56 protein-coding genes and 1 tRNA gene (2 of these 57 only partly in view) are annotated in these 55,801 nt (G+C 70.5%); 39 read left to right on the top strand and 18 right to left on the bottom strand.

What is annotated here, in order from left to right; genetic code table 11:
* The 6 genes from pgeF to ACWDAG_RS10110 all read left to right on the top strand — a co-directional run.
* Positions 1 to 471, top strand: partial view of a peptidoglycan editing factor PgeF gene (gene pgeF / locus ACWDAG_RS10135; protein ID WP_450695122.1) — the 3' portion only. 267 nt of this gene lie to the left of the window's left edge; the window shows 471 of its 738 coding nt (coding positions 268-738); the start codon falls outside the window, past its left edge; the stop codon is at positions 469 to 471.
* Between the two features lie 5 nt (positions 472 to 476).
* Positions 477 to 1,196, top strand: coding sequence for a YggS family pyridoxal phosphate-dependent enzyme (locus ACWDAG_RS10130; protein WP_450695121.1), 720 nt, complete (start codon positions 477 to 479; stop codon positions 1,194 to 1,196).
* Positions 1,197 to 1,323: 127 nt separating this feature from the next.
* Positions 1,324 to 1,965 carry a cell division protein SepF gene (locus ACWDAG_RS10125; RefSeq protein WP_030932823.1) on the top strand — a complete coding sequence of 214 codons (642 nt, stop codon included), beginning with the start codon at positions 1,324 to 1,326 and terminating at the stop codon, positions 1,963 to 1,965.
* 72 nt (positions 1,966 to 2,037) lie between these two features.
* Positions 2,038 to 2,322, top strand: a complete 285-nt coding sequence (locus tag ACWDAG_RS10120; protein WP_016435858.1) for a YggT family protein — start codon at positions 2,038 to 2,040, stop codon at positions 2,320 to 2,322.
* A gap of 56 nt (positions 2,323 to 2,378) precedes the next feature.
* Entirely contained in the window at positions 2,379 to 3,539 is a 1,161-nt protein-coding gene (locus tag ACWDAG_RS10115; RefSeq protein WP_450695120.1) for a DivIVA domain-containing protein, read from the top strand.
* A 100-nt stretch (positions 3,540 to 3,639) separates the two neighbouring features.
* Positions 3,640 to 3,714: transfer RNA gene (locus tag ACWDAG_RS10110), tRNA-Pro, on the top strand.
* 84 nt (positions 3,715 to 3,798) lie between these two features.
* Here ACWDAG_RS10110 and ileS read toward each other — a convergent pair.
* The gene (gene ileS, locus ACWDAG_RS10105) at positions 3,799 to 6,936 is read right to left on the bottom strand and encodes an isoleucine--tRNA ligase (protein WP_450695119.1); all 3,138 of its coding nucleotides are present in this window, start codon (positions 6,934 to 6,936) and stop codon (positions 3,799 to 3,801) included.
* A 614-nt stretch (positions 6,937 to 7,550) separates the two neighbouring features.
* Between ileS and ACWDAG_RS10100 the strand changes: the two genes are divergently transcribed.
* From ACWDAG_RS10100 to ACWDAG_RS10075, 6 genes are all read left to right on the top strand, one after another.
* A complete protein-coding gene (locus tag ACWDAG_RS10100) occupies positions 7,551 to 8,987 on the top strand; it encodes a TraR/DksA family transcriptional regulator (RefSeq protein WP_450695118.1) in 1,437 nt (478 codons plus the stop codon).
* A 61-nt stretch (positions 8,988 to 9,048) separates the two neighbouring features.
* The gene (gene lspA / locus ACWDAG_RS10095) at positions 9,049 to 9,624 is read left to right on the top strand and encodes a signal peptidase II (protein ID WP_450695117.1); all 576 of its coding nucleotides are present in this window, start codon (positions 9,049 to 9,051) and stop codon (positions 9,622 to 9,624) included.
* A 58-nt stretch (positions 9,625 to 9,682) separates the two neighbouring features.
* Positions 9,683 to 10,627 carry an RluA family pseudouridine synthase gene (locus ACWDAG_RS10090; protein ID WP_390663082.1) on the top strand — a complete coding sequence of 315 codons (945 nt, stop codon included), beginning with the start codon at positions 9,683 to 9,685 and terminating at the stop codon, positions 10,625 to 10,627.
* The gene (locus tag ACWDAG_RS10085; protein WP_450695116.1) at positions 10,624 to 11,097 is read left to right on the top strand and encodes a GNAT family N-acetyltransferase; all 474 of its coding nucleotides are present in this window, start codon (positions 10,624 to 10,626) and stop codon (positions 11,095 to 11,097) included. The genes ACWDAG_RS10090 and ACWDAG_RS10085 overlap by 4 nt, the downstream gene beginning before the upstream one ends.
* An 85-nt stretch (positions 11,098 to 11,182) precedes the next feature.
* Entirely contained in the window at positions 11,183 to 12,769 is a 1,587-nt protein-coding gene (locus ACWDAG_RS10080; protein WP_450695115.1) for a Na+/H+ antiporter, read from the top strand.
* Between the two features lie 51 nt (positions 12,770 to 12,820).
* Positions 12,821 to 13,561, top strand: coding sequence for an SDR family NAD(P)-dependent oxidoreductase (locus ACWDAG_RS10075; RefSeq protein ID WP_450695114.1), 741 nt, complete (start codon positions 12,821 to 12,823; stop codon positions 13,559 to 13,561).
* Positions 13,562 to 13,567: 6 nt separating this feature from the next.
* Here the strand turns inward: ACWDAG_RS10075 and ACWDAG_RS10070 are convergent, their stop codons facing one another.
* A complete protein-coding gene (locus ACWDAG_RS10070; RefSeq protein WP_450695113.1) occupies positions 13,568 to 14,680 on the bottom strand; it encodes a mechanosensitive ion channel family protein in 1,113 nt (370 codons plus the stop codon).
* 107 nt (positions 14,681 to 14,787) lie between these two features.
* Between ACWDAG_RS10070 and ACWDAG_RS10065 the strand changes: the two genes are divergently transcribed.
* The gene (locus tag ACWDAG_RS10065) at positions 14,788 to 15,357 is read left to right on the top strand and encodes a dienelactone hydrolase family protein (protein ID WP_450695112.1); all 570 of its coding nucleotides are present in this window, start codon (positions 14,788 to 14,790) and stop codon (positions 15,355 to 15,357) included.
* A gap of 7 nt (positions 15,358 to 15,364) precedes the next feature.
* Here ACWDAG_RS10065 and ACWDAG_RS10060 read toward each other — a convergent pair whose 3' ends face one another.
* The 4 genes from ACWDAG_RS10060 to ACWDAG_RS10045 all read right to left on the bottom strand — a co-directional run bounded on the left by ACWDAG_RS10060 (position 15,365) and on the right by ACWDAG_RS10045 (position 20,340).
* Complete coding sequence (locus ACWDAG_RS10060) at positions 15,365 to 17,035, bottom strand: alkaline phosphatase D family protein (RefSeq protein ID WP_450695111.1); 1,671 nt, start codon at positions 17,033 to 17,035, stop codon at positions 15,365 to 15,367.
* 263 nt (positions 17,036 to 17,298) lie between these two features.
* Positions 17,299 to 18,147, bottom strand: coding sequence for a thioredoxin domain-containing protein (locus tag ACWDAG_RS10055; RefSeq protein ID WP_450695110.1), 849 nt, complete (start codon positions 18,145 to 18,147; stop codon positions 17,299 to 17,301).
* Positions 18,148 to 18,242: 95 nt separating this feature from the next.
* Positions 18,243 to 18,947: a hypothetical protein gene (locus ACWDAG_RS10050; RefSeq protein WP_450695109.1), complete on the bottom strand. Its 705-nt coding sequence runs from the start codon at positions 18,945 to 18,947 to the stop codon at positions 18,243 to 18,245.
* Positions 18,948 to 19,014: 67 nt separating this feature from the next.
* Complete coding sequence (locus tag ACWDAG_RS10045) at positions 19,015 to 20,340, bottom strand: DUF2252 domain-containing protein (protein ID WP_450695108.1); 1,326 nt, start codon at positions 20,338 to 20,340, stop codon at positions 19,015 to 19,017.
* 204 nt (positions 20,341 to 20,544) lie between these two features.
* Between ACWDAG_RS10045 and dnaE the strand changes: the two genes are divergently transcribed.
* The gene (gene dnaE / locus ACWDAG_RS10040; RefSeq protein WP_450695107.1) at positions 20,545 to 24,084 is read left to right on the top strand and encodes a DNA polymerase III subunit alpha; all 3,540 of its coding nucleotides are present in this window, start codon (positions 20,545 to 20,547) and stop codon (positions 24,082 to 24,084) included.
* A gap of 85 nt (positions 24,085 to 24,169) precedes the next feature.
* Here the strand turns inward: dnaE and ACWDAG_RS10035 are convergent, their stop codons facing one another.
* Positions 24,170 to 24,334 (bottom strand): hypothetical protein, encoded by a 165-nt coding sequence (locus ACWDAG_RS10035; RefSeq protein ID WP_450695106.1) that lies wholly within the window; start codon positions 24,332 to 24,334, stop codon positions 24,170 to 24,172.
* Between the two features lie 224 nt (positions 24,335 to 24,558).
* On the opposite strand from ACWDAG_RS10035, the gene ACWDAG_RS10030 reads away from it, so the two are divergent.
* From ACWDAG_RS10030 to ACWDAG_RS10015, 4 genes are all read left to right on the top strand, one after another.
* On the top strand, positions 24,559 to 25,773 hold the full coding sequence (locus tag ACWDAG_RS10030; protein WP_450695105.1) for an NYN domain-containing protein: 1,215 nt from the start codon (positions 24,559 to 24,561) through the stop codon (positions 25,771 to 25,773).
* Between the two features lie 146 nt (positions 25,774 to 25,919).
* Positions 25,920 to 26,894 (top strand): ABC transporter ATP-binding protein, encoded by a 975-nt coding sequence (locus ACWDAG_RS10025; protein ID WP_450695200.1) that lies wholly within the window; start codon positions 25,920 to 25,922, stop codon positions 26,892 to 26,894.
* Between the two features lie 118 nt (positions 26,895 to 27,012).
* Complete coding sequence (locus ACWDAG_RS10020) at positions 27,013 to 27,834, top strand: ABC transporter permease (RefSeq protein ID WP_450695104.1); 822 nt, start codon at positions 27,013 to 27,015, stop codon at positions 27,832 to 27,834.
* Between the two features lie 34 nt (positions 27,835 to 27,868).
* Positions 27,869 to 28,567: an AAA family ATPase gene (locus ACWDAG_RS10015; RefSeq protein ID WP_450695103.1), complete on the top strand. Its 699-nt coding sequence runs from the start codon at positions 27,869 to 27,871 to the stop codon at positions 28,565 to 28,567.
* Positions 28,568 to 28,875: 308 nt separating this feature from the next.
* Here ACWDAG_RS10015 and ybaK read toward each other — a convergent pair whose 3' ends face one another.
* The 4 genes from ybaK to ACWDAG_RS09995 form a co-directional block, all read right to left on the bottom strand.
* Positions 28,876 to 29,379 carry a Cys-tRNA(Pro) deacylase gene (ybaK, locus tag ACWDAG_RS10010; RefSeq protein WP_450695102.1) on the bottom strand — a complete coding sequence of 168 codons (504 nt, stop codon included), beginning with the start codon at positions 29,377 to 29,379 and terminating at the stop codon, positions 28,876 to 28,878.
* A gap of 43 nt (positions 29,380 to 29,422) precedes the next feature.
* On the bottom strand, positions 29,423 to 30,163 hold the full coding sequence (locus tag ACWDAG_RS10005; protein WP_450695101.1) for an LON peptidase substrate-binding domain-containing protein: 741 nt from the start codon (positions 30,161 to 30,163) through the stop codon (positions 29,423 to 29,425).
* A gap of 11 nt (positions 30,164 to 30,174) precedes the next feature.
* Positions 30,175 to 31,227: a hypothetical protein gene (locus ACWDAG_RS10000; protein ID WP_450695100.1), complete on the bottom strand. Its 1,053-nt coding sequence runs from the start codon at positions 31,225 to 31,227 to the stop codon at positions 30,175 to 30,177.
* A gap of 142 nt (positions 31,228 to 31,369) precedes the next feature.
* Positions 31,370 to 32,947 (bottom strand): oxidoreductase, encoded by a 1,578-nt coding sequence (locus tag ACWDAG_RS09995; protein WP_450695099.1) that lies wholly within the window; start codon positions 32,945 to 32,947, stop codon positions 31,370 to 31,372.
* 170 nt (positions 32,948 to 33,117) lie between these two features.
* On the opposite strand from ACWDAG_RS09995, the gene hisD reads away from it, so the two are divergent.
* The 10 genes from hisD to ACWDAG_RS09945 all read left to right on the top strand — a co-directional run bounded on the left by hisD (position 33,118) and on the right by ACWDAG_RS09945 (position 40,849).
* Positions 33,118 to 34,458, top strand: a complete 1,341-nt coding sequence (gene hisD / locus ACWDAG_RS09990) for a histidinol dehydrogenase (RefSeq protein WP_450695098.1) — start codon at positions 33,118 to 33,120, stop codon at positions 34,456 to 34,458.
* Entirely contained in the window at positions 34,455 to 35,567 is a 1,113-nt protein-coding gene (locus tag ACWDAG_RS09985; RefSeq protein ID WP_450695097.1) for a histidinol-phosphate transaminase, read from the top strand. Before hisD ends, ACWDAG_RS09985 begins: the two co-directional genes overlap by 4 nt.
* Entirely contained in the window at positions 35,564 to 36,157 is a 594-nt protein-coding gene (gene hisB / locus ACWDAG_RS09980; protein WP_030932889.1) for an imidazoleglycerol-phosphate dehydratase HisB, read from the top strand. The genes ACWDAG_RS09985 and hisB overlap by 4 nt, the downstream gene beginning before the upstream one ends.
* 4 nt (positions 36,158 to 36,161) lie before the next feature.
* Positions 36,162 to 36,326, top strand: coding sequence for a hypothetical protein (locus tag ACWDAG_RS09975; RefSeq protein WP_030932891.1), 165 nt, complete (start codon positions 36,162 to 36,164; stop codon positions 36,324 to 36,326).
* On the top strand, positions 36,323 to 36,964 hold the full coding sequence (hisH, locus tag ACWDAG_RS09970; protein WP_450695096.1) for an imidazole glycerol phosphate synthase subunit HisH: 642 nt from the start codon (positions 36,323 to 36,325) through the stop codon (positions 36,962 to 36,964). The genes ACWDAG_RS09975 and hisH overlap by 4 nt, the downstream gene beginning before the upstream one ends.
* 3 nt (positions 36,965 to 36,967) lie before the next feature.
* Entirely contained in the window at positions 36,968 to 37,693 is a 726-nt protein-coding gene (gene priA / locus ACWDAG_RS09965; RefSeq protein ID WP_450695095.1) for a bifunctional 1-(5-phosphoribosyl)-5-((5-phosphoribosylamino)methylideneamino)imidazole-4-carboxamide isomerase/phosphoribosylanthranilate isomerase PriA, read from the top strand.
* Positions 37,690 to 38,082, top strand: a complete 393-nt coding sequence (locus tag ACWDAG_RS09960; protein ID WP_450695094.1) for a RidA family protein — start codon at positions 37,690 to 37,692, stop codon at positions 38,080 to 38,082. Before priA ends, ACWDAG_RS09960 begins: the two co-directional genes overlap by 4 nt.
* Positions 38,083 to 38,107: 25 nt before the next feature.
* Positions 38,108 to 38,863: an imidazole glycerol phosphate synthase subunit HisF gene (hisF, locus tag ACWDAG_RS09955; protein ID WP_450695093.1), complete on the top strand. Its 756-nt coding sequence runs from the start codon at positions 38,108 to 38,110 to the stop codon at positions 38,861 to 38,863.
* 113 nt (positions 38,864 to 38,976) lie between these two features.
* Entirely contained in the window at positions 38,977 to 39,567 is a 591-nt protein-coding gene (locus tag ACWDAG_RS09950; protein ID WP_450695092.1) for an ArsR/SmtB family transcription factor, read from the top strand.
* A 25-nt stretch (positions 39,568 to 39,592) separates the two neighbouring features.
* Complete coding sequence (locus tag ACWDAG_RS09945) at positions 39,593 to 40,849, top strand: MFS transporter (protein WP_450695091.1); 1,257 nt, start codon at positions 39,593 to 39,595, stop codon at positions 40,847 to 40,849.
* A 26-nt stretch (positions 40,850 to 40,875) separates the two neighbouring features.
* On the opposite strand, the gene ACWDAG_RS09940 is transcribed toward ACWDAG_RS09945, so the two are convergent.
* A complete protein-coding gene (locus ACWDAG_RS09940; RefSeq protein WP_450695090.1) occupies positions 40,876 to 41,511 on the bottom strand; it encodes a TIGR03085 family metal-binding protein in 636 nt (211 codons plus the stop codon).
* An 83-nt stretch (positions 41,512 to 41,594) separates the two neighbouring features.
* On the opposite strand from ACWDAG_RS09940, the gene hisI reads away from it, so the two are divergent.
* From hisI to lgt, 11 genes are all read left to right on the top strand, one after another.
* Positions 41,595 to 41,990, top strand: a complete 396-nt coding sequence (gene hisI / locus ACWDAG_RS09935) for a phosphoribosyl-AMP cyclohydrolase (RefSeq protein WP_450695089.1) — start codon at positions 41,595 to 41,597, stop codon at positions 41,988 to 41,990.
* A gap of 11 nt (positions 41,991 to 42,001) precedes the next feature.
* Entirely contained in the window at positions 42,002 to 43,480 is a 1,479-nt protein-coding gene (locus ACWDAG_RS09930) for an anthranilate synthase component I (protein WP_450695088.1), read from the top strand.
* A 73-nt stretch (positions 43,481 to 43,553) separates the two neighbouring features.
* Positions 43,554 to 44,195 (top strand): TIGR02234 family membrane protein, encoded by a 642-nt coding sequence (locus ACWDAG_RS09925; RefSeq protein ID WP_450695087.1) that lies wholly within the window; start codon positions 43,554 to 43,556, stop codon positions 44,193 to 44,195.
* Between the two features lie 121 nt (positions 44,196 to 44,316).
* Positions 44,317 to 44,574, top strand: coding sequence for an HGxxPAAW family protein (locus ACWDAG_RS09920; protein WP_450695086.1), 258 nt, complete (start codon positions 44,317 to 44,319; stop codon positions 44,572 to 44,574).
* Between the two features lie 79 nt (positions 44,575 to 44,653).
* Complete coding sequence (locus ACWDAG_RS09915) at positions 44,654 to 45,103, top strand: DUF2752 domain-containing protein (RefSeq protein ID WP_450695085.1); 450 nt, start codon at positions 44,654 to 44,656, stop codon at positions 45,101 to 45,103.
* Between the two features lie 154 nt (positions 45,104 to 45,257).
* Entirely contained in the window at positions 45,258 to 46,067 is an 810-nt protein-coding gene (gene trpC, locus ACWDAG_RS09910) for an indole-3-glycerol phosphate synthase TrpC (RefSeq protein ID WP_450695084.1), read from the top strand.
* A 21-nt stretch (positions 46,068 to 46,088) separates the two neighbouring features.
* Entirely contained in the window at positions 46,089 to 46,256 is a 168-nt protein-coding gene (gene trpM, locus ACWDAG_RS09905; protein WP_164932276.1) for a tryptophan biosynthesis modulator TrpM, read from the top strand.
* Positions 46,257 to 46,392: 136 nt separating this feature from the next.
* The gene (gene trpB / locus ACWDAG_RS09900; protein ID WP_450695083.1) at positions 46,393 to 47,676 is read left to right on the top strand and encodes a tryptophan synthase subunit beta; all 1,284 of its coding nucleotides are present in this window, start codon (positions 46,393 to 46,395) and stop codon (positions 47,674 to 47,676) included.
* A complete protein-coding gene (gene trpA, locus ACWDAG_RS09895; protein ID WP_450695082.1) occupies positions 47,673 to 48,491 on the top strand; it encodes a tryptophan synthase subunit alpha in 819 nt (272 codons plus the stop codon). The genes trpB and trpA overlap by 4 nt, the downstream gene beginning before the upstream one ends.
* Before the next feature lie 108 nt (positions 48,492 to 48,599).
* Positions 48,600 to 49,373, top strand: a complete 774-nt coding sequence (locus ACWDAG_RS09890; protein ID WP_450695081.1) for a DsbA family protein — start codon at positions 48,600 to 48,602, stop codon at positions 49,371 to 49,373.
* Between the two features lie 82 nt (positions 49,374 to 49,455).
* Complete coding sequence (gene lgt, locus ACWDAG_RS09885) at positions 49,456 to 50,466, top strand: prolipoprotein diacylglyceryl transferase (protein WP_450695080.1); 1,011 nt, start codon at positions 49,456 to 49,458, stop codon at positions 50,464 to 50,466.
* Positions 50,467 to 50,524: 58 nt separating this feature from the next.
* Here the strand turns inward: lgt and ACWDAG_RS09880 are convergent, their stop codons facing one another.
* The 6 genes in view from ACWDAG_RS09880 to ACWDAG_RS09855 are tightly spaced (each overlapping or abutting the next) and all read right to left on the bottom strand, a layout consistent with a single transcriptional unit that may run on beyond the window.
* Positions 50,525 to 51,355, bottom strand: a complete 831-nt coding sequence (locus tag ACWDAG_RS09880; RefSeq protein ID WP_450695079.1) for an HpcH/HpaI aldolase/citrate lyase family protein — start codon at positions 51,353 to 51,355, stop codon at positions 50,525 to 50,527.
* Positions 51,352 to 51,486 carry a hypothetical protein gene (locus tag ACWDAG_RS09875; RefSeq protein WP_450695078.1) on the bottom strand — a complete coding sequence of 45 codons (135 nt, stop codon included), beginning with the start codon at positions 51,484 to 51,486 and terminating at the stop codon, positions 51,352 to 51,354. Before ACWDAG_RS09875 ends, ACWDAG_RS09880 begins: the two co-directional genes overlap by 4 nt.
* Positions 51,483 to 52,673 (bottom strand): CaiB/BaiF CoA transferase family protein, encoded by a 1,191-nt coding sequence (locus ACWDAG_RS09870; RefSeq protein ID WP_450695077.1) that lies wholly within the window; start codon positions 52,671 to 52,673, stop codon positions 51,483 to 51,485. The genes ACWDAG_RS09875 and ACWDAG_RS09870 overlap by 4 nt, the downstream gene beginning before the upstream one ends.
* Positions 52,670 to 53,488, bottom strand: a complete 819-nt coding sequence (locus ACWDAG_RS09865; RefSeq protein ID WP_450695076.1) for a ribokinase — start codon at positions 53,486 to 53,488, stop codon at positions 52,670 to 52,672. The genes ACWDAG_RS09870 and ACWDAG_RS09865 overlap by 4 nt, the downstream gene beginning before the upstream one ends.
* Positions 53,485 to 54,963 (bottom strand): ADP-ribosylglycohydrolase family protein, encoded by a 1,479-nt coding sequence (locus ACWDAG_RS09860; protein ID WP_450695075.1) that lies wholly within the window; start codon positions 54,961 to 54,963, stop codon positions 53,485 to 53,487. The genes ACWDAG_RS09865 and ACWDAG_RS09860 overlap by 4 nt, the downstream gene beginning before the upstream one ends.
* A protein-coding gene (locus ACWDAG_RS09855) for an ADP-ribosylglycohydrolase family protein (protein ID WP_450695074.1) crosses the window boundary here: on the bottom strand, positions 54,951 to 55,801 show its 3' portion. Its footprint extends 316 nt past the window's final position; 851 of the gene's 1,167 nt are visible here — the last part of the coding sequence; the start codon falls outside the window, past its right edge; the stop codon is at positions 54,951 to 54,953. The genes ACWDAG_RS09860 and ACWDAG_RS09855 overlap by 13 nt, the downstream gene beginning before the upstream one ends.

Genomic DNA, 55,801 nt, shown 5'->3' with positions numbered 1-55,801 from the left:
GTCGATGCCGTCGTCACGGTGCAGCGGGGGCTCGCCCTCGCCGTCCTCACCGCCGACTGCACGCCCGTTCTGCTCGCCGACCCGGTCGCCGGTATCGTCGCCGCGGCTCATGCGGGGCGGCCCGGGATGGTTGCCGGGGTCGTCCCGGCCGCCGTACGGGCCATGACGGAACTCGGCGCCGAGCCGGGCCGGATCGTCGCCCGCACCGGACCCGCAGTCTGCGGCCGCTGCTACGAGGTGCCGGACGCGATGCGCGCCGAGGTGGCCGCCGTCGAACCGGCGGCTTACTCCGAGACGAGTTGGGGCACTCCGGCGGTGGATGTGACCGCCGGAGTGCACGCGCAGCTCGAGCGGCTCGGGGTGCACGACCGGGAGCAGTCGCCGGTGTGCACGATCGAGTCGGGCGACCACTTCTCGTACCGCCGCGATCGAACCACGGGGCGACTCGCGGGATATGTCTGGCTGGACTGAGGGACATGAAGGACCGTAAGGACGAACTCGCCGAAAACCTGGCGAAGGTGGAGCGTCGCATCGCCGCCGCCTGTGCGGCCGCCGGGCGGAAGCGCGAGGAGGTGACCCTGATCGTGGTCACCAAGACGTATCCGGCGAGCGATGTGCGGATTCTGTCGGAACTCGGTGTGCGACACGTCGCCGAGAACCGCGACCAGGATGCGGCACCCAAGGCCGCGGCGTGCTCGGATCTGCCCTTGACTTGGCATTTTGTGGGTCAATTGCAGACCAACAAGGTTCGGTCCGTGGTCGGTTATGCCGGATTGGTGCAGTCCGTCGACCGCGCCCGGCTCGTCACCGCGCTCTCGAAGGAGGCGGTGCGGCAGGAGCGTGAACTCGGTTGTCTGGTCCAGGTCGCGCTTGACGCGGACGAGAGCGGGCGCGGGGAGCGCGGGGGTGTCGGGCCCGGCGGAATCGAAGAGTTGGGCGAGCTGGTCGCCGGGGCGCCGGGGCTGCGGCTGGACGGTCTGATGACCGTCGCGCCGCTCACCGGCCCCTACGCAGGGCGCGAACTCGCGGCGTTCGAGCGGTTGATGGATTTGTCGACGGACCTGCGCCGAGCCCATCCGGCTGCGAACATGGTCTCGGCAGGAATGAGTGCGGACCTCGAACAGGCCGTGGCCGCCGGAGCGACACATGTACGCGTCGGCACTGCGGTACTCGGAGTCCGCCCCAGGCTCGGGTAACGTCGCCAAGAAGTCGGACCACAGCAGAAAATATGGTCAGTGCCACCGAAGGCGGGCGCAACGACCTCGTGGATCGCGGGCATTGGCAGTCGTCAGCCGATCCACCACAGAGCGGAGGACTCAGAGCATGGCCGGCGCGATGCGCAAGATGGCGGTCTACCTCGGCCTCGTGGAGGACGATGGGTACGACGGCCGGGGATTCGACCCCGATGACGACTTCGAGCCCGAACTGGACCCCGAACCCGAACGGGACCACCGGAGGCACGAGCCGTCCCACCAGTCCCACGTAGCACATCAGTCCCAAAGGGATGAAGAGGTGCGAATCGTACAACCGCCCGCGGCGCGCGAGCCGGTCGCACGTTCCGCTTCGCTCCCCGCGGAATCCGGCCGTCCGGCGCGTATCGCGCCCGTGGCGTCCATCACACAAGAACGCGCAAACCTGGAGAAGAACGCACCGGTGATCATGCCCAAGGTCGTGTCGGAACGAGAGCCTTACCGGATCACCACGCTTCACCCGCGGACCTACAACGAGGCCCGTACCATCGGGGAACACTTCCGTGAGGGCACCCCGGTGATCATGAATCTGACTGAGATGGATGACACAGATGCGAAGCGACTTGTCGACTTTGCGGCCGGTTTGGTGTTTGGTCTTCACGGCAGCATCGAGCGGGTGACCCAGAAGGTGTTCCTGTTGTCTCCTGCTAACGTCGATGTCACGGCGGAGGACAAGGCCCGTATCGCAGAGGGCGGGTTCTTCAACCAGAGCTGAGACGCAAGACCGGAAACAGCAGTACAAGTAGTACCCAGCAGCACGGAAACAGGGGAGAGGGAAGCACCAGCAATGAGCGTGGTCCTGGATGTCATCTACATCGCGCTGATGTGCTTCCTCATCGTGCTCATCTTCCGGTTGGTCATGGACTACGTCTTCCAGTTCGCCCGCTCATGGCAACCCGGCAAGGCGATGGTGGTCGTTCTGGAGGCCACCTACACTGTCACCGACCCACCGCTCAAGCTTCTGCGGCGGTTCATCCCGCCGCTGCGCCTCGGGGGCGTGGCGCTCGACCTGTCCTTCTTCGTACTGATGATCATCGTCTACATCCTGATCTCGATCGTGAGCCGGCTGTGATGAGCGATGTGACCTACCGTCTTGCCGAATGCCGACGACTACGTTGAGGTGAAGAGATGCCGTTGACCCCCGAGGACGTGCGGAACAAGCAGTTCACGACCGTCCGCCTCCGAGAAGGCTATGACGAGGACGAGGTCGATGCCTTCCTCGATGAGGTCGAAGCCGAACTGACCCGCCTGCTCCGCGAGAACGAGGACCTGCGGGCCAAACTGGCCGCGGCCACGCGCGCTGCTGCGCAGAACCAGCAGAACATGCGCAAGCCCCCGGAGGGTCCCGGCGGTCCCGGTCCGCAGGACCAGCAGCAGGGCATGCCTCCGCAGGGGATGCGCGGTCCGGGTGCTCCCGTACCCGCCGGCATATCGGGCCCGCCGCAGCAGCAGATGGGTGGCCCCATGGGTGGTCCGCCCCAGCTGCCGAGCGGTGCCCCGCAGCTGCCCGCCGGTCCCGGCGGTGGTCAGGGTGGTCCCCAGGGTCCCGGTCCGATGGGCCAGGGTCCGATGGGTCCCGGCCCCATGGGTCAGGGTCCGATGGGCGGCCAGCCTCCCATGCAGCAGCAGATGGGTGGTCCGATGGGCGGCCCCATGGGCGGTCCGATGGGCGGCCCCGGTCAGGGCCCCGGTGGCGACAGCGCCGCCCGTGTCCTCTCGCTGGCCCAGCAGACCGCCGACCAGGCGATCGCCGAGGCCCGCTCCGAAGCCAACAAGATCGTCGGCGAGGCCCGCAGCCGCGCCGAGGGCCTCGAGCGTGACGCCCGTGCCAAGGCCGACGCCCTGGAGCGGGACGCGCAGGAGAAGCACCGCGTCGCGATGGGCTCCCTGGAGTCCGCCCGCGCCACGCTGGAGCGCAAGGTCGAGGACCTGCGCGGCTTCGAGCGCGAGTACCGTACGCGCCTGAAGTCGTACCTGGAGTCCCAGCTGCGTCAGCTGGAGACCCAGTCCGACGACTCGCTGGCTCCGCCGCGCACCCCGGCGACCGCGTCGCTTCCGCCGTCCCCGGCGCCCTCCATGGCCCCGGCCGGCGCGAGCGCCCCGTCGTACGGCGGCAACCCGACCATGGGTGGCGCCCCGGCTCCCGCTGCTCCGTCCTACGGCGGCCAGCAGCAGATGTCCCCGGCGATGACCCAGCCGATGGCACCGGTGCGGCCGCAGGGCCCGTCGCCGATGGGGCAGGCTCCCTCGCCGATGCGCGGGTTCCTGATCGACGAGGACGACAACTGACGGCCAGTAGTACGTCTTAGGCGTCGGCAGCGTTCAGGGCGGGGCCCCCGGAAAATCCGGGGGCCCCGCCCTTTGGCATGGGGTACGTTCTCGCCGCACTGGGGTGTGTAGCGCAGTTGGTTGTCGCGCCGCTATGGCATATCGGAGGACGCCGGTTCGAATCCGGCCCACCCCAGTGCGTCAGCCGTACGTGCGCACACAACGCCGAAGGCCCGGGTCCGCCAAGATCTTTGGCGGACCCGGGCCTTCGTACGTCGCGTTACGCCTTGCGCAGGCGGAAGGTCAGCGACAGGCCCTCGTCGGTGAACGGGGCGCCGTAGGTGTCGTCCGCCTCGCCCTGACCGAAGTCGGTGGCCAGCACCTCGTCGGCGATCAGGGCCGCGTGCTCGGTGAGGGCCGCGATGACCGCCGGGTCCGTGGAGGTCCAGCGCAGGGCGATACGGTCGGCCACGTCGAGGCCGCTGTTCTTGCGGGCCTCCTGGATCAGGCGGATCGCGTCACGGGCCAGGCCCGCCTGACGCAGCTCCTCCGTGATCTCCAGGTCGAGGGCGACCGTGGCACCCGAGTCGGAGGCCACCGACCAGCCCTCGCGCGGGGTCTCCGTGATGATCACCTCGTCCGGGGCGAGGGTGATCGTCTCACCGTCGACCTGGACCGACGCCGTGCCCTCGCGCAGGGCCAGGGACAGCGCGGCCGCGTCCGCGTTCGCGACGGCCTTGGCCACCTCCTGGACGCGCTTGCCGAAGCGCTTGCCCAGGGCGCGGAAGTTGGCCTTCGCGGTCGTGTCGACCAGGCTGCCGCCGACCTCGCTGAGCGACGCCAGGGATGTGACGTTCAACTCCTCCGTGATCTGCGTGTGCAGCTCCCGGTCGAGGGCGTCGAAGCCGGTCGCGGCGATCAGCGCACGGGACAGCGGCTGACGGGTCTTGACGCCCGACTCCGCGCGCGTGGCCCGGCCCAGCTCCACGAGCCGGCGGACGAGGACCATCTGCTTCGACAGCTCGGGGTCGATCGCCGTCAGGTCCGCCTCCGGCCAGGAGGTCAGGTGCACCGACTCCGGGGCGCCCGGAGTGACCGGCACGATCAGGTCCTGCCAGACCCGCTCGGTGATGAACGGGGTCAGCGGGGCCATCAGCTTGGTGACCGTCTCGACGACCTCGTGCAGGGTGCGCAGCGCGGCCTTGTCGCCCTGCCAGAAGCGGCGGCGCGAGCGGCGGACGTACCAGTTGGACAGATCGTCGACGAACGCCGACAGGAGCTTGCCGGCGCGCTGGGTGTCGTACGCCTCCAGAGACTGCGTCACCTGGTCGGTGAGCGCGTGGAGTTCGGACAGCAGCCAGCGGTCCAGGACCGGGCGGTCGGCCGGCGCCGGATCCGCCTCGCTGGGCGCCCAGTTGGAGGTGCGGGCGTACAGGGCCTGGAAGGCGACCGTGTTCCAGTACGTGAGGAGCGTCTTGCGGACGACCTCCTGGATGGTGCCGTGACCCACGCGGCGTGCCGCCCACGGGGAGCCGCCGGCCGCCATGAACCAGCGGACCGCATCCGCGCCGTGCCGGTCCATCAGCGGGATCGGGTCCAGGGTGTTGCCCAGGTGCTTGGACATCTTGCGGCCGTCCTCGGCGAGGATGTGGCCCAGGCAGACCACGTTCTCGTACGAGGACTTGTCGAAGACCAGGGTGCCGACCGCCATCAGCGTGTAGAACCAGCCGCGGGTCTGGTCGATCGCCTCGGAGATGAACTGCGCGGGGTAGCGGCTCTCGAACAACTCCTTGTTCTTGTACGGGTATCCCCACTGCGCGAACGGCATCGAACCCGAGTCGTACCAGGCGTCGATGACCTCCGGCACGCGCGTGGCCGTCTTGGCGCACTTGGGGCAGGCGAAGGTGACGTCGTCGATGTACGGGCGGTGCGGGTCGAGTTCGGACTGGTCGGTGCCGGTCAGCTCGGTGAGCTCCGCGCGGGACCCGACGACGGTGAGGTGGTCGTCCTCGCAGCGCCAGATGGGCAGCGGAGTGCCCCAGTAGCGGTTGCGGGACAGCGCCCAGTCGATGTTGTTGTTCAGCCAGTCGCCGTACCGGCCGTGCTTGACCGTGTCGGGGAACCAGTTGGTGTTCTCGTTCTCCTGCAGCAGGCGGTCCTTGACGGCCGTGGTGCGGATGTACCAGGACGGCTGCGCGTAGTAGAGGAGCGCGGTGTGGCAGCGCCAGCAGTGCGGGTAGCTGTGCTCGTACGGGATGTGCCGGAAGAGGAGGCCGCGCTGCTGGAGGTCCTCGGTGAGCCTTTCGTCCGCCTTCTTGAAGAAGACGCCGCCGACCAGGGGGACGTCCTCCTCGAAGGTGCCGTCGGGGCGGACGGGGTTGACCACGGGCAGGCCGTAGGCGCGGCAGACCTTGAGGTCGTCCTCGCCGAAGGCGGGGGACTGGTGGACCAGGCCCGTACCGTCCTCGGTCGTGACGTACTCGGCGTTGACGACAAAATGCGCCTGGGCCGGGAACTCGACGAGTTCGAACGGTCGTTGATACGTCCAGCGCTCCATTTCGGCGCCCGTGAAGGACTGGCCGGTGGTCTCCCAGCCCTCGCCGAGTGCCTTGGCGACGAGCGGTTCGGCGACGACGAGCTTCTCGTCGCCGTTGGTCGCGACGACGTAGGTGACCTCGGGGTGCGCGGCGACCGCGGTGTTGGAGACCAGCGTCCAGGGGGTCGTCGTCCAGACCAGGAGCGCGGCTTCGCCGGCGAGCGGACCGGAGGTGAGGGGGAAACGGACGTAGACGGACGGGTCGACGACCGTCTCGTAGCCCTGCGCCAGCTCGTGGTCCGAGAGGCCGGTGCCGCAGCGCGGGCACCAGGGTGCGACGCGGTGGTCCTGGACCAGCAGGCCCTTGTTGAAGATCGTCTTCAGCGACCACCAGACCGACTCGATGTACTCGGGGTCCATCGTGCGGTACGCGTCGTCGGTGTCGGTCCAGTACGCCATGCGGGTCGTGAGCGCCTCGAAGGCGTCGGTGTGGCGGGTCACGGACTCGCGGCACTTGGCGTTGAACTCGGCGATGCCGTACGCCTCGATGTCCTTCTTGCCGGAGAAGCCGAGCTCCTTCTCGACCGTCAGCTCCACCGGGAGGCCATGGCAGTCCCAGCCGGCCTTGCGGGCCACGTGGTAGCCGCGCATGGTGCGGAAGCGGGGGAAGACGTCCTTGAAGACGCGGGCCTCGATGTGGTGGGCGCCCGGCATGCCGTTGGCGGTGGGCGGGCCCTCGTAGAAGACCCACTCGGGGCGGCCCTCGGACTGCTCCAGGGTCTTGGCGAAGATCTTCTGCTCGCGCCAGAAGTCGAGCACGGCGTGCTCGAGCGCGGGCAGGTCGACCTGGGCGGGCACCTGGCGGTACGTCGGCGATGTCATCAGCGAGCTTCCTCCGGCGGACTTGCTGCCTTCCGTCCGGAGGGACGAGAGTCACGGCCTTCTGTCTGCCGTCCACGCCGACCTCGGCGCGCTCCCGCGGTACCACCCTCCTTGGCTCACCGGTGCGGGTTGCGCACCTGCGAGCCCCCTCATTGGGGTCGCGATGCCGGTTCTACTCGCCGCAGCCCTTTGGCTACGGCTTTCTTCCGGCGGCTCCGGGGTGATCTTCACGTCGCGCTCGCCCCCGGGCTTCCACCGTCCCCGGGTCGCTCTGGGCTGCGTACGCCGCTACTCGTCCCCATCCATGCTTTTCGCTCCGCCCAGTGTACGGCGCCGCGCGGTCAGCGGCCGACCGGTTTTCCCGCCCCCGGGGGATGGGGGCGCCGTACGGACGGAGATGACCCGAATGGAGCGGCACGCGTGTTCGGATTCTGGGACGGGCGGCCCGGCGGATTACCCCGCGGGGAGCTGGGCACAACGCATGCAGGCTTGCGGAGCGGCATGCGTGGGCCGGGCGAATCGGGCGGTGTGCCCCGTTGCCGCGGGACTGAAGTCGATTTATCGTCCCAGCACGATTCGCGTGCAAGATCACAATATGTGAAGGGGCCGCGGCCATGGTGGCGAAGAAGACCGCCGTACAGCAGTCGGCGTCCGACGGGTCCACCCAGGCCTCCGGCGGTGCGGCCAAGGATGTGAGCGGGAAGAAGAGCGCGCGGGGACGGTCCACGGCGAGTGCGGGGAAGACGGCCGGGGCGGCTACGGGGACTGCGGCGGCCGCGGTGGAGAAGGCCGCGAAGCCGGTGAAGACGGTACGGGGGGATGCGGCCGGGGGAGGGACACGGGCTGCCGGCAAGAAGCCGACCGCTGGGAAGAAGGCCGCCAAGGCGGCCGCCGCCTCCGAAACGTCTCGCTCGAAGAAGACGGCCGAGGAGGAAGCAACCGAGAGACCTGAGGCCACCACGACTGCGGCCACCGGGAGGAAGGTGGCGGGCGGTAAGGGCGCGGCGGCCGGAAAAGGTGCTGCCGAGAGGCGTGCCGCGGAGAAGAGCACGCCGGAGAAGAGCACGGGGGAAAAGGGCACGGCGAAGAAGGCCGCGGCGAAGAAGGCCGCGGCGAAGAAGGGGGCATCCAAGAGGGCCGCTTCCAAGGGTGTTGCCGAGGAGGGCGCTGTTCGGCAGTCGGCGGCCGGGGCGGCGGTCGCGGAGAAGGCGGTCGGGGGCGAAGCCGTAGCCCAGAAGGAAAGTACTGCTCGGGAAGGTGCTGAACGGGGTACTGGGCAGTCGGCGGCGAAGAAGGCGGGGGCTGCGGCGAAGGAGTCGGCTGTGAAGACAGCGGCAGGAAAAGGAGACGCAGCCGGGAGAGCTGCCGGCAAGAAGGCCGCGGCGAAGAAGAGCGCGGCGGCGAGGAGCACGGCCACGAAACGTGGGAGCGCGGTCGAGGAGACCGCGTCCATGAAGGGTGACGGCGCCCAGCGGGCGGGTAAGGAGACCGCTGTCACGAAGCGTGTGGGCAGGAAGAGCACGGCCAAGAAGGCGGGCGCGGCCAAGGCCGCGGAGCAGACGGGAGCCACGACGGTGGTTGCGAAGAAGACTCCTGGCACGGCCGCGGCGGCCAAGACCGCCGTACCCAAGGCGCGGCTCGCCGCGGCGGAGCCGGGCGAGCTTGCGGTGCGCCCCGGTGAGGACCCCTGGACCCCGGAGGAGGTCGAGGAGGCGCGAACCGAGCTGCTGTCCGAGATGGAGCGGCTGCGTGACGAGATCAGCTCGTCCGAGAACGCCGTCGCCGGCCTGATGCGGGACTCCGGGGACGGCGCGGGCGACGACCAGGCGGACACCGGTACCAAGAACATCACGCGCGAGCACGAGCTGGCCCTCGCGGCCAACGCCCGCGAGATGCTCACACAGACCGAGCGTGCCCTGGTACGGCTGGACGCCGGCACCTACGGCCTGTGCGAGAACTGCGGCAACCCCATCGGCAAGGCCCGGATGCAGGCGTTCCCGCGGGCCACCCTGTGCGTGGAGTGCAAGCAGAAGCAGGAACGCCGGTACTGAGGGGGTACGCGCGCGTGTCGTACCCTCGTCCTCAGTCAGGTACCTAGGTTGAAGGACTCACGTGGCAGAGGCGGAGCGCATCATCGGTACGCCGGACACCCCGGAGGCGGCGGGGACCGAGCCGGAGCAGGGCGAGACCGCACGCCCCAGGGGCAGGCGCCGTGTCGCCGTGCTGTTCGCGGTCGCCGCCTTCGCGTACGCCCTCGACCTGGTCAGCAAGATGATCGTGGTCGCCAAGCTGGAGGACCACGCGCCGATCCGGATCATCGGGGACTGGCTGCAGCTCGAGGCGATCCGCAACGCGGGCGCGGCCTTCGGCTTCGGCGAGGCCTTCACCGTGATCTTCACGGTGATCGCCGCGGCCGTGATCGTGGTGATCGCCCGGCTCGCCCGCAAGCTCTACAGCCTGCCCTGGGCGGTCGCGCTCGGTCTGCTGCTCGGCGGTGCGCTCGGCAACCTCACCGACCGGATCTTCCGCTCGCCGGGCGTCTTCGAGGGCCGCGTCGTCGACTTCATCTCGCCCAAGGGCTTCGCCGTCTTCAACCTGGCGGACTCGGCGATCGTGTGCGGCGGCATCCTGATCGTGCTGCTGTCGTTCAAGGGGCTCGACCCGGACGGGACCGTCCACAAGGACTGAGCCCGGGCTTTCCACAGGCTCGTTCGGGGCTGTCGGTGCTGTCCGGCATACTCGACGGGTGAGCACGATTCCCGAGATCCGTACCCTGCCCGTGCCCGACGGCCTGGAGGGCGAGCGCGTCGACGCCGCCATCTCCCGGATGTTCGGCTTCTCCCGGACCAAGGCGGCGGAGCTCGCCGCCGCGGGGAAGGTCACGGTCGACGGGTCGGTGGTCGGCAAGTCCGAGCGGGTGAGCGGGGGCGCCTGGCTCGAGGTCGAGATGCCACAGGCGCCCGCGCCCGTGCAGATCGTCGCGGAGCCGGTCGAGGGCATGGAGATCGTGTACGACGACGATGACGTGGTCGTGATCGTCAAGCCGGTCGGTGTCGCCGCCCACCCCAGCCCCGGCTGGACCGGGCCGACCGTCATCGGCGGCCTCGCCGCGGCCGGCTACCGCATCTCCACCTCCGGCGCCGCCGAGCGCCAGGGCATCGTGCACCGCCTCGACGTCGGCACCTCGGGCCTGATGGCGGTCGCCAAGTCGGAGCGCGCGTACACCTCGCTCAAGCGCCAGTTCAAGGAGCGCACGGTCGACAAGCGCTACCACACGCTCGTCCAGGGCCACCCGGACCCGACCAGCGGCACCATCGACGCACCCATCGGCCGCCACCCCAACCACGACTACAAGTGGGCGGTCACGGCCGACGGGAAGCCCTCGGTCACGCACTACGACCTCATCGAGGCCTTCCGCGCGGCCTCGCTGCTCGACGTCAAGCTGGAGACCGGGCGAACCCACCAGATCCGCGTCCACATGGCCGCCCACCGCCACCCGTGCGTCGGCGACCTGACGTACGGCGCCGACCCGACGCTCGCCAAGCGGCTGCACCTGACCCGCCAGTGGCTGCACGCCGTGCGACTCGGGTTCGAGCACCCCGGGGACGGGCAGTGGGTGGAGTTCGAGAGCGACTACCCGGCCGACCTGCAGAAGGCACTGGACCAGGTCCGCGAGGAGACGTACGGATGATCCGCACGCACGCGTACGACGTACGGGTCGCCGAGGACCCCGCCGACCTGGAGATGTGCTTCAGGGTGCGCAAGGAGGTCTTCGTCGGCGAGCAGGGTGTGCCGGAGGACCTGGAGTACGACGAGTACGACGCCGTCGCGGTGCATGTGCTGGCCGTACGGGACGACGGGGTGCCGCTCGGCACGGGGCGGCTGCTGTACGGCGAGGCGGCCTCCACCAAGGTCGACGGCGACCTCACCGTGGGGTCGCTCGGGCGGCTCGCCGTCGCCAAGGAGGCCCGCGGGCTCGGCGTCGGGGTGGCGCTGGTGCGGGCCATCGAGGACGCGGCACGCGCGCGTGGGCTCGCGGCGGTGGATCTGCACGCGCAGACGCATGCGCTGGGGTTCTACGAGCGGCTCGGCTACGAGGCCTACGGGCCGGAGTATCCGGAGGCGGGCATCCCGCACCGGGCGATGCGGCGCGCTCTGTAGCACAGTCCGAAGACGCCGGTGGGGACGGCGGCGTGGCAGGCTGGAAAGCCGCTGCCCGTACGTCGACCTTCCCGGAGCGCTGACCGTGGATCAGTTGGCCCTGCTGTTCGTGCTGTTGCTCGGGGCCCTGGTGAGCGTCCCGGTCGGGGACCGGTTCGGGCTGCCGGCGCCGGTGCTGATGACCCTCTTCGGGATCGTGCTCGCCGTGGCCGACTTCGTGCCGAACGTCGACGTCCCGCCGGATCTGATCCTGCCCCTGCTGCTCCCGCCGCTGCTGTACGCGGCGGCGCGGCGCACGTCCTGGCGGCAGTTCGCGGCGAACCGGCGGCCGATCTTCCTGCTGGCCGTGGCGCTGGTGTTCGTCACCACCGTGTGCGTGGCCGCCGTCGCGCACACGATCGTGCCGGGGCTGCCCGTCGCCGCCGCCGTGGCGCTCGGCGCGCTCGTCGCACCGCCCGACCCGGTCGCCGCGACGGCGGTCGCCGGACAGCTCGGGCTGCCGCGCCGGCTGGTGTCCATCCTGGAGGGCGAGGGACTGTTCAACGACGTCACGGCGATCGTGCTGTACCACGTGGCGATCGCCGCCGCCGTCAGCGGCAGCTTCACACCGGGGCGGGCCGCGCTCGACCTGGTGCTCTCCGCCGTGGTGGCCGTGGCGGTGGGGCTCGCGCTCGGCTGGGGCGCCAACAGGCTGATGGATCTGCTGGGCGACGCGACCCTGCAGATCGGGATGACGCTGCTGGTGCCGTACGCCTCGTACGTCCTCGCGGAGGAGCTGCACGGCTCCGGTGTGCTCGCCGTGCTCACGACCGCCCTGTTCCTCGCGGAGTACGCCACCGACGCCGACGACGTGCTGACCCGGCTGACCGGGCATGCGTTCTGGGACATCGTCGACACGCTCGTCACGGGCGTCGCCTTCGGGCTGATCGGTCTCGAACTGCACAACGCGATCCGGACGGCGTCCGGGCGGTGGGGCGAGATGCTCGGCTGGGCGGGCGTGATCGTGGCCGTCGTGGTCGTCGTACGACTGGTGTACCTGCTGCCGGCGACCTGGCTCACCAAGCGGCTGCACGCCAAACGGGACCACGACGAGGACATCCCGATGAGTGTGCGGGAGACCGTCGTCATGTGGTGGTCGGGGATGCGGGGAGTGGCCTCGGTGGCTCTGGCGCTGGCGATCCCACTGAAGACCGACGACGGGTCGGCCTTTCCCGACCGGGACGAGATCGTGTTCATCGCCTTCGGGGTGATCATGGGGACGCTGGTGCTGCAGGGGCTGACCCTGCCGTGGCTGGTGAAGCGGCTGGGGGTGCAGGCCGACACGGAGCGGGAGAAGGAGTTCGAGAAGTCCCTCGCCGTCCGGGCGGCCAAGGCGGCCAAGCGGCGGCTGAGGGAGATCGAGCAGGTCGAGGAGGTGCCGGAGGAGCTGTCCGAGCAGATGCTGCGGCGGGCCTTCGACATCGGGGTGCGGATCAGCCCGGACATGGCGGACGAGGAGCGGCGGGAGGCGCATGAACACCGGATGCGCCGACTGAAGCGGGTGCGGCGGATCCACGGCGAGATGCTCAGCGCGGCACGGCACGAGGTGCTGGCGGCGCGGAGCGAGCCAGGGGCGGATCCGGAGATCGTGGACCGGGTGCTGCGTCACCTTGATGTGCGGAGTCTGCGGTGACCTCAGGGAAGTCGTTCGCGTTCGGCGACGGTCCGTGCGTAGGGTCGAATCATGGCTCGTAATGTCGTAATCAGTGGTGGCGGTACGGGGATTGGACTTGCCGCGGCGCAGGTCTTCGCGGCGGACGGGGACCGGGTCCTGCTGCTCGGACGGCGGGCGGAGGTGCTGGAGAAGGCCGCGGTGCCCGGGGCTTCGACCTATGCGGCGGATCTGAGCGATCCGGCCGCTGTGCGCGGGGTCGCCGACTTCGTGGAGCGGGAGTTCGGGACCGTGGACGTACTGATCCACAGTGCCGGGGGCACCGGGCAGCTGGAGCCCGCCGCCGAGAGCGACGACCCGCTCGACCGGGTCGCGCACAACTGGACACTCAACTTCCGGATCAACACCCTCACCGCGGCCCTGCTCACGGAGGCCCTGAAGGACCGGCTGGCCACGCCTGGCGGACGGGTGCTGTTCGTCAGCTCCATCGCCGCCTACCGGGGGTCCGGCAGCGGGGCGTACGGGGGCGCCAAGGCCGCCTTGCACCCGTATGCCCATGACCTCGCCCGGGAGCTGGGGCCGCGCGGGATCACCGCCAACGTGGTCGCGCCCGGGTACATCGAGGACACCGAGTTCTTCGGCCCGCAGATCGACCCCGCGCGGCGTGCACGGCTCGTCGACGACACCCTGGACAAGCGCGCCGGCACCCCCGGCGACGTGGCCGCGACCTTGCACTGGCTCGCCTCACCGGGCGCCGGGCATGTCACCTCGCAGGTGATCCAGGTCAACGGGGGTGCGGAGCGCGGCCACTGAGGCCGTTCAGCCGCGGCCCGTCCTCGGCGATTCGGGGATGCGGCGTGCCGCGCCGTCCGGGGAGCCGTCGGGGGAGCGCCGGCTCGCCGGCAGGGCCGCGTCCGAGGTGTTCACGCGGGGCAGGGCGTACGGGTGCTGCTCGCACAGCCAGCGGACCATGTGCTCGCGGACGGTGACCCGTACCGTCCATATGTCGTCCGCGTCCTTGGCCGTCACCAGGGCCCGCACCTGCATGGTGTTCGGGGTGGTGTCCGTGACGGCCATGCCGTAGTCGCGGCCGTCCCAGGCCGGGCACTCGCGCAGGATGTCGCGGAGCTTCTCGCGCATCAGTTCCACCGGCGCCGAGTGGTCGAGGTGCCAGTAGACGATGCCCGTCATCTGGGTGCCGCCCCGGGACCAGTTCTCGAAGGGCTTCGAGGTGAAGTACGACACAGGCATGGTGATCCGGCGCTCGTCCCAGGTCCGCACGGTCAGGAAGGTCAGCGTGATCTCCTCGACCGTGCCCCACTCGCCGTCCACCACGACCGTGTCGCCGAGCCGCACCATGTCGCCGAAGGCGATCTGCAGCCCTGCGAACAGGTTGCTGAGCGTCGACTGGGCGGCGACACCGGCGACGATGCCGAGGATGCCGGCCGAGGCCAGCAGCGAGGCGCCCGCGGCCCGCATCGCCGGGAACGTCAGCAGCATCGCGGCCGCGGCCACCACGCCGACGATCGCCGCCACCACCCGCATGATCAGCGACACCTGGGTGCGCACGCGCCGCACCCGGGCCGGATCGCGGTGGAGGCGGGCATAGCGGGAGTAGGACGTCTCCACGACGGCCGCCGCGATCCGGATCACCAGCCAGGCCGTCGACCCGATCAGCACCAGGGTCAGCGTCCGGCCGATGCCGACCTCGTGGGCCTGCAGCAGCTGCGCCTGGTCGTAGGAGCCTCTGAGCATGGCCGAGCACAGCACCAGCTGGTAGGGAATGCGGCCGCGGCGCAACAGCCCCCACAGCGGGGTCTCGCCGTGCCGTTCGTCGGCCTTGCGCAGCAGCAGATCGGTGGCCCAGCCGATGAGCAGCGTGAGCACGACCGAGCCGCCGATCACGATCAGCGGACGCAGTACGTTCTCCATGCCTGCGAACCTAACCGGACCCGGGGGGTCATGAACATGTGAGTTCGGGCTCGTAGGGGGTACGGCCGCGAGGCGGCGCTGTCAGTCCCGGCTGGCACGATGGCCTCATGAACATCATGCTCTTTCACTCGACCTACGGTCTGCGGCCCGCGGTGCACCAGGCCGCGGACCGGCTGCGCGGCGCCGGGAACGAGGTGTGGACCCCGGACCTCTTCGACGGGCGTACGTTCGAGACGGTCGAGGAGGGCATGGCCTTCAACGACGAGATCGGCAAGGACGAGCTGCTCAAGAGAGCCGTCCTGGCCGCCGCCCCCTACTCGGAGCGCGGCCTTGTGTACGCAGGGTTCTCGCTCGGCGCCTCCATCGCGCAGACCCTCGCGCTCGGCGACGAGAAGGCCCGCGGGCTGCTGCTCCTGCACGGCACGTCGGACATCGCGCCGAACGCCGCCGTGGACGACCTGCCGGTCCAGCTGCATGTCGCCGAGCCGGACCCGTTCGAGACGGACGACTGGCTGAGCGCCTGGTATCTGCAGATGGGCAGAGCGGGCGCGGACGTCGAGGTCTACAGATACGCGGGTGCGGGCCACCTCTACACCGACCCCGGACTGCCGGACTACGACGAGGAGGCCGCCGAGGCCACCTGGCGGGTGGCGCTCGGCTTCCTCGACAGCCTGTAGCCGGGGGCTATACGGGGTCGTAGGTCCGCTCGACCTTCTGCGTGCCGGTGCGCGTGCGGTACGAACGCTCCCAGGACGAGGTCGCGTTCTTGTCCGTGCGGTCGGACAGGACGTAGTAGTCCATCTGCGCGCGGTCGGCGGTGATGTCCAGGACGCCGTAGCCGTGGCGGTCGGTGTCGACCCAGTGGACGTGCCGGTTGGCGGCGCGGATGATCGGCGAGGCGATCGCGGAGACCGTGCCCTCGGGGACCTTCACGATGTCGTCGAGGTTGTCGGAGGTCACCGACGTGACGACGAACTCCGTGGCGGCCGAGGCCGACAGCGGGTACGTACCGGCGTCCACCGGCACGTCGTTGGCCCACGCCATGTGGATGTCGCCGGTCAGGAAGACGGTGTTGCCGATCGCGTTCGAGCGCAGATGGGCCAGCAGTTCGCGGCGGTCGTCCGTGTAGCCGTCCCACTGGTCGGTGTTGGCGGCGATCCCCTCCTGCGGCAGTCCGAGCAGCTTGGCGAGCGGCTTGAGGAGGTCGGCGGAGAGCGAGCCGAAGGAGAACGGCGAGATCATCACCGAATTGCCGACCAGCCGCCAGGTGGTGTCGGAGGCCTTCAACCCGGCCTTCAGCCAGTCGAGTTGGGCTCGCCCGGTGATCGTACGGTCCGGGTCGTCGACCGATCCGCTGGCCGTGGACGCCTGCTGGGAGCGGAAGGAACGCAGGTCGAGGAGGGAGAGGTCGGCGAGCTTGCCGAAGCGCAGCCGTCGGTAGGTGGTGCCCGCGATCGCCGGGCGGACCGGCATCCACTCGAAGTAGGCCTGCTTGGCGGCCGCCTTGCGGTCGGTCCAGGTGCCCTCGGCGCCCTCGGTGTGGTTGACCGCACCGCCGGACCACGCGTTGTCGGCGAACTCGTGGTCGTCCCAGATCGCCACGACCGGCGCCTTGTGGTGCAGGGCCTGCAGATCCGGGTCGGTCTTGTACTTGCCGTGCCGGGTGCGGTAGTCGGCGAGCGTGAGGATCTCGTTCGTCGGCGCGTGCGGGCGGACCACCTTGCCGCGAGCCGCGTACTCGCCGGACTTGTACTCGTAGATGTAGTCGCCGAGATGCAGCCAGGCGTCCAGGTCGCCCCGTGCCGCGAGATGGCGGTACGAGGCGAAGTAGCCGCCCTCCCAGTTGGCGCAGGAGACCACGCCGAAGCGCAGGCCCGGCACGGCGGCGTCGGCGGCGGGCGCCGTACGGGTGCGGGCGACCGGGGAGTCGGTGGGGCCGGCGGAGAAACGGAACCAGTAGTCGGTGGCCGGCTCCAGGCCCCGGATGTCCGCCTTGACGGTGTGGTCGGAGGCGGCACTCGCGGTGGTCGAGCCCTTGGCGACGATGTTCGTCAGTGCCTTGTCCCTGGCGACGACCCAGCTGACCTCGGTGTCCGGGCCGAGCCCGGAGCCGGGTATGGCCTCGGGGGTGGGCGTCACCCGGGTCCACAGCAGGACGCCGTCGGGCAGCGGGTCACCGGAGGCGACACCGTGCAGGAAGGTGGGAGCGTCCGCGGCCGCGCGGGCCGGGAGCGCGGCGGCGAGCGGCCCGGCCAGGACAGCGGTCGCCGCCGCGGCCTTGACGACCGTGCGGCGGCGCGGAGAGAGCGAGTTGAGGGCCTGGGATGCCTCGGATGATCTGTATCGACTGGTCACGGGCGCACAGATTACTGACCAGTACGTGCGAAGAGCGGGCGAACCGAAAAAGTTCGCCCGCTCTTCAGCCGCGAGACGTCCGGGGCTTCACACCCCGGTCGGCCGCGATGTCCGGGATCAGGCCTTCCCGTTCTTGGTCGCGCAGTACTTCGGGTGGCCATCGGCGCCGTCCTTGACGCAGATCTGTACGGTCACCGTGATGCCCTCGCCGATCGAAAGGCCCTTTTGAGCACAGGAGTTGTTGGCGCCGCGCAGTCCGGGGTCTACGCCTTGAGAGCCGCTCCGACCAGCGAGTTGAACTGGGCAACCGTCAATGGCGGGTTGCCGTCGGGCCGACCGTTGAGTGTCAGTATCTTGCCGTCCATGACGAAGCTGGGCGTGCCGCGTACGCCGTCCTTGTTGGTGTCCCAGGTCTTGGACATCGCCAGCGCCCAGGCGTCGTAGGTGCCCTTCTTCACCGCGCTCTGGAACTTGGTGTTGTTCTTCAGGGCGGGAACGGTGTCGGCGACCTTGATCAGGTAGGCGTCGCTCTTGAACTGGTCGTCCCTCTCGTCCGGGTGCCACTTCTTCGAGTACAGCGCGGTCTTGTAGTCGAGGAAGGCCTCCGGGCTGATGTTCAGTGCGGCACCCAGGGCGCTCAGCGCGTTCTTGGAGCCTTCACCGTTGGAGCCGATCTTGCCTTTGCCCAGCGCGTCACCGTCGATGAACGTGCCACCGATGTACTGGATCTTGTACTTGCCGCCATCGATGTCCTGCTTCACGGTGGCACCGACGACCTGCTCGAAGTCGGCGCAGATCGGGCAGCGCGCGTCCTCGTAGATCTTGAGGGTCTTCTTGGCGCTCGCCTTGCCGATAACGACGGTCGTGCCGTCCGGGCCCGTCGTGTTGGCCGGCGCCACCACCTTGGCGTCCTTCAGGCCCGTCCAGTAGCTGGGCTTGTTGGCCTGGACGACGGCGTAACCTATGCCGCCGGCCGCCGCCAGCACGGCCACGACCGAACCGGCCACAATGGCCTGCCGCTTGGCCTTGGCCCTCTTGGCCTGGCGCTCGCGCTCCTGCCGCAGCCGCTCTCGGGCCGCCGTCTTCGAGGCCTGGCTGTTCCGCTTGCTCATGTGGGTGTTCTCCATGTGGGACGCGCATACGTCGTACGCGGGATACGTGTGGGGGACTGGTCGTGCTCAGTGCTCTTCGGAGCAACGTGTGCTGTTCAGGCGAAAGCGACCGAGCACGGCGGTCCACGCCGTCCCAGGGAGTGCACGAGGATCCGCTCGCGGGCGCCGGCCACGGGGCGGCCGGTGTGCCGTACGCGCCGCACCGGAGCGGCCGGCCGGACGGTCACCGCGGCGACCGCCAGCAGCAGCGGACGGAAGGTGGTCGCGCTCACCGCGCGGACCAGCTGGGCCAGCGCCCGCTCGCCGCGGCGCAGCCAGGCGGCGGCCAGCAGGCCGACGCCGACGTGAGCCGCCAGCAGCAGCCAGGCCGTGGCCGGGTCGGCGTGCGCCAGCAGGGCGGCGAGCCGGTCGGTGCCGGTGCCGGTCACCCGGGCCAGCGGGGCGGTGGCCCCGGAGCCGATGCCGGTGCCGTTGCCGCACAGCACGTCGAAGCCGACCGAGCGCAGCGGGCCGGCGACGGGTCCGCCCGCGCGGCCGTAGCAGACCTGCTGCCCGGTGGTGAAGACCGTGTCGGCGGCCAGCTCCAGCGGGACCAGCAGGGCGGCGATCCGCGCGAAACCGCGCTCGCGGCCGGCCAGGGCGTAGGCGACCGTGAACACGGCGGCGGCAACCGCGGCCACCGTGTTCAACGGCAGCGGGACCCGCGACAGCAGCACGTGCGACGCGGTGCTGAGCGTCACGACCAAGGCCGTGAACAGCGCCGCGCGCAGCGCTCTGATGCGGGTCCCGGATATGTCCATAGCGTGGAGAGTCTGTCATGTGGTCCTGTAAGGGACCCCTAAAAGCTCCCTGTGAGATTACGGACTGTCACAGACCCGGGATCCGGCCGTTGCGGAACAGGTCCACGAAGATCTGGTGGTCGGCACGCGCGCGTGCGCCGTAGCTGTGCGCGAAGTCGGTCAGCAGGCCCGCGAAGCCGTCCTCGTCGGCGGCGATCGCCGCGTCGATGGCGCGCTCGGTGGAGAACGGGACCAGGGACTCGCCGGACTGGTCGTCCGCCGCCGCGTGCATGGTCGCCGTGGCCCGGCCCAGGTCGGCGACGACGGCGGCGATCTCCTCCGGGTCGTCGATGTCGCCCCAGTCGAGATCGACGGCGTACGGCGACACCTCGGCGACCAGTTGGCCCGCGCCGTCCAGCTCGGTCCAGCCCAGCCACGGGTCGGCGTGCGCCTGCAGCGCGCGCTGGGAGATCACCGTGCGGTGGCCCTCGTGCTGGAAGTAGTCGCGGATCGCCGGGTCGGTGATGTGCCGGGAGACGGCGGGGGTCTGGGCCTGCTTGATGTAGATCACCACATCGTTCTCCAGGGCGTCGCTGTGGCCCTCCAGAAGGATGTTGTACGACGGCAGACCGGCCGACCCGATGCCGATGCCGCGGCGCCCCACCACGTCCTTGACCCGGTACGAGTCCGGGCGGGCCAGGGAGGCGTCCGGCAGCGTCTCCAGATAGCCGTCGAAGGCGGCGAGGACCTTGTAGCGGGTCGCCGCGTCCAGCTCGATGGAGCCGCCGCCGGGCGCGAAGCGGCGCTCGAAGTCACGGATCTCCGTCATCGAGTCCAGCAGCCCGAATCGGGTGAGGGAGCGCGCGTCACGCAGGGCGTCCAGGAGCGGCCCCTGGGCGGTGTCGAGCGTGAACGGAGGCACCTCGTCGCTCTTCGCGCCGGTCGCCAGGGCGTGGATGCGCTCGCGGTACGCGCCCGCGTACACCTCGACCAGCTCGGTGATCTGGTCGTCGGCGAGCGCCTTCGCGTACCCGATGAGGGCGATGGAGGCGGAGAAGCGCTTCAGGTCCCAGGTGAAGGGGCCGACGTACGCCTCGTCGAAGTCGTTGACGTTGAAGATCAGGCGGCCGTTCGCGTCCATGTAGGTGCCGAAGTTCTCCGCGTGCAGGTCGCCGTGGATCCACACGCGCGAGGTGCGCTCGTCGAGGTACGGGCCGCCCCGCTTTTCCGCGTCCAGGTCGTGGTAGAAGAGGCACGCGGTACCCCGGTAGAACGCGAAGGCCGAGGCAGCCATCTTGCGGAACTTCACGCGGAACGCTGCCGGGTCGGCGGCCAGGAGCCGGCCGAAGGCGGTGTCGAAGACGGCGAGGATCTCCTCGCCGCGCTGCTCGTCGTTGAGCTGGGGAACCGACATCGCGGGGTGCCTCCTGGTGCCTGGATGTGTACGACGGCGTTTCTGTTTTTCCAACGGGTGAGGGTGCGCGGAAGTGCCCGCGATCCTCGCAGTGAAGGTACGCGGGGGAGCCCTCGGATTGTCAGTCCCGAGGCATAGACTTCGACGCTGACCCCAGGACTGTCCGCCAGCCCGTCGCCGCGCGTTTCCTTTGGAGGCCGAACCGTGTCAAAGCCGCCGTTCACGCACCTGCACGTCCACACCCAGTACTCACTGCTGGACGGTGCCGCGCGGCTGAAGGACATGTTCAACGCGTGCAACGAGATGGGCATGACCCATATCGCCATGTCCGACCACGGCAACCTCCACGGGGCGTACGACTTCTTCCATTCCGCGAAGAAGGCCGGGGTCACCCCGATCATCGGTATCGAGGCATATGTCGCCCCGGAGTCGCGGCGCAACAAGCGCAAGATCCAGTGGGGCCAGCCGCACCAGAAGCGCGACGACGTCTCCGGTTCCGGTGGTTACACCCACAAGACGATCTGGGCGGCGAACGCGACCGGTCTGCACAACCTCTTCCGCCTCTCCTCGGACGCGTACGCCGAGGGCTGGCTGCAGAAGTGGCCCCGGATGGACAAGGAGACCATCTCCCAGTGGTCCGAGGGCCTGATCGCCTCCACCGGCTGCCCCTCCGGCGAGCTCCAGACCCGGCTGCGGCTCGGCCAGTACGACGAGGCCCTGAAGTCGGCCGCCGAGTACCAGGACATCTTCGGCAAGGACCGCTACTTCCTGGAGCTGATGGACCACGGCATCGAGATCGAGCGCCGGGTCCGCGACGGCCTCCTGGACATCGGCAAGAAGCTCGGCATCCCGCCGCTGGTCACCAACGACTCGCACTACACGTACGCGCACGAGGCGACCGCCCACGACGCCCTGCTGTGCATCCAGACCGGCAAGAACCTCTCCGACCCGGACCGCTTCAAGTTCGACGGCACCGGCTATTACCTGAAGTCCACGGACGAGATGTACGCCATCGACTCCTCGGACGCCTGGCAGGAGGGCTGCCGCAACACCCTCCTGGTGGCCGAACAGATCGACACCGCCGGCATGTTCGAGGCCAAGAACCTCATGCCGAAGTTCGACATCCCCGAGGGCTACACCGAGGTCACCTGGTTCAAGGAGGAGGTCCGCCGCGGCATGGAGCGCCGCTTCCCCGACGGCATCCCCGAGGACCGCCAGAAGCAGGTCGAGTACGAGATGGACGTCATCATCCAGATGGGGTTCCCGGGCTACTTCCTCGTCGTCGCCGACTTCATCATGTGGGCCAAGAACAACGGCATCGCCGTCGGCCCCGGCCGAGGCTCCGCGGCCGGTTCGATCGTCGCCTACGCCATGGGCATCACCGACCTCGACCCGATCCCGCACGGTCTGATCTTCGAGCGGTTCCTCAACCCCGAGCGCGTCTCGATGCCCGATGTCGACATCGACTTCGACGAGCGTCGGCGCGTCGAGGTGATCAGGTACGTGACCGAGAAGTACGGCGCCGACAAGGTTGCCATGATCGGCACCTACGGCAAGATCAAGGCCAAGAACGCGATCAAGGACTCCGCGCGCGTGCTGGGCTACCCGTACGCGATGGGCGACCGCATCACCAAGGCCATGCCCGCCGACGTCCTCGGCAAGGGCATCGACCTCAACGGCATCACCGATCCCTCGCACCCCCGCTACTCGGAGGCGGGCGAGGTCCGCGGGATGTACGAGAACGAACCGGACGTCAAGAAGGTCATCGACACCGCCAAGGGCGTCGAGGGCCTGGTCCGGCAGATGGGTGTGCACGCCGCCGGCGTGATCATGTCCAGCGAGACCATCACCGAGCACGTGCCCGTGTGGGTGCGGCACACCGACGGCGTGACCATCACACAGTGGGACTACCCGAGCTGCGAGTCGCTCGGCCTGCTGAAGATGGACTTCCTCGGCCTGCGCAACCTGACGATCATGGACGACGCCGTCAAGATGGTGAAGTCCAACAAGGGCGTCGATCTGGAGCTGCTGAGCCTCCCGCTGGACGACCCCAAGACCTTCGAACTGCTCCAGCGCGGCGAGACCCTCGGCGTCTTCCAGTTCGACGGCGGGCCCATGCGCTCGCTGCTGCGTCTGATGAAGCCCGACAACTTCGAAGACATCTCCGCTGTCTCCGCGCTCTACCGTCCCGGCCCGATGGGCATGGACTCGCACACCAACTACGCGCTGCGCAAGAACAAGCTCCAGGAGATCACCCCGATCCACCCCGAGCTGGAGGAGCCGCTCAAGGAGGTCCTGGACGTCACCTACGGCCTGATCGTCTACCAGGAGCAGGTGCAGAAGGCCGCCCAGATCATCGCCGGCTACTCGCTCGGCGAGGCCGACATCCTGCGCCGCGTGATGGGCAAGAAGAAGCCCGACGAACTGGCGAAGAACTTCACCATCTTCCAGGCCGGCGCCCAGAAGAACGGCTACAGCGACGAGGCCATCCAGGCCCTGTGGGACGTGCTGGTCCCCTTCGCCGGCTACGCCTTCAACAAGGCGCACTCGGCCGCGTACGGCCTGGTCTCGTACTGGACCGCCTACCTGAAGGCGAACTATCCAGCCGAGTACATGGCCGCGCTCCTGACCTCCGTCAAGGACGACAAGGACAAGTCCGCGGTCTACCTCAACGAGTGCCGCCGCATGGGCATCAAGGTGCTCCCGCCGAACGTCAACGAGTCGGTGCACAACTTCGCCGCCCAGGGCGACGACGTGATCCTCTTCGGCCTCGAAGCCGTCCGCAACGTCGGCACCAACGTGGTCGAGTCGATCATCAAGAGCCGCAACGCCAAGGGCAAGTACGCCTCCTTCCCCGACTACCTCGACAAGGTCGAGGCGGTCGCCTGCAACAAGCGCACCACGGAGTCGCTGATCAAGGCGGGCGCGTTCGACACCCTCGGGCACACCCGCAAGGGCCTCACCGCGCACTTCGAGCCGATGATCGACAACGTGGTCGCGGTCAAGCGCAAGGAGGCCGAGGGCCAGTTCGACCTCTTTGGCGGCATGGGCGAGGAGGAGAGCAACGAGCCCGGCTTCGGACTCGACGTGGAGTTCACCACCGAGGAGTGGGACAAGACCTATCTGCTCGCCCAGGAGCGGGAGATGCTCGGTCTGTATGTCTCCGACCACCCGCTCTTCGGCCTGGAGCACGTGCTGTCCGACAAGGCCGACGCGGGCATCTCCCAGCTCACCGGCGGTGAGCACGCGGACGGCGCGGTCGTCACCATCGGTGGCATCATCTCGGGCCTGCAGCGCAAGATGACCAAGCAGGGCAACGCCTGGGCGATCGCCACCGTCGAGGACCTCGCGGGCTCCATCGAGTGCATGTTCTTCCCGGCTACGTACCAGTTGGTGTCGACCCAACTCGTCGAGGACGCCGTCGTGTTCGTCAAGGGCCGCCTCGACAAGCGCGAGGACGTGCCGCGGTTGGTGGCGATGGAACTCCAGGTGCCGGACCTGTCCAACGCGGGCACCAACGCGCCCGTGATCCTCACCATCCCGGCAACGAGGGTCACCCCGCCGATGGTCAGCCGCCTCGGCGAGATCCTCAGCCACCACAAGGGCGACAGCGAGGTGCGGATCAAGCTCCAGGGCCCGACGAAGACCACGGTGCTGCGCCTCGACCGGCACCGGGTGAAGCCCGACCCGGCGCTCTTCGGAGACCTCAAGGTGCTGCTCGGACCGTCCTGCCTGGCCGGCTGAGCAGATGAACGAGCGCGAGGGGCGCACCCTGAACGGGGTGCGCCCCTCGGCTGTGCCTGGGTTTCAACAACCCGTTATGCAAATGTCAGTTGTGACCGAAGCTCTTCTGCCGGCCCTTGCGGGGCATGTCGCCCGGTGTGAGGTGCGGGGCGTGCTGCTCGGCCTGCGCCTCCATCGAGGACTGCCGGCTCTGCTGCGGACTCCGCTCGGACTGCGGCTGTTTGCGGTTCTGCTTCTTGTTCTTGGCCATGGTGATCTGCCTCCTGTGGGGGATCTAGGGGCCAGGGCCGCGACCAGATTCACATAGGCTGACAAGGAGCGCATTTCGGATAATTACCGTCTGTGACAGGGCTTGTCGGAGCGCGAGGACCTGAAACGCCACGCCGAAGATCGAGTTCGGGCCGTTAACCCCCGCGCAGTCGGGCAGACTCGAAGGAAGCCCGAAGCAAACCTCCCGGAAAGAGGGTGGATCGCGTGGACCGCTGCATCGTCCTGGTGGACGCCGGGTATCTGCTGGGGGCCGCCGCCAGTCTCCTCGCCGGGGAGCCCTCACGCTCCCGCATCACCGTCGATCACGCCGCCCTCATCCAGGCCCTGCGAGAACGCGCCGAGTCCGACACGGAACGGCCGCTGCTGCGCATCTACTGGTTCGACGGCGCCCCCGACCGCGTCCCGCAGCCCGAGCACCGCAGGCTGCGCGTGATGCCCCGGGTCACCGTCCGGCTCGGCGCCCTGACCCGCAGCGACGGACGCTGGGCCCAGAAGGGCGTCGACGCCGCCATGCACGCCGAGCTCACCGAGCTGGCCCGCAACCGCGCCTGCTCCGACATCGTCCTCGTCACCGGCGACGGCGATCTGCTGCCGGGCATGATGGCCGCCAAGGAGCACGGCGTCGCCGTACACCTGTGGGCCGTGCAGGCCGCCGACGGGGACTACAACCAGTCCGAGGACCTGGTCGCCGAGGCCGACGAGCGGCGCGTCCTGGACCGTACGTGGATCACCAAGGCCGTACGGGCCAAGGAGCTCGGCGGGATCTGTGCGCCGCCGCCCGTGCCGCGGCCCGAGATCGCCGCGATCCTCTCCGCGCCGCTGCCGGAGTCCGCGCTCGCCGCGGCGGCCGAGCGGAGCGCCGAGGACCGCGAGCACGCACCCGCCGCGGCCCGCTCCGAGAACGGCACGCAGGAGCGGGTGCCCGCACCCAAGGGCGTACCGACCCCGAAGGACCTGGCCGCGCTGCGCGCCCCCGGGGTGCAGCCCGCCCAGAATCCCGCCAACGCGACCCTGCGCTGGTCCTCCGACAAGGGCTGGGTCGACCGGCCCCCCGCGGAGGCCCCCGAGGCCGCCTCGATGCCGACGCTGGCCCAGCTGACCACCGCCGAGCAGCGGTGGGCCGACCGTGAGGAGGACATCACCACGGTCGGTGGCGATCCCTACGAGGTCGGGCAGGTGTTCGCACGGCGGTGGATGGAGCGCCTGGGCGACCAGAGCCATCTGCAGAAGCTCTCCGGGATGTACCCGCGCGTCCCGCACCGCATCGACGGCGAGCTGCTGCGCTACGCCGCCCGTTTCGGGCTGCTCGCCCACAAGGACGACCAGATCGACGAGCACGACCGCTATGCGATCCGGGCCGGGTTCTGGCGGGAGATCGACGTGCGGACGGCGGCGGAGCACGCGCCTGCGGGTGAGTAGTTCCTCACCGGGGTTCTGACGGCGCTCTTTACCGGGGGATGTGCCGTTATGGACCAACCCGAGAGCGGGCGGGGCCCACGGACCCCGTACCCTCGTCCTTTGTGAGTACGCGCGCGGCACAGGCACTTCGGCACGGTGGGGATGTCGTGTGCGCGGTGCGCGGACTGACCAAGACCTATCCGGCGGTACGGGGGCGGCGGGGTGCGCCGGGGACGCCGTCGGTGCGGGCCACCGACGATGTGCACCTCGACATCCGGCGCGGTGAGATCTTCGGACTCCTCGGGCCGAACGGTGCGGGCAAGTCCACCCTCGTACGGCAGCTGACCGGGCTGATGCGGCCCGACTCCGGGCGGGTCGAGATCCTCGGGCACGACATCGTGCGCCACCCCGAGCGGGCCGCGCGGATCCTCGCCTACCTGGGGCAGGAGTCCAGCGCCCTCGACGAACTGACCGTGTCCCTCGCCGCCGAGACGACCGGGCGGCTGCGTGGGCTTCAGGCCCGTGCAGCGCGGGCCGAGCGGGACGCCGTACTGGAGGAGCTGGGGCTCACGCCCCTCGCCGGGCGGCCGCTGAAGAAACTGTCCGGCGGGCAGCGGCGGCTGGCGTGCCTTGCCGCCGCGCTGGTCGGGGAGCGGCAGCTGCTGGTGCTCGACGAGCCCACCACCGGGATGGATCCGGTGGCCCGGCGGGCCGTGTGGGCGGCCGTGGACCGGCGGCGGGCCGAGCGCGGGACGACGGTTCTGCTGGTCACCCACAACGTCATCGAGGCCGAGACCGTCCTCGACCGGGTCGCCGTCCTCGACCAGGGACGGGTGATCGCCTGCGACACCCCCGCCGGGCTCAAGGAGCAGGTCGCGGGGGAGGTCCGGGTCGAGCTGGTGTGGCGCGAGAACGCGCCGCTGCACGTGCCCGAGGTCGCCGCGCTGCGTGAGCGGGCCGTCGAGGCAGGGCGCCGCTGGACGCTCAGGCTCGCCCCCGAGGAGGCCCGCGCGATCGTCGCCACCGTCACCGGCGGCAGCGCCTTCGCCGCGCTCGACGACTTCACCCTGGCCACGCCCAGCCTGGAGGATGTGTATCTGGCGCTGGGGGGCGCCGCGCAGCAGGGGCTGGTGAAGGCGTGAGCGTTGTCGTCGGGGTGAGTGCGCGGACCGCCGCGGCCGTATGGTCCCTGTGGGAGAGGGCGATGGTCTCAGTGGGTTCGAGACCCGTGGGCCCGAGTGAGAAGGGGAGCAGCGCGTCGTGAGTGTCGTACCCGCCGATGTCCTGCCGGGCGGTGCCCTGGCCGTGGAGGAGGCCGGCCGCGGTGCGGCCGAGCTCGGGCCGCGGGCGCGGATGTGGCCGGCCCTCGTCGCCGTGTACCGGGCGCAGCTCTCGCGCGCGCGGGTGGCCCGGATTCCGCTGCTGTTCGTGGCGACCTTCCAGTCGATCGGGATCATGATCCTGATGCGGGGGGTCGTGGACGGTGGCGGCGAGGCCGAGTCCGTGGTGGCCGGGGCCTCGGTGCTCGTGGTGGCGTTCGTCGCGCTGAATCTGCTCGCGCAGTACTTCGGGCAGCTGCGGGCGAGCGGCGGACTCGACCATTACGCGACGCTGCCGGTGCCGCCGGCGTCCGTGGTGCTGGGGGCGGCCGGGGCGTATGCGTCCTTCACCGTGCCGGGGACCGTGGTCACGGCGGTGTTCGGGTGCGTGCTGTTCGGGCTGCCGCTGGCGCATCTGTGGGTGCTCGTCGCGGTGATTCCACTGGCGGGGGCGGCGCTGGCCGGGCTGGGCGCGGCGCTGGGGCTGCTCGCGCCGCGGCCGGAACTGGCCACTCTGCTCGGTCAGTTGGGCATGTCCGCGGCGCTGCTGCTCGGGGTGCTGCCGGCCGACCGGATGCCCGAGGTCGTGCGGTTCGCGCGGGATCTGCTGCCGTCGACGTACGGCGTCGAGGCCTTCGCGCGGACCTTCGGGGCGCATCCCGACTGGGCCTTCGTGGCCGGGGATCTCGCCGTGTGCGCCGGGGTGGGCGTGGTCTCGCTGGCCGTGGCCACCTGGGCATACCGTCGGGCGGCCGTCCGGTGACGCGCCGCACAGACGGGCCTGGCACGATGGCAGGGTGACCGCACCGTTGACTCCGCCTCCGCCGCCGCATGAACAGTCCTCGCAGAATGCGTGGCAGCCCCCGGCTGCCGGGTACGTGGCCCCTGTGGCGCATGACGCCGCGTGGGACGGCACGTACGGACAGGACGGGCCCGGGATGAAGACCGAAGTGCGAGAGGCCGCCGTGGTCACGGTGGCGGTTGCGGTCGCGGGTGCGCTGCTCGGGGTGCTGTGGTGGTGGCTGGCGCCGCATGTGCCGCTCGTCGGTGACGTGGTCGACAAGAGCTGGGTCGTCTATCTCTCCGACAGTGAGGGGGAGCAGGCGATCGGGGTGGACGGGACGTTCACGCTGCTTGCGGTGGCCTTTGGTGCGGTGAGCGCGCTCGGGGTCTTTTTCTGGCGGCGGCGTGGGGGTGTGCCGTTGGCTGTGGCGCTGGGGGTCGGGGGGCTGCTGGCGTCGTTGCTGGCCTGGAGGCTCGGGGTGTGGCTGGGGCCGTCGCAGGATGTGATCGCCCATGCGAAGGAAGTGGGCAAGGGGGTTGTGTTCTCTGCGCCGCTGAAGCTTGGGGCGAAGGGGGCGTTGTTGGCGTGGTCGTTGGCTGCGCTGGTGGTGCATCTTGGGTTGACGGCGTTGTTCGGGCCTCGGGATCCGGAGCCGCCGTATCTGGAGCCGGGGGCTGTTCCCAAGGATCCTTATGGGGCGCCGTTGGGGTAGGTGCGGCGCCGTTGGGGGTGCGGAGACTTTTTCGCCCCCGCCGCCCCTACCCGTCCCGTCCCAGGGGCTCCGCCCCTGCGGCCCCGCCAGGGGGCTCTGCCCCCTGGACCCCCGATCGGCCTGAACGGCCTCGTCCTCAAACGCCGGACGGGCTTAACCTGCCTGACGGGCGCTTGAAGACCTACGGGTGTCTTACGCGGGGCGGTGGCCGTGGTTGGAGCGGCCTTTCTTCAGGCGCCACTTGCGTTTGCGTGTTTTCTTCGACATGTCCCTTCTACCTAATCGAAGGCGGGACAGTCGTCGAGGGGTCATGCGCGGCCGATGGGGGCCACTACCGCCTCGGTCAGCTTGGTCAGGTCCTCGGGGGTGAGTTCCACCTCCAGGCCGCGGCGGCCCGCCGAGACGCAGATCGTGGGGTGGGCGGAGGCCGAGGCGTCCAGGACCGTGGGGAGTTTCTTGCGCTGGCCCAGGGGGGAGATGCCGCCGCGGACGTAGCCCGTGGTGCGTTCGGCGAGGGCGGGGTCGGCCATGGCGGCTCGTTTGCCGCCGACCGCCGAGGCCAGGGCCTTGAGGTCCAGCTGGCCCGCCACGGGGACCACGGCCACCGTCAGGGCGCCGTCCACGTCCGCGACCAGGGTCTTGAAGACGCGGTCCGGTGACACTCCCATCGCCTCCGCCGCCTCCTCGCCGTAGGAGGGGTGGGACGGGTCGTGGTCGTAGGCGTGGATCGTGTACGGCACCCCGGCGGACGTCAGGGCGACCGTTGCGGGGGTGCCGCCCTGCTGCTGGTTCTTCTTCGGCTTCTTTGCCATTCCGGCCTTCGCAGTGACTGAAGCAGTGACTGAATCGGTGACGTCAGTTGAGGCTTGTGCGGCCGCGCGTCAGCTCCGACGCGGGCAGTGACGGCAGACTACGGATGATCGCGGTCTCGGAGCGAAGGAGTTTCAGCTCGTCGCGCAGCCGGGACGCGGTGTCCGGGGCCTGGAGCAGGCGCTGCTTGGTGGGAGTGTCCAGCATCATCGCCGCCGCCACCAGGTAGGAGACCACGGACGGTTCGTCCGGGAGATCGGCGCCGGTCGAGAGGGACCGCTCGCGCGCGCCCGCCAGGCGTTTCTGGTACTGGCGGAATGCTCGCAGCACGCCTTCGGCCAGTGCGCCCGCCTCGTCGCCCGGATCCTCCGGGAGCTCTTCCAGGTCCGCCGTCAGGAAGGGGCCCGACGCGTCCACGGACACCAGGCGGGCTCGGGTCGTGCCCGTCGCCAGAACCTCGAAGGTGCCGTCCGCGTGTTCCCGGATCGTCGCCGCGTCCGCGACGCAGCCCGTCGAGTGGAACGACTTCGCCGGGTCGGGGCCGAAGCCCGCCGCGGGCCCGAGTTCGGGCAGGGCCGTGGGATCCGGCATGCCGGGCGCGCTCGGCGCCACCTCGAGGCCGTCGCGGATCGCCACGACGGCGAACCGGCGCGGTTCGTCCTCGGGTGTCTTGAGCAGATCGCGCATCATGGCGCGATAGCGCTCCTCGAAGACGTTCAGGGGCAGTACCAGCCCCGGGAACAGCACCGAGTTCAGAGGAAAGAGCGGGAGGCGGACGGTGGTCACGACGCAAGAGCCTAGTGGTCGCCGGAGCGTGCGCGTCCGGCGCGCCCACTCCGTGGATGCCGGGGCGAGGGCATGAGGCCTGTCGAACGGGCGAGGATCTCGCCACGCATCTTGAGGAAGAGCGCCAGCGGGTCGTCCGACAACCGGCCCCACGGGAAGGACGTGGCGTACGGGCCGATCCGGTGCAGCTCGGTGAGGGCCTCCTGCCAGCGGTCCAGCCGTACGAGGACGTACATCAGCTTGTTGCGGATCTCGGCCGGCCACGGGTCGGCCGCCGGGAAGCGGGCGGAGAACGCGATCGCCCGGTCGGCCGCCGCGTCCAGCCGCGCGCGCGGCACCTCGGCGCCGACGCCGTCCGTCAGACAGGCGTAGGCCGCCCGCGACGGCAGCGCCTGGATGAGGGAGCCGGGCGGGGCGTCCTGCGCCGCCAGGTCGGCGAAGTCGAAGCACTCACGGTGGGAGCCCTGCCACGACGCGGCCAGATAGCGCAGGGCCGCCACATGGCAGCCGTAGTGGTGCGGAGCGCGGCGCAGTGCCGCCTCCCACAGCTCGCCGAAGTACTTGGGGCCCGCGCCGGTGCCGCGCGCATGGTCCAGCGCGAGCCGCCAGGGCACCGGGTCACGGTCCTCGCCGCGCGCGGCAGCCGTGATCAGCGGGCTCACCTCGCGCAGCAGCTCCGCGCGTGCCGGGGAGCGCCAGGCGTCGTCCACCGCGAGCTGGGCCTTGATCAGCAGCGCGTCCGGGTCGTGCGGGGTGGCGGCGGACCACGCCCCCAGCCATTCCGGGCGGGCGTGCGCGAAGGCCGCGAGGCGTCTCGCGTACCGGTCGCGGTTCTCCCAGTCGCTGTGTGTGCGCGTGTCGGCGAGCAGCGCGGAGACGGGGCCGTGCTCGCCGCCCGCAGCCGCGACCAGCGCGGAGCCGAGGCGGTCGTCGGGCGCGTCGAGCAGCACCTCGTCGTCGGCGGGGAGTCCGGCGGCGGGGAGACCGGCGGTGGGGCGCGCAGCGGCCTGGGAGGTCCGGGCCGCGCGGCTGAACGGATGCAGCAGAGCCATGGTGTCGACCATTGAAAGGCGGCAGGTCAACCCTGCGCCAGGGCCCACGGACAAGTCGTGGAAAGTTGTACGCGGATCAGTCAAGTGCAGGTAAAGGGTGACTGTTCGACAACTGTTGGATTGTTGTGTGCGAAACCCTGTTGTTCCCAGGACTTCAGTTCCGTCTCAGCAGCCGCGTCGCCCCCGCCGCCACCGTCGTCGCCAGGATCCAGCCCAGCAGGATCATCGCCGCCGCCAGCCACTGCCAGCCGCCGCTCAGCTGCCAGACGCCGACCTGGCCCAGGTCGATGACCGGGAGCAGCAGGTCCAGCGCGAACAGGGCCGGGTTCCACGGCGGGTGGGCCCCGGGCTGCAGCGGCGGATGGCTCGCATGCGCGAAGGCAAGCGAGCCCGCCGCCCACAGCACCGCCATCCAGACGGCGGCCCGGCCCGGCCGGTATCCGTAGGCCACCGTCCAGTCCTGCGCGTACCCCCACAGCTTGGCGGCGATCGGCAGGCTCTCGCGGCGTCGCCGCTGCTTGGCGAGGAGCACCTCGCGCGCGTCCTCGTCCTCGCCACCGGACCGCAGCACGGAGGCGAGTCGCTCGTACGGCTCCGGGTTGTACTCGGCGGTCGCGGCGGTCACCCAGTCCAGCCGCTCGGTCAGCGGGAAGGGGCCCTGCGGTACGAGGTTCTCGTACTGGAAGCCGCCCATGTGCAGGTTGCCCGGCCCGGGCCAGGCGGTCGACCGGTCGACCAGGTTGACGACCCGCGCGCCCGACAGGACGACCTTGCCGCGCTGCGGCCGCTCCCCGAGGAAGCGCAGCTCTGGCGTCTGCACCCGGCGCAGCGACAGCTCCTGGTCGTCGGTGAAGGTGAACCGGGCCCGCTCCAGGTCGACCGCGTCCTCGAAGCGCCCGTCGTCCAGGCGCATCCCGCCCTGGCACTCGAACCGCTGGATCCGCGTCCCGCGCGCGGGCGTCGCACCGCTCATCATGGAGGCGCCGACGCCCGCGGGCGTCAGGTACAGCGTGCGTCCGACGCTCAGCTGGGGCGCGTTCAAGGCGAGCCGGCCGTACGGGTTGGCCAGCCGGGCGCCGCGCAGGCTCAGCGACACGCCGATCTTCGCACTGCGCAGGCTCAGCTCGCCGTGCGACTCCAGCAGCTCGGCCTGCAGGTCCTGGCCCACCATCATGCCGTCGCCGGCGATCGAACGGCCGCTGCGGTCGCGGTGGACGATCGCCTGGTTGAGCAGCAGGTCGGTGCCGATGTGCGCGTCGGTCAGCCGGATGCCGTTGAGGAAGCGGCAGCGCGGGAGGTGCAGATCGCCCTCCGTGTGCACACGGGCGGCCTCCAGACGGGGCACCGAGCAGTCCACCATCCGCATGGTCGTGAAGTGGGCCTCCGGCAGCAGCACGTCCCGCTCGAAGCGGCAGCCGCGCATCTCGACGTACGGCACCACCACGCCGCCCGCCAGGTCCAGGGAACCGCTGATCTGCACCCCGCGCAGCTTCAGCGAGGAGACCCGGCCCGCGAGCGCGGGCGGGCCGTCGAGCAGCAGCCAGCACACGATGCGCGCCCGCACGGTCCGCTCGGGCCCCCACGGGTGCCCGCCGTGCGGATCGTCGACGACGCTGTCCCCGCTGCTCAGGTCGTACACACTGCCGTTGCGGAAGGCCTGCCACATGCCGGCCTCGGCGGCGGTCAGATCGTCCGGCAGGTCTCCGGCGCGGAAGCCGGCCCCCTCGGTCACTGCGCTTTCATCCTCCTGGCCCTCGTCGCGGTCGCACAACCGTTCATGCCCGCTGTGTGACGTCCCGAACGCCAGACGTGAAGGTGATCTTCCGGGTTCCAGCCGGGGTTCTGTATCAGCCATTGGAACGCGCGAACGGCGCCCGACCTCGGTCTGAGAGAATTGAGCCCGTGCTGCCATATTCCTTCCTGGCCCGAATCGATCTGCGCGGCGACGCCCTCCCCGAGGGCCCCGCCCTGCGCGACCTGCTGCCCCGAGCCGACTTCGACGTTCAGGCCGCCCTGGAGAAGGTGCGTCCGATCTGCGAAGCCGTGCATCATCGGGGCGACGCGGCGCTGATCGACTTCGCCGAGAAGTTCGACGGGGTCAGGCTGGAGCAGGTGCGGGTGCCCGTCGCGGCGCTCGAAAAAGCCCTGGAAGAGCTCGACCCGGCCGTGCGTGCGGCCCTGGAGGAGTCCATCCGCCGCGCCCGTCTCGTCCACCGCGAGCAGCGCCGTACGACGCACACGACCCAGGTCGTGCCGGGCGGTTCGGTCACCGAGAAGTGGGTGCCGGTGGAGCGCGTCGGGCTGTACGCGCCCGGCGGCCGGTCCGTGTACCCGTCGTCCGTGATCATGAACGTCGTGCCGGCGCAGGAGGCAGGCGTCGAGTCCATCGCCCTCGCCTCGCCCGCGCAGGCCGAATTCGGCGGGCTGCCGCACCCGACGATCCTCGCCGCCTGCGCCCTCCTCGGCGTCGACGAGGTGTACGCCGCCGGTGGCGCCACCGCCGTCGCGATGTTCGCGCACGGCACCGAGTCCTGCGCCCCGGCCAACATGGTCACCGGCCCCGGCAACATCTGGGTCGCCGCCGCCAAGCGCTACTTCACCGGCAAGATCGGCATCGACGCCGAGGCGGGCCCGACCGAGATCGCGGTGCTCGCCGACGACACGGCCGACCCGGTGCACGTCGCCTCCGACCTGATCAGCCAGGCCGAGCACGACCCGCTGGCCGCCGCCGTCCTGGTCACCGACTCCGTGGCGCTCGCGGACGCGGTCGAGAAGGAGCTGGAGCCGCAGGTCGCGGCCACCAAGCACATCGAGGACCGGATCCGCCCGGCGCTCGCGGGCCGCCAGTCCGCGATCGTCCTCGTCGACGGCATCGACGAGGGTCTGCGGGTGGTCGACGCGTACGGCGCCGAGCACCTGGAGATCCAGACGGCGGACGCCGCCGCCGTGGCCGACCGGGTGAAGAACGCCGGCGCGATCTTCATCGGCCCCTGGGCGCCGGTGTCGCTCGGCGACTACGCGGCCGGGTCCAACCACGTCCTGCCCACCGGCGGTTGCGCCTGCCACTCCTCCGGCCTGTCCGTCCAGTCCTTCCTGCGCGGCATCCACATCGTCGACTACACGAAGGACGCGCTGGCCGAGGTCGCGCACCACGTGGTCACGCTGGCGGAGGCGGAGGACCTGCCGGCGCACGGCGCGGCGATCAAGGCGAGGTTCGGTTGGAAGGTGCCCGAGAGCAAGTGAACGACGTGAGGATCGACGATCTCCCCGTACGGGACGAGCTGCGCGGAAAGTCCCCTTATGGTGCGCCCCAGTTGGACGTCCCCGTACGGCTGAACACCAACGAGAACCCCTACCCGCTGCCCGAGCCGCTGGTCGAACGCATCGCGGAGCGCGTCCGCGAGGCCGCCCGTGACCTCAACCGCTACCCGGACCGCGACGCCGTCGAGCTGCGCACCCAGCTCGCCAAGTACCTGACGGACACCTCCGGCCACGAGGTCGGCCTGGCCAACGTCTGGGCCGCCAACGGCTCCAACGAGGTCATCCAGCAGCTGCTGCAGACCTTCGGCGGACCCGGCCGTACCGCGATCGGCTTCGAGCCGTCGTACTCGATGCACGCGCTCATCTCGCGCGGCACGGGCACGGGCTGGATCTCGGGTCCCCGCAACGCGGACTTCACGATCGACGTCGAGGCGGCCGTGCAGGCCATCGCCGAGAACCGGCCGGACGTCGTCTTCATCACCACCCCCAACAATCCCACGGGCAACGCGGTTCCGCGTGAGACGGTCCTCGCGCTGTACGAGGCCGCGCAGGCGGCGAAGCCGTCGATGGTCGTGGTCGACGAGGCGTACATCGAGTTCAGCCACGGCGACTCGCTGCTGCCGCTGATCGAAGGTCGGCCGAATCTCGTCGTCTCGCGGACGATGTCGAAGGCCTTCGGTGCGGCCGGTCTGCGCCTCGGCTATCTCGCCGCGCACCCGGCCGTCGTCGACGCCGTCCAGCTGGTACGGCTGCCGTACCACCTCTCGGCGATCACCCAGGCGACCGCGCTGGCCGCCCTGGAACACACCGACACGCTGCTGAAGTACGTCGAGCAGCTGAAGTCGGAGCGGGACCGGCTGGTGAGCGAGCTGCGGGCGCTCGGCTACGACGTCGTCGAGTCCGACGCGAACTTCGTGCAGTTCGGGCGGTTCGAGGACTCCCACACCGTCTGGCAGAAGATCCTGGACCGGGGTGTGCTGGTACGGGACAACGGCATCCCGGGGTGGCTGCGGGTGTCCGCCGGAACCCCGCAGGAGAACGACGCGTTCCTGGACGCGGTACGTGAACTCAAGAAGGAGCACAGCGCATGAGCCGCGTAGGACGCGTGGAGCGGGTCACCAAGGAGACGTCGGTGCTCGTCGAGATAGACCTCGACGGCAGCGGCAAGGTCGATGTGTCGACAGGTGTCGGCTTCTACGACCACATGCTCGACCAGCTCGGCCGGCACGGTCTGTTCGACCTGACCGTGAAGACCGAGGGCGACCTGCACATCGACTCCCACCACACCATCGAGGACACCGCCCTCGCGCTCGGCGCGGCCTTCAAGCAGGCGCTCGGCGACAAGGTGGGGATCTACCGGTTCGGCAACTGCACGGTGCCCCTGGACGAGTCGCTCGCCCAGGTGACGGTGGACCTGAGCGGCCGCCCGTACCTCGTGCACACCGAGCCCGAGAACATGGCGCCGATGATCGGCGAGTACGACACCACGATGACCCGGCACATCCTGGAGTCCTTCGTCGCCCAGGCCCAGATCGCCCTGCACGTGCACGTGCCGTACGGGCGCAACGCGCACCACATCGTGGAGTGCCAGTTCAAGGCGCTCGCGCGGGCGCTCAGGTACGCGAGCGAGCGCGACCCGCGCGCGGCCGGCATCCTTCCGTCCACGAAGGGCGCGCTGTAAAGCCATGAACGGACTGTCGACCGTCCTGATCGTCGTCGGCCTCTTCCTGGTCGGCGGCATCATCTCCTTCGTCAAGCAGCAGATGCCGAAGAGCCTGATCGTGCTGCTCTCCGTCAGCGCCGCGATGTGTCTGGTCGCGGGTGTCCTGAGGCTGGAGGTGTGGAATTGAGCAACTCCAAGAAGGTCGTGGTGTTCGACTACGGCTTCGGGAACGTCCGTTCCGCCGAGCGTGCCCTGGCGCGCACGGGAGCGGACGTCGAGATCACGCGTGACTTCGACCGGGCCATGAACGCGGACGGCCTGCTGGTGCCGGGCGTCGGCGCCTTCGCCGCCTGTATGCAGGGCCTGAAGGAGGCGCGCGGCGACTGGATCGTCGACCGGCGGCTGTCCGGCGGGCGTCCGGTCATGGGCATCTGCGTCGGCATGCAGATCCTGTTCGCACGGGGCATCGAGCACGGCGTGGAGACCGAGGGTCTCGACGAGTGGCCCGGCTCCGTCGAGCCGCTGCAGGCCGAGATCGTGCCGCACATGGGCTGGAACACCGTCGATGCGCCCGAAGACTCCGAGCTGTTCGCCGGCCTGGACGCCGACGCGCGCTTCTACTTCGTGCACTCCTACGCCGTCCACGACTGGGCGCTGGAGACGCACAACCCGACGATGCTCGCCCCCAAGGTGACCTGGTCGACGCACGGCAAGCCCTTCGTGGCGGCCGTCGAGAACGGCGCCCTGTGGGCCACCCAGTTCCACCCCGAGAAGTCCGGCGACGCCGGAGCGCAGCTGCTCACCAACTGGATCGGAACCCTGTAGACCATGGCCAAGCTCGAACTCCTCCCCGCCGTCGACGTCCGCGACGGCCAGGCCGTCCGCCTCGTGCACGGCGAGTCCGGCACGGAGACCTCGTACGGCTCTCCCCTGGAGGCCGCCCTCGCCTGGCAGCGGTCGGGCGCCGAGTGGCTGCACCTGGTCGACCTGGACGCCGCGTTCGGCACCGGCGACAACCGTGAGCTGATCGCCGAGGTCGCGAAGGCGATGGACATCAAGGTGGAGCTGTCCGGCGGCATCCGCGACGACGCCTCGCTGGCCGCCGCCCTGGCCACCGGGTGCACCCGGGTGAACCTCGGAACGGCCGCCCTGGAGACCCCGGAGTGGGTCGCCAAGGTCATCGCCGAGCACGGCGACAAGATCGCGGTGGGCCTGGACGTACGCGGCACGACCCTGCGCGGCCGCGGCTGGACGCGCGACGGCGGCGACCTCTACGAGACGCTGGAGCGCCTCAACAAGGAGGGCTGCGCGCGGTATGTGGTGACGGACATCGCCAAGGACGGCACGCTCCAGGGCCCCAACCTGGAGCTGCTGAAGAACGTCTGCGCGGCCACCGACCGCCCGGTCGTGGCTTCCGGCGGCGTGTCGTCCCTGGACGACCTGCGCGCCATCGCCGAGCTGGTACCCCTCGGTGTCGAGGGCTCCATCGTCGGGAAGGCCCTGTACGCGAAGGCGTTCACCCTGGAAGAGGCCTTGGAGGCTGTGTCGCGATGATGTCCGAAGCCGTACGGCGTGTGCAGAGCGGAAGTCCCTGGGAAGAGTCCTTCGGTTTTGCACGCGCCGTCGCGGCGGGCGACCGCGTGCTGGTGGCAGGCACGACGTCCTTCAAGGGCAGCGTGCTGTACGGGGAGGGCGACCCGTACGAGCAGGCCAAGGTGTCCTTCACCAGCGCGATCGAGGCGATCGGTGAGCTCGGGCTCGGCGTCGAGTCCGTGATCCGTACGCGCATGTACCTGACCCATGCGCGGGATGTGGACGCGGTGGGCCGGGCCCACAAGGAACTGTTCGACACGGTGCGCCCGGTCTCGACCCTTCTCGTGGTGGAGGGCTTCGTCGACCCGCGCATCCTGGTCGAAGTGGAACTGGAAGCCTTCCGAGGCTAAAGGCATACAGAGGAGCCGTGGATTCATGACCCTGGCGGTCCGAGTCATCCCCTGCCTGGACGTGGACAACGGCCGGGTCGTCAAGGGCGTCAACTTCCAGAACCTGCGCGACGCGGGCGACCCGGTCGAGATGGCCAAGGTGTACGACGCCGAGGGCGCCGACGAGCTGACGTTCCTGGACATCACCGCGTCGTCGGGCAACCGTGAGACGACGTACGACGTGGTGCGCCGCACCGCCGAGCAGGTGTTCATCCCGCTCACGGTCGGCGGCGGTGTGCGCACGGCCGAGGACGTGGACAAGCTGCTGCGGGCCGGTGCGGACAAGGTCGGTGTGAACACCGCCGCGATCGCCCGTCCCGAGCTCATCCGTGAGATCGCCGAGCGGTTCGGTCGGCAGGTTCTGGTCCTGTCCGTGGACGCCCGCCGCACTCGTGAAGGCACCTTCGAGGTGACCACCCACGGCGGTCGTCGCGGCACCGGCATCGACGCCGTCGAGTGGGCGCACCGGGCCGCCGAGCTGGGTGCGGGCGAGATCCTGCTGAACTCCATGGACGCGGACGGCACGAAGGACGGCTACGACCTGGAGATGATCACCGCGGTTCGCAAGCACGTGACGGTTCCGGTGATCGCCTCGGGAGGCGCGGGCAAGCTGGCCGACTTCCCGCCGGCCATCGGCGCGGGCGCGGATGCGGTGCTGGCGGCGTCGGTCTTCCACTTCGGGGATCTGCGGATCGGCGAGGTGAAGCAGGCGCTGCGGGAGGCGGGGCACCCCGTCCGTTAGCGGTCCGAGCCCCGGTTGCCTGATGGCGGCCGGGGCTTTTCCGTCTGCAGATGGAAAAGAGAAGTTGCGCAAAATTAGTTGTGCAACTTTTCTTTTGTATCTAGCGTGGGGGCATGGCAGACAGGAAGAAGGACCGCCGCATCACGGACGTGGGCACACTCAAGGCCCTCGCGCATCCGTTGCGGGCGCAGTTGTACCGACTGCTGATCGTTGTGCGGGCGGCGACCGCGTCCCAGCTTGCCGAACAGGTCGACGAGGCCGTCGCGCTGGTCAGCTATCACCTGAGAAAACTCGCCGACCACGGGCTGATCGAGGAGGCCGAGCCGCGGAGCGGGGACGGGCGCGAGCGATGGTGGCAGCCCGCCTCCGACGGACTGAGCATTCACGACGAGGACTTCCGGGACGCCCCCGAGAAGGCCGCCGCCCACACCGCGGCCAGCAGGCTCTTCTTCGAGCAGCGCGCCGACATGTACCGCCGCTACCTCGACGCACGGGCCCACTGGAGCGACGCGTGGACGACGGCGTCCGACGACTCCGAGTGGCTGCTGCGGCTCACCTCGGACGAACTGGCCGAGCTGGCCAAGGAGATGAGCGCCCTGGTCCGCCGCTACGAGGAGCACGGCCGCGCGGCCGACGCCGCAGGCGACACCGAAGGCCGCGAGAACGTCGCGGTGCACACGTACGGCTTCCCCTTCCGTCTCTGATTCCGTCTCTGAGAGGACCTCCCGCATGACCACCGCTCTCGACGGCACGGCCACGGCCCCGGTCACTGCCCAGCCGCCCGCGCACCGCGACCCCAATGTGCTGCGCTGGCTTGCCGCCTACACCTCGTCGATGGTCGGCGACACCGTCTACTACGTGGCCCTGTCCTGGGCCGCCGTACAGACGGGATCGCCCTCGCAAGCAGGCATGGTCATGGCGGCGAGCGCCGTACCCCGGGCGCTGCTGATGCTGGGTGGGGGAGTGATCGCCGACCGGTTAGGGCCGCGGAAGGTCGTCATCGGCAGCGACGCGGTGCGCTGCGCGGCCGTGCTGGCCGTGGCTGCCCTGCTGTTCGTCACCAGCCCCGGTCTGTGGCCGCTCGCCGTGCTCGCCGTGGTCTTCGGCATCGTCGACGCCGTGTTCATGCCCGCCGCGGGCGCCCTGCCGGCGCGCATCACCAGCCGGGGCCAGCTGACCCGCGTCCAGGGCATGCGTGGTCTCGCGATCCGCTTCGGTTACGTCGTCGGCGCGCCGCTCGGCGGCCTGGGGGCGGCGATGGGAGGTGCGGCCGCCGCGTTCGGGCTGGCCGGGCTGCTGATCGCGGTGTCGATACCGCTCCTGATCTCCGTGCGCATACGGGAGCTGCCTCCGGACGACCGGGTCGGTGCACGGCGCACCGCCTGGCGGGACCTGCGCGACGGGCTGGGCCACATCCGCCGCCACCGTGTCCTCGCCCCGCTGACACTGGCCATCGCCCTCGGTGACCTCGGCTTCGTCGGTCCGCTCAACGTCGGCGTGACCCTGCTGGCCGACGACCGCGGGTGGGGCGCCGCCGGCCTGGGCTGGGTGGTCGCCGGGTTCGGCATCGGCGCCGGGGCCGCCTCGCTGCTGCTGACGGTGCGGGGGCGCCTGCCGTACGCCGGGCATGTCGTCGCGTACACGGCCTTCGCGGGAAGCGTCGCCATCGGTGCCCTGGCGTATGTCCCGAACATTGTCGAGGCCGCCGGGGTGGCCCTCCTCATCGGCCTGCTCGCCGGCCTCAGCGGGTCCCTGTGCAATGCCCTGTTGCAGACCCAGGCCGACCCGGCCTACCTCGGCCGGGTCACCGCGGTCACCGGCCTGGTCAGCCTCGGCATCGTCCCGCTGACCATGCCGCTGTTCGCCGCGGTGACCGGCGCCTGGGGCGTCGCCCCGGTCTTCGCGGTCAGCGCGGCCGTGTCCGGGCTCGGCGGGGTCGTCGCCCTGAGCGTCCCCGCCCTGCGCCGCGCCGAGCTGCCCCGCTGACCTCGGCCCTGAGAGACCCGGCTGCCTCAGATCCCCAGCTGCTTCGCCTCGTGCAGCTTCGCGACGGCGTCCTTGTCGCCGTCCAGCTCGACCTCGGCGGCGCTCTGCCGACCGTAGGAGAACAGGAGCAGCTCCGACGGTTCCCCGGTCACCGTCACCACGGGGGTGCCGCGGTGGGCGACCGCCGTCTGGCCGTCCGGGCGGCGCAGCACCAGGCCCGTGGGGGCGCTGCGGCCCATCAGACGGGCCGAGCGCTCCAGGCGGGACCAGAGGGTGTCCTGGAAGACGTGGTCCAGCTCGCGCGGCGTCCAGTCCGGCTGCGCACGGCGCACGTCCTCCGTGTGGACGTAGAACTCGACGGTGTTCGACAACTCGTCGACCTGCTTGAGCTGGAACGGTGAGAAGCGAGGTGGGCCGGTGCGGATGAGCTGGATCAGCTCCTCGTACGGCTTGGCGGTGAACTCCGCCATCACCCGCTCCAGGCGTGGCGCGAGCTGCTTGATCAGCATGCCGCCTGCGGCGTCGGGGCGGCGCTCGCGCACCACCACGTGCGCGGCGAGGTCACGGGTCCGCCAGCCCTCGCAGAGGGTCGGGGCGTCCGGGCCCTCCGCCTCCAACAGGTCGGCCAGGAGAAGTCGTTCACGCTTGGCGAAAGTCGACATGCAGTCAGCCTACGACCACCCTTCGGGTCCGCACAGTGGACACCGTCCCGTCACTGTCAGTGGCGGAAGGCACAATGGCACCCATGACCAGCACGCCGTCCCCCAGCAGCCTCGACCCCGACATCGCCGCGCGCCTCAAGCGCAGCGCCGACGGGCTCGTCCCCGCCATCGCCCAGCAGTACGACACCGGAGAGGTGCTCATGCTCGGCTGGATGGACGACGAGGCGCTGCACCGCACCCTCACCACCGGCCGCTGCACGTACTGGTCGCGCAGCCGTCAGGAGTACTGGGTGAAGGGCGACACCTCCGGCCACTTCCAGTGGGTCAAGTCGGTCGCGCTCGACTGCGACGCGGACACCGTGCTGGTCAAGGTCGACCAGGTCGGCGCCGCCTGCCACACCGGCGCGCGCACCTGCTTCGACGCCGACGTGCTCCTCAAGGACGGTGCCGATTCCGGTGCCGTCGCCTCGGATCAGTAAGGTCTGCCGCCATGGACCTCGAGACCTTCCGCAAGCTCGCCACCGACCGGCGCGTCATCCCGGTCACGCGCAAGCTCCTCGCCGACGGCGACACCCCGGTCGCGCTCTACCGCAAGCTCGCCGCCGAGCGCCCCGGCACCTTCCTGCTGGAGTCCGCGGAGAACGGCCGCTCCTGGTCCCGTTACTCCTTCGTCGGCGTCCGCTCGGCCGCCACCCTCACCGCGCGCGACGGTGAGGCCCACTGGGTCGGGGCCCCGCCCGTCGGCGTCCCCGTCGACGGCGACCCGCTGGCCGCCCTGCGCGCCACCATCGAGGCCCTGCACACCCCGCACCAGGAGGGGCTGCCGCCCTTCACCGGCGGCATGGTCGGCTATCTCGGCTACGACATCGTGCGCCGCCTGGAGAAGATCGGCCCGGGGGAGCGGGACGACCTCAAGCTGCCCGAGCTGACCATGCTCCTCACCAGCGACCTCGCCGTCATGGATCACTGGGAGGGCTCGGTCCTGCTGATCGCCAACGCGATCAACCACAACGACCTCGACACGGGCGTCGACGAGGCCCACGCGGACGCGGTCGCCCGCCTCGACGCCATGGAGGCGGACCTCTCGCGCGCGGTCGCCCAGCCGCCCGCCGTGCTCCCGCCCTCCGAGCTCCCCGAGTACACGGCCCTGTGGGGCGGCCCCGACTTCCAGGAGGCCGTCGAGGACATCAAGGAGCGAATCCGGGCCGGGGAGGCCTTCCAGGTCGTCCCCTCGCAGCGCTTCGAAACGCCGTGCACGGCAAGCGCGTTGGACGTCTACCGCGTGCTGCGGGCGACCAACCCCTCGCCGTACATGTACCTCTTCCGCTTCGACGGCTTCGATGTCGTGGGCTCGTCCCCCGAGGCCCTGGTCAAGGTCGAGGACGGACATGCGATGGTCCATCCCATCGCCGGGACGCGGCACCGCGGTGCCACCCCGCAGGAGGACCAGGCCCTCGCCGACGAACTGCTCGCCGACCCGAAGGAGCGCGCGGAGCACCTCATGCTCGTCGACCTGGGACGCAACGACCTCGGACGGGTCTGCGAGCCGGGCTCGGTCGAGGTCGTCGACTTCATGTCCGTCGAGCGGTACTCGCACGTGATGCACATCGTCTCCACCGTCACCGGCAAGGTCGCCGAGGGCCGCACCGCCTTCGACGTGCTGACCGCCTGCTTCCCGGCCGGCACCCTCTCCGGCGCCCCCAAGCCCCGGGCGATGCAGATCATCGACGAACTCGAGCCGTCCCGGCGCGGGTTGTACGGCGGCTGCGTCGGCTACCTCGACTTCGCGGGCGACTCCGACACCGCCATCGCCATCCGCACGGCCCTGCTGCGGGGCGGCACGGCGTACGTCCAGGCGGGCGCCGGCATCGTCGCCGACTCCGACCCGGTCGCCGAGGACCAGGAGTGCCGCAACAAGGCCGCCGCCGTGCTCCGAGCGGTCCACACGGCCAACCGGCTGGGCCGATAGGACCCTTCCGGCGACAAGTGGGGCGCTTCTCACGTGAACCCCGGGTGACGGTTCGCCCGGGGTTCGGGCGATAGTGGAGTACGTGACTGCTGCTCCTCACCCCCGTTCCGAAGCCGACGGACCCGCGCGGTCCGGTCGCCGGAGTCTCGCCCTTGCCCTGCTGTGCGGCGCGCTGGGCGCGGCCGTGGCGCTGCTGGCCACCCGTCAGCGCTGGTCGGAGGGGACCGCGACGGTGGCCGGCGGCGCCTTCCCCCTGACCGCCAAGGGCAGCGACGTCACGGGCGTACCCGCGGCGCTCGCCATAGTGGGCCTCGCCGCGCTCGTCGCCGTCTTCGCCGTCCGCAAGGCGGGCCGTCTGCTGGTCGCGGCGCTGCTCGCGCTGTCCGGCGCCGGCACCGTCGCCGCGGCCCTGCTGGGCGCCTCCGACAGCTCCGCGCTCGACGAGAAGGCCGCGCAGGCCGCCGGCGACACCTCGGCCACCGTGGCCGGCCTCTCCCACACCGCCTGGCCGTACGTGGCGGCCGTGGGCGGCGCCCTGCTCCTCGTCGCGGGCCTGCTCGCGCTGCGCTACGGCCGGAACTGGCCGGCGATGTCCGGCCGCTACGAACGCGACGGCGCCCCCAAGCCCCGCCGCAGGGCCGCCCCCGTCGACCCGGACCGCCCCGAGGACATCTGGAAGGCACTCGACCGGGGCGAGGACCCCACCGGGGCCTGACCCGCCCTTCCCGGGCCGCCACGCGCAAGGAGCCACCCCCGAGTCCCGCACGCGGGCGCGTGCGGGAGAATGTCGTCCGAGCGTCCGGCTCAGACACGTAAACATCAGCGAGGAGCAAGTCATGGCGGGCAGCAGCCACGGTCACACCCCGGCCGCCTGGACCGGTGTCACGATCGCCTTCATCGGTTTCTGCGTCTCGGGTGCCTTCATGGTGATGGCCCAGCCCGTGGGCTTCTGGGCCGGCATGGCGATCGTGGTCATCGGCGGCATCGTCGGCTGGATCATGAGCGCGATGGGCATGGGCCAGCCCAAGGACGCGCACCAGACCTTCCAGGACGCGCTCGAGCAGAGCCAGGCGGCCGTGAGCGCGAAGAGCTGACACACATACGACCGTTGCTGAGGGGCGATCCGATGCCGGATCGCCCCTCACGCGTGCGTGGCGACCGCCCGGGGGGACAATGCGAGACGTGAACACAGAGAGCCGGCCCGCGACACCGTCCGACGCCGCAGCCACGGTGCCGGCGCGGCTCGCCGTCCCCGCCGGGGTGCTGGCCGCCGTCGCCGGTGCCTTCGCGTACGTGGGAACGGTCGACCCGTACCAGCCCGGCCACTACCCCGTCTGCCCCCTCTACCGGCTCACCGGCCTCTACTGCCCCGGCTGCGGCGGCCTGCGCAGCGCCCACTCCTTCATCCACGGGGACTTGCTCGCGGCGCTCCAGGCCAACGCCCTCGCTGTCGTGGGCTATCTGGGCTTCGCCGTGCTGTGGACCGTATGGGTGGTGCGCGTGGTGCGCGGACGACCGGTGCGCATCGAGCTCGGGAGCCGGCAGCTGTGGGTGCTGGGGACGTTGTCGCTGGTCTTCACGGTTGTCCGGAACCTGCCGTTCGGTGGCTGGCTACATCCTTGATCAAATGGCGAATGTCCAGGTACTGGGACCGGCGTCAACCGGATGTGAGGCCTACCCCTCCCTGCGGATACCATCGCAGTGACCATCTGTATTTCCCTCGGGTCAGCTTGGTCGACAGCTTGAACAGTCAACCGTCTGGAAGGGGGCCGCTCGCGTGAGTGTGCTCGACGAGATCATCGACGGAGTCCGTGCCGACCTCGCGGAGCGGCAGGCGCGCGTCAGCCTCGACGAGCTCAAGGAGCGCGCAGCGAAGGCTCCCGCCGCCAAGGACGGCCTGGCCGCACTGCGCGGCGACGGCGTGAAGGTCATCTGCGAGGTCAAGCGCTCCAGCCCCTCCAAGGGCGCCCTGGCCGCGATCGCCGACCCGGCCGGCCTCGCCGCGGACTACGAGGCGGGCGGCGCCGCCGTCATCTCCGTCCTGACCGAGCAGCGCCGCTTCGGCGGCTCGCTGGCCGACCTGGAGGCGGTCCGCGCCCGCGTGGACATCCCGGTCCTGCGCAAGGACTTCATCGTCACCTCGTACCAGCTGTGGGAGGCCCGCGCGTACGGCGCCGACCTGGCGCTGCTGATCGTCGCGGCCCTCGACCAGCCGGCCCTGGAGTCGCTGATCGAGCGCGCGGTCTCCATCGGCCTCACGCCCATCGTCGAGGTGCATGACGAGGACGAGGTCGAGCGCGCCGTCGACGCGGGCGCCAAGGTCATCGGCGTCAACGCGCGCAACCTCAAGACCCTCGAAGTCGACCGCGGCACCTTCGAGCGCGTCGCGCCGGAGATCCCCGGCAGCATCGTCAAGATCGCCGAGTCCGGCGTCCGCGGCCCCCACGACCTCATCGCCTACGCCAACGCAGGCGCCGACGCCGTCCTGGTCGGTGAGTCCCTGGTGACGGGGAAGGACCCGAAGTCGGCGGTCTCCGACCTGGTGGCGGCGGGTGAGCACCCCGCGCTGCGGCACGGCCGCAGCTGATCTTTCGATAGGCTTGCCCCGATGACGCTGACGACGACCACCACGGACAGGTACGCCCGCCTCGCGCGCGGCTGCCGCCCTCGTGGTTGCCGCGCCCCGGCACGGCGTGTGCACGGTCGTAGGGTGCGATACGTCATCGGAGACGAACCCGGGCAGGTAAACGGCCGTCGATGGCAGCGCGCCCTATAGGGGCGCGGGACTGTGCCCAATATGCGGCTCCGCCGCGTGGGCGCGACAAGCCACAGACGGCCGTCAGCCGTCGAACAACCCCCGCCCCCACGGCGATTAGTGCTCTGCTCAAACACACTCACCGTGAGGTTTCCGCATGCCCAGCGACTTCTTCATCCCCGACCCGGAGGGTCAAATCCCCAGCCCCGAAGGCTACTTCGGGGCGTTCGGCGGCAAGTTCATCCCGGAGGCCCTCGTCGCCGCCGTGGACGAGGTGGCCGTCGAGTACGACAAGGCCAAGCACGACCCCGAGTTCGCCCGCGAACTCGACGATCTGCTCATTCACTACACGGGCCGCCCCTCGGCGCTCACCGAAGTCCCCCGCTTCGCCGAACACGCCGGCGGCGCTCGGGTGTTCCTCAAGCGCGAGGACCTCAACCACACCGGCTCCCACAAGATCAACAACGTCCTCGGCCAGGCCCTGCTCACCAAGCGCATGGGCAAGACCCGTGTCATCGCCGAGACCGGCGCCGGCCAGCACGGCGTCGCCACGGCGACGGCCTGCGCGCTGTTCGGCCTCGAGTGCACGATCTACATGGGCGAGATCGACACCAAGCGCCAGGCCCTGAACGTGGCCCGGATGCGCATGCTCGGTGCCGAGGTCGTCGCGGTGAAGTCCGGCAGCCGTACGCTCAAGGACGCCATCAACGAGGCCTTCCGCGACTGGGTCGCCAATGTCGACCACACCCACTACCTGTTCGGTACGGTCGCCGGCCCGCACCCCTTCCCGGCCATGGTCCGCGACTTCCACCGAGTGATCGGCGTCGAGGCCCGCCGCCAGCTGCTGGAGCAGGCCGGACGTCTGCCCGACGCGGCCATCGCCTGCGTCGGCGGCGGCTCCAACGCCATCGGCCTCTTCCACGCCTTCATCCCGGACGCGGGCGTCCGCCTCATCGGCTGCGAGCCCGCGGGCCACGGCGTGGAGACCGGCGAGCACGCGGCCACGCTGACCGCGGGCGAGCCCGGCATCCTGCACGGCTCCCGCTCCTACGTGCTGCAGGACGAGGAGGGCCAGATCACCGAGCCGTACTCGATCTCGGCCGGTCTGGACTACCCGGGCATCGGCCCCGAGCACTCCTACCTCAAGGACAGCGGCCGCGGTGAGTACCGCGCGGTCACCGACGACGCGGCGATGCAGGCCCTGCGCCTGCTCTCGCGCACCGAGGGGATCATCCCGGCGATCGAGAGCGCGCACGCGCTGGCCGGCGCCCTGGAGGTCGGCAAGGAGCTGGGCAAGGACGGCCTGATCGTCGTCAACCTGTCCGGCCGCGGCGACAAGGACATGGACACGGCCGCCCGCTACTTCGGCCTGTACGACACCGACGCCGAGGTCGCCGCCAACGCGGCCGACACAGCCGAGATCGAGGGGGACGCCAAGTGAGCGGGAACATTCAGCTGCTGTCCGACACCCTCGCCGCCGCGAAGGCGGAAGGGCGCGCCGCCCTCATCGCCTACCTCCCCGCCGGGTTCCCGACCGTGGACGGCGGCATCGAGGCGATCAAGGCCGTCTTCGACGGCGGTGCGGACGTCGTCGAGGTGGGCCTGCCGCACAGCGACCCGGTCCTCGACGGCCCCGTCATCCAGACCGCGGACGACATCGCCCTGCGTGGCGGAGTCAAGATCGCCGACGTCATGCGCACGGTCCGCGAGGCGCACACGGCCACCGGGAAGCCGGTGCTCGTGATGACGTACTGGAACCCGATCGACCGCTACGGCGTCGAGCGCTTCACCGCCGAGCTCGCCGAGGCCGGTGGCGCGGGCTGCATCCTGCCCGACCTGCCGGTGCAGGAGTCGGCCCTGTGGAGGGAGCACGCCGAGAAGCACGGGCTCGCCACGGTCTTCGTGGTCGCGCCCAGCAGCAAGGACGCGCGGCTCGCGCAGATCACCGCGGCGGGCAGCGGCTTTGTGTACGCGGCCTCGCTGATGGGTGTCACGGGCACCCGCGAGTCGGTGGGCGCGCAGGCCCAGGACCTGGTCGAGCGCACCCGTGCCACCGGCTCCGACCTGCCCGTCTGCGTCGGGCTCGGGGTCTCCAACACGGAGCAGGCCGCCGAGGTGGCCGGCTTCGCCGACGGCGTGATCGTCGGCTCGGCCTTCGTCAAGCGCATGCTGGACGCGCCGGACGACGCGGCCGGCGTCGAGGCCGTCCGCGCACTCGCCGGTGAGCTCGCCAAGGGCGTGCGCGGACAGGCGTAACCAGGCAGTTCATCTCATGTGGGTCCGCTTGTTTCACGCGGGTCCTCCGAACGAGTGGATCTGGGACCGGGGAGGCGCATTGCGCCTCCCCGGCTTCGTTCTGGGGGTGTGAGCGAGAAGAACCGTGACGGAAAGCGCACCGCCCGGGAGCGGCTGGCGGTCGAGCGTGAGAAGCAGAAGTCCGCGGAGAAGCGACGGCGGACGCTGATCGTGGGCGCGAGCGTCGTCTGCGTCCTCGGCCTCGCGGCGGTGATCGGGGTGGTCGCCGCCAACGCGGGCAAGGACAAGGACAAGAGCTCGGGCCCGGTCGTGGCGCCTTCCGGGGCGCAGGGCAAGGACAGCCTCGCGATCGCCGTGGGCAAGGAGAGCGCCAAGCCGACGCTCACGATCTGGGAGGACTTCCGCTGCCCGGCCTGCCAGGCCTTCGAGACGGTGTACCGCCCGACGCTCCATGAGCTGACCGACTCCGGCAAGCTCAGAATCGAGTACCACCTGGTCCGGCTCATCGACGGCAACCTCGGCGGCACCGGCTCGCTGCGCGCGGGCAACGCCGCCGCCTGCGCACAGAACGCCGGAAAGTTCCGCGACTACCACGACGTGCTCTACGAGAACCAGCCCAAGGAGACCGTCGACACCTTCGCGAACAACGCCAAGCTGATCGACCTGGCGCGCAAGGTGGACGGCCTGGACACGGCGGTCTTCCGCAAGTGCGTCAATGACGGCAAGCACGACAGCTGGGTCGACAAGTCGAACGCCGCCTTCAAGGCCGGCCGTTTCAGCGGGACCCCGACCGTGCTGCTCGACGGCAAGAACATCTACCAGGACCAGACGCTCACCCCCGCGAAGCTGAAGCAGATGGTGCTGGCGGCGAACAAGGGGTAAGAGTTTCACGCCCGCCCGTTATGGACCCGTAGCCGGGCTGCCTGCCGTCGGCCCGGCGCGGCACGGTAGCGTCGACCTTGCCATGGAACTTGCCTACATTCCCAGCCCGCCGCACGGGGTCTACCACCTCGGCCCCGTCCCGCTGCGCGGCTACGCGTTCTGCATCATCATCGGCGTCTTCGTCGCGGTCTGGCTCGGCAACAGGCGCTGGATCGCCCGCGGCGGGCGGGTCGGCACGGTGGCCGACATCGCTGTCTGGGCGGTGCCCTTCGGCCTGGTCGGCGGTCGCCTCTACCACGTGATCACGGACTACGAGCTGTACTTCAGCAAGGGCCGTGACTGGGTGGACGCCTTCAAGGTGTGGGAGGGCGGCCTCGGCATCTGGGGCGCGATCGCGCTCGGTGCGGTCGGCGCGTGGATCGGCTGTCGGCGCCGGGGCATCCCGCTGCCCGCCTACGCCGATGCCATCGCCCCCGGTATCGCCTTCGCCCAGGCCATCGGCCGCTGGGGCAACTGGTTCAACCAGGAGCTGTACGGCAAGGAGACCCACCTTCCCTGGGCGCTGCACATCACGTCCTCGGCGGACGGCCGTGTGCCCGGGTACTACCACCCGACGTTCCTCTACGAGTCCCTGTGGTGCATCGGCGTCGCGCTGCTGGTCATCTGGGCCGACCGGCGCTTCACGCTGGGACACGGGCGGGCGTTCGCGCTGTATGTCGCCGCGTACTGCGTGGGCCGGGCGTGGATCGAGTACATGCGCGTCGACGACGCCCACCACATCCTGGGCCTGCGGCTGAACGACTGGACCGCGGGAATCGTGTTCCTGCTCGCGGTGACGTACATCGTGGTGTCGGCGAAGAAGCGGCCTGGCAGGGAAGAAGTGGTCGAGCCGGGTGCTGCCGAGGAAGCAGCCGAGGCCGACGGTGAGGCTGCCGTGTCCCTCGACAAGGACGAGGCGGACCCCTCGGCGGCGAAGCCGGAGGCGGAGGGCTCCGCAACGGAACCCGAAGAACCCGAGGACACTGCGGGCGCCGAGGACAAGGCGGAGGACAGCAGCGCGAAGGACAGCGCGGAGTCGGCCAAGAAGAGCTGACTGTTCAGTCGTACGTCGACGGGGGCGCCCGGGCCGTGAGGTCGGGGCGCCCCCGTCCTCAGTTCCGGCGGGCGAGTGACAGCGTGCGGTGGGCTGCCGCCACCACCGCCGCGTCGATGAACCTTCCGTCCGGCAGGGCCTGGGCGCCCTGCTGCGCCGTCGCCGCCTTGACGATCGTCTCGGCCTCCTCGACCTCCTGCTCCGTGGGGAGGTAGGCCCGTTCGATGATGGGGAGTTGGCGGGGGTGGATGGCCGCGCGGCCCAGGAAGCCGAGGGTGCGGCCGTGGGCGCAGGAGGCCGCCAGTCCCTCCAGGTCGCGGATGTCCGGGTGGACCGACTGCGGCGACGGGGGCAGGCCCGCCGCCCGGGCGGCGACGACGATCCGGGAACGACACCAGTCCAGGCCCGCGTCCTCGCGTACTCCCAGGTCGGCCCGTAGATCCGCTTCTCCGAGGGCGATGCCCCGCAGGGCGGGGTGGGCGGAGGCGATGGCGTGGGCGTGCTCGACGGCCAGGGCGGATTCCAGGAGGGCGTACAGAGCGGGCTTGTCGTCGGCGGCGGCCATGGAGCGTTCCGCGGTGCGGATGATCTGTTCGGGACAGGTGACCTTCGGGAGCCGCAGGCCCGAGAGGCCGGGCCGGCCGGCCACCGCGTCCAGGTCCCGGGGTGCCAGCGGACCGTCCAGAGCGTTCACGCGGACGTGGACCGGCACCGGCTGCGGGGCGGAGAGGAGTTCGGCGGTGGCCGCCCGGGCGTACTCCTTCCGGTCCGGGGCGACCGCGTCCTCCAGATCGATGACGACGACGTCGGCCCCGGCGGCCAGCGCCTTGGCGACCACGTGCGGACGGTCGCCCGGGGCGTAGAGCCAGGTGAGCGGGGGCGCGGTCATTGGGTGCGCTCCTTGCGCAGGGTTGTCGGCTGGGCAGGGGGCGGGCCAAGGGTGGTCGGGGCCGGCTCGGTGTCGGGGGTGTGTGGGTGGTTGCCGGGGGCGTCGGGCGGGGTGAGTGTGGGCGCGGTCATGTGGCGCCCTCCTTGTGCAGGGCCGTCAGCTCGGCTGGGGTCAGGCCGAGGTCGGTCAGTACTGCCTCCGTGTCGGCGCCGTGGGGGCGGCCCGGCCAGCGGATCGCGCCGGGGGTGGCGGAGAGGCGGAAGAGGACGTTCTGCATGCGCAGGGGCCCCAGGTCGGGGTCGTCGAGGGTGGTGATCGTGTCCAGGGCCGCGTACTGCGGGTCGGTCATCACGTCCCGTACGTCCTGGATGGGCGCGACCGCGGCCTCGGCCTTCTCGAAGGCCGCCAGGACCTCGTCGCGGGTGCGTTCCGCGATCCAGCCGCCGACCGCCTCGTCCAGGACGTCGGCGTGCCGGGCGCGGTCGGCGCCCGTCGCGAACCATGGCTCGTCGATCAGCTCCGGGCGGCCCACCAGGCACATCACGCGTTCCGCGACCGACTGCGCGGAGGTCGAGACGGCGACCCAGGTGCCGTCGGCGGTGAGGTATGTGTTGCGGGGCGCGTTGTTGGCGGAGCGGTTGCCGGTGCGCTTCTGCACGTAGCCCAGTTGGTCGTACCAGGTCGGCTGGGGGCCGAGGACGGTCAGGATCGGCTCGATGATCGCCATGTCGACGACCTGGCCCTCGCCGGTGCGGTCACGCGCGGACAGTGCGGTCATGACGGCGTAGGCGGTGGCCAGACCGGCGATGGAGTCGGCGAGGCCGAAGGGCGGCAGCGTCGGCGGCGCGTCCGGTTCGCCGGTGATCGCGGCGAAACCGGTCAGGGCCTCGGCGAGGGTGCCGAAGCCGGGGCGGTGCGCATAGGGGCCGAACTGGCCGAAGGCCGTGACCCTGGTGAGGATCAGCCGGGGGTTGGCGGCGGACAGCTCCGCCCAGCCCAGGTCCCACTTCTCCAGTGTGCCGGGGCGGAAGTTCTCGATGACGACGTCGGCGGTGGCGACGAGACGGAGGAGGGTGGAGCGGCCGCCCGGCTTGGAGAGGTCGAGGGTGATGGTCTGCTTGTTGCGGCCGAGGATCTTCCACCACAGACCGACACCGTCCTTCGACGGGCCGTGGCCGCGGGAGGGGTCGGGCTTCGTCGGATGCTCGACCTTGATGACCTCCGCACCGAAGTCGCCGAGCATCGTGGCGGCGAGCGGGCCGGCGAAGAGGGTGGCGAGGTCGAGGACGCGCAGGCCGGTGAGCGGGGCTTCGTTCATGACGCGAACTGCGCTTCGATCTCCGGGCGGCAGGGCATCGACGCCGATGCACCGGGCCGCTGGACGGAGAGCGCCGCGGCCGCTCCCGCCCATGCCGGCGCGGACCGCATGGGCCGCCCCTCGGTCAGGGCCACGGCGAGGGTGCCGACGAACGTGTCGCCCGCACCCGTCGAGTCCACGGCGGTGACCTGCGGTGCCGGCACGATGAGCGGATCGGCGCCGCGGGCCGCGTACAGGCAGCCCGTGGAGCCGAGGGTGACGACCACTTCCGGTACCTGGTCGAGCAGGGCCGTGGCCGGGTCGGTGCGGCCGGTGAGGGTGGTCGCCTCGTGCTCGTTGGGGACCAACAGGTCGGTGGCGGCGAGGAGTTCGGACGGCAGCGGCTGGGCGGGGGCCGGGGTGTCCAGTTGGAGGAGCAGGGCGTCGGCGGAGGCGATGAGGGCGTCGTCGCCGGGGACGAGGTGGTCGACGGTGCCGTTGGCGCCGGGGATCACGACGATCGAGTTGCCGCACTTGTCGTCGACGACGATGTGGGCGGTACCGGAGGGGCCTTCGACGGTACGCAGGAGGTCGGTGTCGACGCCCGAGTCTTCGAGGGCGGAGCGGAGGCGGGTGCCGAAGGCGTCGTCCCCGACCGCGCCGATCATCGAGACGGTGGCGCCCGCGCGGGCTGCGGCGATCGCCTGGTTGGCGCCCTTGCCGCCGGGGATCGTACGGAACTCCCGTCCCGTGACGGTCTCGCCGCGCTGCGGGGCCTTCTCGACGTAGGTGACGAGGTCCATGTTCGTGCTGCCCAGTACGACGATGTGGGTCATGGGCGGGATGCCTCCCGGTGGGTGAGGTGAGCCAGGGCGTCGAAGCCGATGCCGTTGAAGCCGCCGATGGAGGTGGTCAGCCGGTTCTTGAGGGGGGTGGTCCAGCGGTCGGGGAGGGCGAGGGGGGTGCCGGTGAGGAGAGCGGCGATGCTGCCTGCCGTGGCGCCGTTGGAGTCCGTGTCCCAACCGCCCGACACGGCACGGCAGATGGAGCCTGTGAAGTCGCCGTTCGCGTGGGTGAGGGCGGCGGCGATCAGGGCCGTGTTGGGGACGGCGTGGACCCAGTGGTGGGTGTCGGCGTGGGTGGCGTGGAGCTCGTCCACGACGGTGTCGAAGTCGGGGTGCTCTTCGGCGAGTTGGATGGCGTGGCGGACGGCTCGGGCCAGGCGGGAGCGGGGTGGGACCACCGTGAGGCCGGTGCGGAGGCAGGCGTGGATGTCGTGGGTGGCGGTGGCCGCCTGCGCGATGGTGGCCGCCGTGAACATCGCCGCGTAGACGCCGTTGGCGGTGTGGGTGAGGGTGGCGTCGCGGTGGGCCTGTTCCGCTGCGGCGGCCGGGTTGCCGGGGTTGGTCCAGCCGTGGACGTCGGCTCGGATGAGGGCGCCGATCCATTCGCGGAACGGGTTGCGGTGGCGGGCCGTCTGGGGCGGCTCCAGGCCGAGGAGGAGGTTGCGGTAGGCGATGCGTTCGGCGGTGAAGGTGCGGCCGGCGGGGAGTTCGGAGAGCCAGAGCTCGGCTACGTCGGTGGGGGTGAAGTGTTTGCCGTGGCGCTGCAGCAGGAGGAGGTTGAGGAGGGGGTAGTTGAGGTCGTCGTCCTCGGGCATGCCGTCGATGTTCTCGGCGAGGGAGGTGGTTGCCGAGCGGCGGTTCCAGGGGTGTGCCGAGAGGAGTTCTTCGGGGACGCCGCGGGCTGTGAAGTACGTGTTCAGGGGCCAGTTGCCGGTGGATCGGGCCAGCGCGCGGATGGCTTCGAGGGGGAGTTTTTCTACGGGTTTTCCGAGGAGGCAGCCGGCGGCTCTGCCTAGCCAGGCGGCTTCCAGGCGGGCCTGGGTGAGGGTGCTGTGGGGGGTGGGGTCGCTTACTGGCGCCGGCAAGGTGCCGTCTCTCCTTGGGGCGGGAGCCGCCCCAAGCGGCACGACTGCCCGCAGGCTCGGTGGGGTGGCTGCTCGCAGGGTGGGTGGGGGCATGGTGCCTGGCCAGTCGGGGCACAGAGCCTTGATCCGTGCCAGATCGGTTGGTTCCTCCTCCGCCAACCTGCCTGGCAGCTCCGCGAGTTCGTCCAGCAGGTCCCTCGCCAGCAGCCGCAGATAGCGCGAGGCCGGGTCGGCTGACGCGCCTGCGCGCAGGGGAGCCTGAGTGCCGCCTGCGGCGCGCCATCTCGCTGCGATTGCCGACGGCTCTCGGCCGTCCAGGGCCGCCTGGCGTAGTTCGTGGCCGATCAGGTCCTCCGGCTGGACCCAGGTCAGTCGGAGCATCCTGGGCCTCCGAGGTCCTTGAACGCCGACTCGTGGGTCCTGCGGCGGTGTAGGTCTCGTTCGAAGATCTCGCGGGTCACGGCGGTGAGGGTCGTCGCCGGTTCCCACAGGTCCAGGCGGCTTGCCTCCGCCACCTGCTTCGACCAGTCCTCCGGGACCGGGGAACCCAGGGCCCCGGCGAGCGCGCCGGTCATCGTCGCGATCGAGTCGCAGTCGCGGCCGTAGTTGACCGCGCCCAGGACCGCGTGGCGGTAGTCGCCGCGGGACACCAGCAACATGCCCAGGGCGATGGGGAGTTCCTCGATCGAATGGAGGCGGGACGGGCGGCGGGCCCCGAGGGAGGGGGTGCGGTAGTCCGGGCCCACCGTGTCGTAGGGAGCGACTGCCTCCCGTAGCGGGATCAGGGCCGATTCGAAGTCCGTGTGGGGGGACGCCGCTTCGCAGACCTTCTCGATCGCCGTCCGCGTGCCGTCCTTCGCGACGGAGAGGGCCATGGTGACGATCGAGTCCGGGGTCGCCCCGGGGGTGGCCGCCGCGGCCACCGCCGCCGCGAAGACGCCGGCCGCCTCTCGGCCGTACGACGACTGGTGGGCGCCCGCGATGTCGATCGCCTCGGTGTAGGCGGCCGTGGGGTTGGCCGCGTTCACCAGGCCCACCGGGGCCATGTACATCGCCGCACCGCAGTTGACGATGTTGCCGATGCCGGCCTCGCGGGGGTCGACATGGCCGTAGTGCAGGCGGGCCACCAGCCATTTCTCCGCGAGGAAGATGCGGTGCAGGGGGAGGGCTTCCTGCTCCAGCTCCGGGATCCAGCGAGGGGTCGTCATCAGGTCGGGGA

This window comes from Streptomyces sp. NPDC001157 (genome assembly GCF_053598255.1).
The sequence above is the reverse complement of the archived record's forward strand: the minus strand, read 5'-3'. Positions and strand labels throughout refer to the sequence as shown.

Bases quoted from the DNA above. Each gene is read 5' to 3' on its own strand.
- ACWDAG_RS09930 (WP_450695088.1), top strand. From the start codon at position 42,002: ATGGACCTCGAGACCTTCCGCAAGCTCGCCACCGACCGGCGCGTCATC.
- lgt (WP_450695080.1), top strand. From the start codon at position 49,456: ATGGAACTTGCCTACATTCCCAGCCCGCCGCACGGGGTCTACCACCTC.
- ACWDAG_RS10130 (WP_450695121.1), top strand. From the start codon at position 477: ATGAAGGACCGTAAGGACGAACTCGCCGAAAACCTGGCGAAGGTGGAG.
- ACWDAG_RS10050 (WP_450695109.1), bottom strand. From the start codon at position 18,947: ATGGACATATCCGGGACCCGCATCAGAGCGCTGCGCGCGGCGCTGTTC.
- ACWDAG_RS10035 (WP_450695106.1), bottom strand. From the start codon at position 24,334: ATGGCCAAGAACAAGAAGCAGAACCGCAAACAGCCGCAGTCCGAGCGG.
- ACWDAG_RS09975 (WP_030932891.1), top strand. From the start codon at position 36,162: ATGAACGGACTGTCGACCGTCCTGATCGTCGTCGGCCTCTTCCTGGTC.
- ACWDAG_RS09915 (WP_450695085.1), top strand. From the start codon at position 44,654: ATGCGAGACGTGAACACAGAGAGCCGGCCCGCGACACCGTCCGACGCC.
- ACWDAG_RS10100 (WP_450695118.1), top strand. From the start codon at position 7,551: ATGGTGGCGAAGAAGACCGCCGTACAGCAGTCGGCGTCCGACGGGTCC.
- ACWDAG_RS09860 (WP_450695075.1), bottom strand. From the start codon at position 54,963: ATGCTCCGACTGACCTGGGTCCAGCCGGAGGACCTGATCGGCCACGAA.
- ACWDAG_RS10125 (WP_030932823.1), top strand. From the start codon at position 1,324: ATGGCCGGCGCGATGCGCAAGATGGCGGTCTACCTCGGCCTCGTGGAG.
- ybaK (WP_450695102.1), bottom strand. From the start codon at position 29,379: ATGGCAAAGAAGCCGAAGAAGAACCAGCAGCAGGGCGGCACCCCCGCA.
- ACWDAG_RS09875 (WP_450695078.1), bottom strand. From the start codon at position 51,486: ATGACCGCGCCCACACTCACCCCGCCCGACGCCCCCGGCAACCACCCA.
- ACWDAG_RS10065 (WP_450695112.1), top strand. From the start codon at position 14,788: ATGAACATCATGCTCTTTCACTCGACCTACGGTCTGCGGCCCGCGGTG.
- ACWDAG_RS10070 (WP_450695113.1), bottom strand. From the start codon at position 14,680: ATGGAGAACGTACTGCGTCCGCTGATCGTGATCGGCGGCTCGGTCGTG.
- ACWDAG_RS10055 (WP_450695110.1), bottom strand. From the start codon at position 18,147: ATGAGCAAGCGGAACAGCCAGGCCTCGAAGACGGCGGCCCGAGAGCGG.
- ACWDAG_RS09940 (WP_450695090.1), bottom strand. From the start codon at position 41,511: ATGTCGACTTTCGCCAAGCGTGAACGACTTCTCCTGGCCGACCTGTTG.
- ACWDAG_RS10000 (WP_450695100.1), bottom strand. From the start codon at position 31,227: ATGGTCGACACCATGGCTCTGCTGCATCCGTTCAGCCGCGCGGCCCGG.
- ACWDAG_RS10120 (WP_016435858.1), top strand. From the start codon at position 2,038: ATGAGCGTGGTCCTGGATGTCATCTACATCGCGCTGATGTGCTTCCTC.
- hisF (WP_450695093.1), top strand. From the start codon at position 38,108: ATGACCCTGGCGGTCCGAGTCATCCCCTGCCTGGACGTGGACAACGGC.
- priA (WP_450695095.1), top strand. From the start codon at position 36,968: ATGGCCAAGCTCGAACTCCTCCCCGCCGTCGACGTCCGCGACGGCCAG.
- ACWDAG_RS09945 (WP_450695091.1), top strand. From the start codon at position 39,593: ATGACCACCGCTCTCGACGGCACGGCCACGGCCCCGGTCACTGCCCAG.
- trpM (WP_164932276.1), top strand. From the start codon at position 46,089: ATGACGCTGACGACGACCACCACGGACAGGTACGCCCGCCTCGCGCGC.
- ACWDAG_RS09950 (WP_450695092.1), top strand. From the start codon at position 38,977: ATGGCAGACAGGAAGAAGGACCGCCGCATCACGGACGTGGGCACACTC.
- hisI (WP_450695089.1), top strand. From the start codon at position 41,595: ATGACCAGCACGCCGTCCCCCAGCAGCCTCGACCCCGACATCGCCGCG.
- ACWDAG_RS09870 (WP_450695077.1), bottom strand. From the start codon at position 52,673: ATGAACGAAGCCCCGCTCACCGGCCTGCGCGTCCTCGACCTCGCCACC.
- ileS (WP_450695119.1), bottom strand. From the start codon at position 6,936: ATGACATCGCCGACGTACCGCCAGGTGCCCGCCCAGGTCGACCTGCCC.
- ACWDAG_RS10045 (WP_450695108.1), bottom strand. From the start codon at position 20,340: ATGTCGGTTCCCCAGCTCAACGACGAGCAGCGCGGCGAGGAGATCCTC.
- ACWDAG_RS09920 (WP_450695086.1), top strand. From the start codon at position 44,317: ATGGCGGGCAGCAGCCACGGTCACACCCCGGCCGCCTGGACCGGTGTC.
- ACWDAG_RS09865 (WP_450695076.1), bottom strand. From the start codon at position 53,488: ATGACCCACATCGTCGTACTGGGCAGCACGAACATGGACCTCGTCACC.
- ACWDAG_RS10075 (WP_450695114.1), top strand. From the start codon at position 12,821: ATGGCTCGTAATGTCGTAATCAGTGGTGGCGGTACGGGGATTGGACTT.
- ACWDAG_RS10115 (WP_450695120.1), top strand. From the start codon at position 2,379: ATGCCGTTGACCCCCGAGGACGTGCGGAACAAGCAGTTCACGACCGTC.
- ACWDAG_RS09960 (WP_450695094.1), top strand. From the start codon at position 37,690: ATGATGTCCGAAGCCGTACGGCGTGTGCAGAGCGGAAGTCCCTGGGAA.
- trpB (WP_450695083.1), top strand. From the start codon at position 46,393: ATGCCCAGCGACTTCTTCATCCCCGACCCGGAGGGTCAAATCCCCAGC.
- hisB (WP_030932889.1), top strand. From the start codon at position 35,564: ATGAGCCGCGTAGGACGCGTGGAGCGGGTCACCAAGGAGACGTCGGTG.
- ACWDAG_RS09880 (WP_450695079.1), bottom strand. From the start codon at position 51,355: ATGACCGCGCCCCCGCTCACCTGGCTCTACGCCCCGGGCGACCGTCCG.
- ACWDAG_RS10085 (WP_450695116.1), top strand. From the start codon at position 10,624: ATGATCCGCACGCACGCGTACGACGTACGGGTCGCCGAGGACCCCGCC.